The 55,774-nt window shown below is 60.1% G+C and carries 56 protein-coding genes and 1 pseudogene (1 of these 57 cut by a window edge); 18 read left to right on the top strand and 39 right to left on the bottom strand.

Annotation, left to right across the window (positions count from 1 at the left end; genetic code table 11):
* Nucleotides 1–959: the 3' portion of a CobW family GTP-binding protein gene (locus HPQ62_RS05415; protein ID WP_174801512.1), read on the top strand. 121 nt of this gene lie to the left of the window's left edge; 959 of the gene's 1,080 nt are visible here — the last part of the coding sequence; the start codon falls outside the window, past its left edge; the stop codon is at nucleotides 957–959.
* Nucleotides 959–1,945, top strand: coding sequence for a WD40 repeat domain-containing protein (locus HPQ62_RS05410; RefSeq protein WP_174801511.1), 987 nt, complete (start codon nucleotides 959–961; stop codon nucleotides 1,943–1,945). The genes HPQ62_RS05415 and HPQ62_RS05410 overlap by 1 nt, the downstream gene beginning before the upstream one ends.
* On the opposite strand, the gene HPQ62_RS05405 is transcribed toward HPQ62_RS05410, so the two are convergent.
* From HPQ62_RS05405 to HPQ62_RS05365, 9 genes are all read right to left on the bottom strand, one after another.
* Nucleotides 1,929–3,485: an EAL domain-containing protein gene (locus HPQ62_RS05405; protein WP_174801510.1), complete on the bottom strand. Its 1,557-nt coding sequence runs from the start codon at nucleotides 3,483–3,485 to the stop codon at nucleotides 1,929–1,931. The two genes, HPQ62_RS05410 and HPQ62_RS05405, sit on opposite strands and share 17 nt — an antisense overlap.
* A gap of 196 nt (nucleotides 3,486–3,681) precedes the next feature.
* A complete protein-coding gene (locus tag HPQ62_RS05400) occupies nucleotides 3,682–4,086 on the bottom strand; it encodes a F0F1 ATP synthase subunit epsilon (RefSeq protein ID WP_174801509.1) in 405 nt (134 codons plus the stop codon).
* Nucleotides 4,087–4,158: 72 nt separating this feature from the next.
* Nucleotides 4,159–5,595 (bottom strand): F0F1 ATP synthase subunit beta, encoded by a 1,437-nt coding sequence (gene atpD / locus HPQ62_RS05395; protein WP_174801508.1) that lies wholly within the window; start codon nucleotides 5,593–5,595, stop codon nucleotides 4,159–4,161.
* Nucleotides 5,596–5,617: 22 nt separating this feature from the next.
* Nucleotides 5,618–6,496: a F0F1 ATP synthase subunit gamma gene (locus HPQ62_RS05390; protein ID WP_174801507.1), complete on the bottom strand. Its 879-nt coding sequence runs from the start codon at nucleotides 6,494–6,496 to the stop codon at nucleotides 5,618–5,620.
* A 23-nt stretch (nucleotides 6,497–6,519) separates the two neighbouring features.
* The gene (gene atpA, locus HPQ62_RS05385; RefSeq protein ID WP_174801506.1) at nucleotides 6,520–8,055 is read right to left on the bottom strand and encodes a F0F1 ATP synthase subunit alpha; all 1,536 of its coding nucleotides are present in this window, start codon (nucleotides 8,053–8,055) and stop codon (nucleotides 6,520–6,522) included.
* A complete protein-coding gene (locus HPQ62_RS05380; RefSeq protein WP_174801505.1) occupies nucleotides 8,055–8,621 on the bottom strand; it encodes a F0F1 ATP synthase subunit delta in 567 nt (188 codons plus the stop codon). Before HPQ62_RS05380 ends, atpA begins: the two co-directional genes overlap by 1 nt.
* A 354-nt stretch (nucleotides 8,622–8,975) precedes the next feature.
* Nucleotides 8,976–9,362 (bottom strand): hypothetical protein, encoded by a 387-nt coding sequence (locus HPQ62_RS05375; protein WP_174801504.1) that lies wholly within the window; start codon nucleotides 9,360–9,362, stop codon nucleotides 8,976–8,978.
* 52 nt (nucleotides 9,363–9,414) lie between these two features.
* Nucleotides 9,415–11,631: a primosomal protein N' gene (locus tag HPQ62_RS05370; RefSeq protein ID WP_174801503.1), complete on the bottom strand. Its 2,217-nt coding sequence runs from the start codon at nucleotides 11,629–11,631 to the stop codon at nucleotides 9,415–9,417.
* 50 nt (nucleotides 11,632–11,681) lie between these two features.
* Nucleotides 11,682–12,629, bottom strand: a complete 948-nt coding sequence (locus HPQ62_RS05365; protein ID WP_174801502.1) for a GNAT family N-acetyltransferase — start codon at nucleotides 12,627–12,629, stop codon at nucleotides 11,682–11,684.
* A 192-nt stretch (nucleotides 12,630–12,821) separates the two neighbouring features.
* Here HPQ62_RS05365 and HPQ62_RS05360 point away from each other — a divergent pair, with 192 nt between their 5' ends.
* Nucleotides 12,822–13,757 carry a tyrosine recombinase XerC gene (locus HPQ62_RS05360; RefSeq protein WP_174801501.1) on the top strand — a complete coding sequence of 312 codons (936 nt, stop codon included), beginning with the start codon at nucleotides 12,822–12,824 and terminating at the stop codon, nucleotides 13,755–13,757.
* Nucleotides 13,758–13,858: 101 nt separating this feature from the next.
* Here the strand turns inward: HPQ62_RS05360 and HPQ62_RS05355 are convergent, their stop codons facing one another.
* The 13 genes from HPQ62_RS05355 to HPQ62_RS05295 all read right to left on the bottom strand — a co-directional run bounded on the left by HPQ62_RS05355 (nucleotide 13,859) and on the right by HPQ62_RS05295 (nucleotide 28,586).
* The gene (locus HPQ62_RS05355; RefSeq protein ID WP_174801500.1) at nucleotides 13,859–14,119 is read right to left on the bottom strand and encodes a hypothetical protein; all 261 of its coding nucleotides are present in this window, start codon (nucleotides 14,117–14,119) and stop codon (nucleotides 13,859–13,861) included.
* A 154-nt stretch (nucleotides 14,120–14,273) separates the two neighbouring features.
* On the bottom strand, nucleotides 14,274–15,182 hold the full coding sequence (locus HPQ62_RS05350; protein ID WP_174801499.1) for a DMT family transporter: 909 nt from the start codon (nucleotides 15,180–15,182) through the stop codon (nucleotides 14,274–14,276).
* Between the two features lie 368 nt (nucleotides 15,183–15,550).
* On the bottom strand, nucleotides 15,551–16,090 hold the full coding sequence (locus tag HPQ62_RS05345) for a cytochrome b (RefSeq protein WP_174801929.1): 540 nt from the start codon (nucleotides 16,088–16,090) through the stop codon (nucleotides 15,551–15,553).
* An 84-nt stretch (nucleotides 16,091–16,174) separates the two neighbouring features.
* Nucleotides 16,175–17,581: a dihydrolipoyl dehydrogenase gene (gene lpdA, locus HPQ62_RS05340; protein WP_174801498.1), complete on the bottom strand. Its 1,407-nt coding sequence runs from the start codon at nucleotides 17,579–17,581 to the stop codon at nucleotides 16,175–16,177.
* A 98-nt stretch (nucleotides 17,582–17,679) separates the two neighbouring features.
* Nucleotides 17,680–18,318 carry a LysE family transporter gene (locus HPQ62_RS05335; RefSeq protein ID WP_174801497.1) on the bottom strand — a complete coding sequence of 213 codons (639 nt, stop codon included), beginning with the start codon at nucleotides 18,316–18,318 and terminating at the stop codon, nucleotides 17,680–17,682.
* 17 nt (nucleotides 18,319–18,335) lie between these two features.
* On the bottom strand, nucleotides 18,336–18,950 hold the full coding sequence (locus tag HPQ62_RS05330) for a LysE family translocator (RefSeq protein WP_174801496.1): 615 nt from the start codon (nucleotides 18,948–18,950) through the stop codon (nucleotides 18,336–18,338).
* A 24-nt stretch (nucleotides 18,951–18,974) separates the two neighbouring features.
* On the bottom strand, nucleotides 18,975–20,216 hold the full coding sequence (gene odhB / locus HPQ62_RS05325; protein WP_174801495.1) for a 2-oxoglutarate dehydrogenase complex dihydrolipoyllysine-residue succinyltransferase: 1,242 nt from the start codon (nucleotides 20,214–20,216) through the stop codon (nucleotides 18,975–18,977).
* Between the two features lie 92 nt (nucleotides 20,217–20,308).
* Nucleotides 20,309–23,293, bottom strand: coding sequence for a 2-oxoglutarate dehydrogenase E1 component (locus HPQ62_RS05320; protein WP_174801494.1), 2,985 nt, complete (start codon nucleotides 23,291–23,293; stop codon nucleotides 20,309–20,311).
* 157 nt (nucleotides 23,294–23,450) lie between these two features.
* Nucleotides 23,451–24,356, bottom strand: coding sequence for a succinate--CoA ligase subunit alpha (gene sucD / locus HPQ62_RS05315; protein WP_174801493.1), 906 nt, complete (start codon nucleotides 24,354–24,356; stop codon nucleotides 23,451–23,453).
* Nucleotides 24,357–24,362: 6 nt separating this feature from the next.
* Complete coding sequence (gene sucC, locus HPQ62_RS05310; protein WP_174801492.1) at nucleotides 24,363–25,559, bottom strand: ADP-forming succinate--CoA ligase subunit beta; 1,197 nt, start codon at nucleotides 25,557–25,559, stop codon at nucleotides 24,363–24,365.
* A 41-nt stretch (nucleotides 25,560–25,600) separates the two neighbouring features.
* Nucleotides 25,601–26,563: a malate dehydrogenase gene (gene mdh, locus HPQ62_RS05305; protein ID WP_174801491.1), complete on the bottom strand. Its 963-nt coding sequence runs from the start codon at nucleotides 26,561–26,563 to the stop codon at nucleotides 25,601–25,603.
* Between the two features lie 182 nt (nucleotides 26,564–26,745).
* The gene (gene zapE, locus HPQ62_RS05300; protein WP_174801490.1) at nucleotides 26,746–27,891 is read right to left on the bottom strand and encodes a cell division protein ZapE; all 1,146 of its coding nucleotides are present in this window, start codon (nucleotides 27,889–27,891) and stop codon (nucleotides 26,746–26,748) included.
* Between the two features lie 95 nt (nucleotides 27,892–27,986).
* The gene (locus HPQ62_RS05295) at nucleotides 27,987–28,586 is read right to left on the bottom strand and encodes a protease inhibitor Inh/omp19 family protein (RefSeq protein WP_174801489.1); all 600 of its coding nucleotides are present in this window, start codon (nucleotides 28,584–28,586) and stop codon (nucleotides 27,987–27,989) included.
* 270 nt (nucleotides 28,587–28,856) lie between these two features.
* On the opposite strand from HPQ62_RS05295, the gene HPQ62_RS05290 reads away from it, so the two are divergent.
* Nucleotides 28,857–29,162, top strand: a complete 306-nt coding sequence (locus tag HPQ62_RS05290; protein ID WP_174801488.1) for a hypothetical protein — start codon at nucleotides 28,857–28,859, stop codon at nucleotides 29,160–29,162.
* A 60-nt stretch (nucleotides 29,163–29,222) separates the two neighbouring features.
* Here HPQ62_RS05290 and HPQ62_RS05285 read toward each other — a convergent pair whose 3' ends face one another.
* The 7 genes from HPQ62_RS05285 to HPQ62_RS21025 all read right to left on the bottom strand — a co-directional run bounded on the left by HPQ62_RS05285 (nucleotide 29,223) and on the right by HPQ62_RS21025 (nucleotide 34,871).
* Nucleotides 29,223–30,002, bottom strand: a complete 780-nt coding sequence (locus HPQ62_RS05285; RefSeq protein WP_174801487.1) for a succinate dehydrogenase iron-sulfur subunit — start codon at nucleotides 30,000–30,002, stop codon at nucleotides 29,223–29,225.
* A 16-nt stretch (nucleotides 30,003–30,018) separates the two neighbouring features.
* The gene (gene sdhA / locus HPQ62_RS05280; protein ID WP_174801486.1) at nucleotides 30,019–31,860 is read right to left on the bottom strand and encodes a succinate dehydrogenase flavoprotein subunit; all 1,842 of its coding nucleotides are present in this window, start codon (nucleotides 31,858–31,860) and stop codon (nucleotides 30,019–30,021) included.
* Nucleotides 31,861–31,867: 7 nt separating this feature from the next.
* Nucleotides 31,868–32,248 carry a succinate dehydrogenase, hydrophobic membrane anchor protein gene (sdhD, locus tag HPQ62_RS05275; protein WP_174801485.1) on the bottom strand — a complete coding sequence of 127 codons (381 nt, stop codon included), beginning with the start codon at nucleotides 32,246–32,248 and terminating at the stop codon, nucleotides 31,868–31,870.
* Nucleotides 32,249–32,258: 10 nt separating this feature from the next.
* A complete protein-coding gene (gene sdhC / locus HPQ62_RS05270; protein WP_174801484.1) occupies nucleotides 32,259–32,651 on the bottom strand; it encodes a succinate dehydrogenase, cytochrome b556 subunit in 393 nt (130 codons plus the stop codon).
* 284 nt (nucleotides 32,652–32,935) lie between these two features.
* A complete protein-coding gene (locus HPQ62_RS05265) occupies nucleotides 32,936–33,580 on the bottom strand; it encodes a class I SAM-dependent methyltransferase (protein WP_174801483.1) in 645 nt (214 codons plus the stop codon).
* A gap of 125 nt (nucleotides 33,581–33,705) precedes the next feature.
* Nucleotides 33,706–34,311: a 3-isopropylmalate dehydratase small subunit gene (leuD, locus tag HPQ62_RS05260; RefSeq protein WP_174801482.1), complete on the bottom strand. Its 606-nt coding sequence runs from the start codon at nucleotides 34,309–34,311 to the stop codon at nucleotides 33,706–33,708.
* 158 nt (nucleotides 34,312–34,469) lie between these two features.
* Complete coding sequence (locus tag HPQ62_RS21025) at nucleotides 34,470–34,871, bottom strand: hypothetical protein (RefSeq protein WP_244629574.1); 402 nt, start codon at nucleotides 34,869–34,871, stop codon at nucleotides 34,470–34,472.
* Between HPQ62_RS21025 and HPQ62_RS05250 the strand changes: the two genes are divergently transcribed.
* The gene (locus HPQ62_RS05250; RefSeq protein ID WP_174801481.1) at nucleotides 34,864–35,763 is read left to right on the top strand and encodes an HpcH/HpaI aldolase/citrate lyase family protein; all 900 of its coding nucleotides are present in this window, start codon (nucleotides 34,864–34,866) and stop codon (nucleotides 35,761–35,763) included. The two genes, HPQ62_RS21025 and HPQ62_RS05250, sit on opposite strands and share 8 nt — an antisense overlap.
* Nucleotides 35,760–35,966, top strand: a complete 207-nt coding sequence (locus HPQ62_RS05245) for a DUF1737 domain-containing protein (protein WP_174801480.1) — start codon at nucleotides 35,760–35,762, stop codon at nucleotides 35,964–35,966. Before HPQ62_RS05250 ends, HPQ62_RS05245 begins: the two co-directional genes overlap by 4 nt.
* A gap of 6 nt (nucleotides 35,967–35,972) precedes the next feature.
* Here the strand turns inward: HPQ62_RS05245 and HPQ62_RS05240 are convergent, their stop codons facing one another.
* The 6 genes from HPQ62_RS05240 to HPQ62_RS05215 all read right to left on the bottom strand — a co-directional run bounded on the left by HPQ62_RS05240 (nucleotide 35,973) and on the right by HPQ62_RS05215 (nucleotide 43,239).
* Entirely contained in the window at nucleotides 35,973–36,992 is a 1,020-nt protein-coding gene (locus HPQ62_RS05240) for a hypothetical protein (RefSeq protein WP_174801479.1), read from the bottom strand.
* Between the two features lie 126 nt (nucleotides 36,993–37,118).
* Nucleotides 37,119–37,514 (bottom strand): VOC family protein, encoded by a 396-nt coding sequence (locus HPQ62_RS05235; RefSeq protein ID WP_174801478.1) that lies wholly within the window; start codon nucleotides 37,512–37,514, stop codon nucleotides 37,119–37,121.
* A complete protein-coding gene (locus HPQ62_RS05230; RefSeq protein ID WP_174801477.1) occupies nucleotides 37,511–38,518 on the bottom strand; it encodes a class I SAM-dependent methyltransferase in 1,008 nt (335 codons plus the stop codon). Before HPQ62_RS05230 ends, HPQ62_RS05235 begins: the two co-directional genes overlap by 4 nt.
* Nucleotides 38,519–38,595: 77 nt before the next feature.
* Nucleotides 38,596–40,734, bottom strand: coding sequence for a polyribonucleotide nucleotidyltransferase (gene pnp, locus HPQ62_RS05225; protein ID WP_174801476.1), 2,139 nt, complete (start codon nucleotides 40,732–40,734; stop codon nucleotides 38,596–38,598).
* A 280-nt stretch (nucleotides 40,735–41,014) separates the two neighbouring features.
* Entirely contained in the window at nucleotides 41,015–41,284 is a 270-nt protein-coding gene (rpsO, locus tag HPQ62_RS05220; RefSeq protein WP_174801475.1) for a 30S ribosomal protein S15, read from the bottom strand.
* Nucleotides 41,285–41,457: 173 nt separating this feature from the next.
* Complete coding sequence (locus HPQ62_RS05215; protein WP_174801474.1) at nucleotides 41,458–43,239, bottom strand: SLC13 family permease; 1,782 nt, start codon at nucleotides 43,237–43,239, stop codon at nucleotides 41,458–41,460.
* Between the two features lie 498 nt (nucleotides 43,240–43,737).
* Here HPQ62_RS05215 and HPQ62_RS05210 point away from each other — a divergent pair, with 498 nt between their 5' ends.
* The 12 genes from HPQ62_RS05210 (at nucleotide 43,738) to HPQ62_RS05155 (ending at nucleotide 52,134) form a co-directional block, all read left to right on the top strand.
* Nucleotides 43,738–44,907 carry a tyrosine-type recombinase/integrase gene (locus HPQ62_RS05210; protein WP_174801473.1) on the top strand — a complete coding sequence of 390 codons (1,170 nt, stop codon included), beginning with the start codon at nucleotides 43,738–43,740 and terminating at the stop codon, nucleotides 44,905–44,907.
* Nucleotides 44,897–45,154 (top strand): helix-turn-helix domain-containing protein, encoded by a 258-nt coding sequence (locus HPQ62_RS05205; RefSeq protein ID WP_174801472.1) that lies wholly within the window; start codon nucleotides 44,897–44,899, stop codon nucleotides 45,152–45,154. Before HPQ62_RS05210 ends, HPQ62_RS05205 begins: the two co-directional genes overlap by 11 nt.
* A gap of 163 nt (nucleotides 45,155–45,317) precedes the next feature.
* Nucleotides 45,318–45,560 (top strand): helix-turn-helix domain-containing protein, encoded by a 243-nt coding sequence (locus tag HPQ62_RS05200; RefSeq protein ID WP_174801471.1) that lies wholly within the window; start codon nucleotides 45,318–45,320, stop codon nucleotides 45,558–45,560.
* Nucleotides 45,557–47,335, top strand: coding sequence for a DUF5906 domain-containing protein (locus tag HPQ62_RS05195; protein ID WP_174801470.1), 1,779 nt, complete (start codon nucleotides 45,557–45,559; stop codon nucleotides 47,333–47,335). The genes HPQ62_RS05200 and HPQ62_RS05195 overlap by 4 nt, the downstream gene beginning before the upstream one ends.
* Nucleotides 47,307–47,861: a hypothetical protein gene (locus HPQ62_RS05190; RefSeq protein ID WP_174801469.1), complete on the top strand. Its 555-nt coding sequence runs from the start codon at nucleotides 47,307–47,309 to the stop codon at nucleotides 47,859–47,861. Before HPQ62_RS05195 ends, HPQ62_RS05190 begins: the two co-directional genes overlap by 29 nt.
* A 1,137-nt stretch (nucleotides 47,862–48,998) precedes the next feature.
* On the top strand, nucleotides 48,999–49,505 hold the full coding sequence (locus tag HPQ62_RS05185) for a hypothetical protein (RefSeq protein WP_174801468.1): 507 nt from the start codon (nucleotides 48,999–49,001) through the stop codon (nucleotides 49,503–49,505).
* Between the two features lie 13 nt (nucleotides 49,506–49,518).
* The gene (locus HPQ62_RS05180; protein ID WP_174801467.1) at nucleotides 49,519–49,737 is read left to right on the top strand and encodes a hypothetical protein; all 219 of its coding nucleotides are present in this window, start codon (nucleotides 49,519–49,521) and stop codon (nucleotides 49,735–49,737) included.
* An 87-nt stretch (nucleotides 49,738–49,824) separates the two neighbouring features.
* A complete protein-coding gene (locus HPQ62_RS05175; protein WP_174801466.1) occupies nucleotides 49,825–50,193 on the top strand; it encodes a hypothetical protein in 369 nt (122 codons plus the stop codon).
* Nucleotides 50,194–50,326: 133 nt separating this feature from the next.
* Nucleotides 50,327–51,079, top strand: a complete 753-nt coding sequence (locus HPQ62_RS05170) for a hypothetical protein (RefSeq protein WP_174801465.1) — start codon at nucleotides 50,327–50,329, stop codon at nucleotides 51,077–51,079.
* Nucleotides 51,080–51,081: 2 nt separating this feature from the next.
* Nucleotides 51,082–51,348 (top strand): hypothetical protein, encoded by a 267-nt coding sequence (locus HPQ62_RS05165; protein ID WP_174801464.1) that lies wholly within the window; start codon nucleotides 51,082–51,084, stop codon nucleotides 51,346–51,348.
* Nucleotides 51,349–51,350: 2 nt separating this feature from the next.
* The gene (locus tag HPQ62_RS05160) at nucleotides 51,351–51,707 is read left to right on the top strand and encodes a hypothetical protein (RefSeq protein WP_174801463.1); all 357 of its coding nucleotides are present in this window, start codon (nucleotides 51,351–51,353) and stop codon (nucleotides 51,705–51,707) included.
* Nucleotides 51,694–52,134: an HK97 gp10 family phage protein gene (locus HPQ62_RS05155; RefSeq protein WP_174801462.1), complete on the top strand. Its 441-nt coding sequence runs from the start codon at nucleotides 51,694–51,696 to the stop codon at nucleotides 52,132–52,134. Before HPQ62_RS05160 ends, HPQ62_RS05155 begins: the two co-directional genes overlap by 14 nt.
* A 6-nt stretch (nucleotides 52,135–52,140) precedes the next feature.
* On the opposite strand, the gene HPQ62_RS05150 is transcribed toward HPQ62_RS05155, so the two are convergent.
* From HPQ62_RS05150 to HPQ62_RS05130, 4 genes and pseudogenes are all read right to left on the bottom strand, one after another.
* The gene (locus tag HPQ62_RS05150; RefSeq protein WP_174801461.1) at nucleotides 52,141–52,359 is read right to left on the bottom strand and encodes a helix-turn-helix domain-containing protein; all 219 of its coding nucleotides are present in this window, start codon (nucleotides 52,357–52,359) and stop codon (nucleotides 52,141–52,143) included.
* Nucleotides 52,360–52,789: 430 nt separating this feature from the next.
* Nucleotides 52,790–53,755 (bottom strand): hypothetical protein, encoded by a 966-nt coding sequence (locus HPQ62_RS05140; protein WP_174801459.1) that lies wholly within the window; start codon nucleotides 53,753–53,755, stop codon nucleotides 52,790–52,792.
* A complete protein-coding gene (locus HPQ62_RS05135) occupies nucleotides 53,745–55,568 on the bottom strand; it encodes an ORC-CDC6 family AAA ATPase (RefSeq protein ID WP_174801458.1) in 1,824 nt (607 codons plus the stop codon). Before HPQ62_RS05135 ends, HPQ62_RS05140 begins: the two co-directional genes overlap by 11 nt.
* A 79-nt stretch (nucleotides 55,569–55,647) precedes the next feature.
* Nucleotides 55,648–55,774, bottom strand: a pseudogene (locus HPQ62_RS05130) (IS5/IS1182 family transposase); the annotation flags it as partial.

Genomic DNA, 55,774 nt, shown 5'->3' with positions numbered 1-55,774 from the left:
TCGTCAATGAATTCGGCGAGATCGGCATCGACAACGACCTGATCGTGGAATCCGACGAGGAAATCTACGAGATGAACAATGGCTGCGTCTGTTGCACTGTGCGCGGCGACCTGATCCGCGTGGTCGAAGGCCTGATGCGCCGCCCGCGTTTCGACGGCATCATCGTGGAAACCACCGGCCTTGCAGACCCGGTGCCCGTGGCACAGACCTTCTTCATGGATGACGATGTGCGCGCCAAGACCGCACTCGATGCCGTGATCACGCTGGTGGACGCCAAGCACCTGCCGCTGCGCCTGAAGGACAGCCGCGAGGCCGAAGACCAAATCGCCTTCGCCGATATCGTGCTTCTGAACAAGACTGACCTCGTCAGTGCGGAAGAGCTTGCCAATGTCGAGGGCCTTGTGCGCGCCATCAACCCGGCCGCCAAGATCTATCGCACCGAACGCTCAAGCATCGATCTTTCGCGCATCCTCGGCCAGAATGCCTTCGATCTGCAGCACGTTCTCGCCGACGATCCCCACTTCCTGGATCATCATGAAGAGCATGATCATGAATGCGGGCCGGACTGCGACCATGACCATCATCATCATCACGATGGGCATGAGCATCACGGCCATGAGCATCACCATCATCATGGCGGCCTTTCCGACCATCACGACGTGACGGTGCAGTCGGTATCGCTGCGTGGCGGCGAGCTTGATCCCAACAGGTTCTTTCCGTGGATCCAGTCGGTGACGCAGAACCAGGGCCCGAACATTCTCCGTCTCAAGGGCATTCTCGCCTTCAAGGGTGATGCCGAGCGCTATGTCGTCCAAGGCGTCCACATGATCATCGAAGGCGATCATCAGCGCGCCTGGAAGGATGGCGAGGCGCGCGACAGCCGGCTCGTGTTCATCGGCCGCGATCTCGACCGCGAGAAGCTGGAAAAGAGCTTCCGCGCCTGCGAGGTCCAGTCGTAATGCCGAGTGTCGCCCCCTTCGACATCTCCGATCATGTCATTGCCGCAGCCTTTCTGGGCGGCGTGCCGCATTTTGCCACCGCCTCCGGCGTGATCCACCGTCTCGATGGTGGAGAACAGGCGATCGAGGCGCATGACGGGCTTTTGACCTGCGTGCGCGACCCTTTCAGCCAATCGCTGATCACCGGCGGTGAGGATGGCAGGGTGCTTCGCATCGGCGCCGATGGCAGCGTGAGCGAACTTGCCAGCGAACCGCGCAAGTGGATATCCGTCGTTGCCGGCGGCCCGCAGGGCGCCGTCGCCTATGCCGTGGGCCGTGAAACGCGTGTGATCGCGGGCGGCAAGAGCCATGTTCTGCCGGAGGACCGCAGTGTCGAAGGCCTCGCCTTTGCGCCAAAGGGCCTGCGCGTGGCGGCAGCGCGCTATGACGGCGTTCACCTTCACTGGGTCGCCGGTGCTGCCCCCGCCATCTGGCTGCCCTGGAAGGGCGCCCACCTGAGCGCCACGTTTTCACCCGATGGCCGGTTCCTGGTCACCACCATGCAGGAAAACGCGCTGCATGGCTGGAAGCTCGACGGCAAGCCCAAGGACGGTTTCCGCGACATGCGGATGAGCGGCTACCCGACAAAGGTCAAATCCTGGTCGTGGAGCCCGCGCGGCAAATGGCTCGCGACGTCCGGTGCACCGGCAGCCATCGTGTGGCCGTTCTCCGGCAAGGATGGCCCCATGGGCAAGGGTCCGCTGGAGCTTGGCACTCGCTCGGATATCATGGTCACGCAGGTCGCGTTCCACCCGCATGAGGAAATGCTGGCAATCGGCTTCATGGACGGCATGGTGCTCGCCGTGCGCATTTCCGATGGCAAGGAGGCATTGCTGCGCCGTCCCGGCAAGGGCGCCATCGCGTCACTGGGCTGGGACGAGGAAGGGCGCCGGCTCGCCTTTGCGTCCGCTGCAGGCGACTGCGGCATCATCACCATATCCGGGTGACTTCAGGCCGCAGGCGCTCGACAACGCCGTCTGCTGGAACAGGCCGGGCGTAGAAATAGCCTTGTGCGGCATCGGCGCCATGGGCCCGGATCCACTCCGCCTGCCCCTGTTCCTCGATGCCCTCGGCCACCGTTTTCAGACCCAGAGCACGGCAGAGATTGATCGTCGACACCACGATCTCCTCGCTCTGGCGATCGCTGCCGACCCCGACGATGAAACTGCGATCGATCTTGACCCGGTCGAAGGGCAGTTCGCGGAGCTGCCTCAGGCTTGAATAGCCTGTCCCGAAATCATCCAGCGCCAGACGCACGCCCCTCGCCTTCAGTTTGTGGATGCAGCTGCGCGTCGCCTCGAGATCAACGATCAGAGCAGCCTCCGTCATCTCGACTTCAAGCCGATGTGGCGGAAAATGGTTGCGGGCGAGGATTTCGAACACCTTCTCGGCAAAGCCGGCGTCGCTCAACTGCAGAGGCGTAACATTCACCGAGATGCTGGCCCCGCCGGGCCAGTTGATGGCATCACGGCAGGCCTGATCGAGAACGGCATCGAAAAGCTCGGGAATGAGGCCCGAAGCCTCGGCCAGAGGAATGAAATCGCCTGCGCTCAGCACGCCAAGTTCCGGATGCTTCCAGCGCGCGAGAACCTCGACCGTCGCCACCTCACCCTTCTCGCAGCCGCGGATGATCTGGTAATAGGGCACAATCTGGCCGTGCGCGATGGCGTCCTTCAGTTCGAGTTCGAGCATCCGATGCTCTCCAGAGGCCTCGTCGCTGACCGGATCGTAGATCACGAAGCGCCGCCTGCCATCCTCCTTGGCCTGGTACATCGCCGCATCGGCCTTCTTGAGCAGCATTTCGCGATTGCGTCCGTCGCGCGGATAAACCGCAACTCCGATGCTGACCGAGGAACGGATTTCACGTCCGAGCAATGTCACCGGTTCGCCGACAACAGAAAGCAGCCGGTTGGCGACCTGCGTCACGATGGCCTCAGACGTATCCCCCGCCACAAGCACAGCAAACTCGTCGCCCCCGAGACGCGCCAGAAAATCGTCTGGTCTCAGATGCCGCTTCAGCCGCTCCGTGGCAATCTGCAGAAGCCGGTCCCCGGACTCGTGCCCAAGCTTGTCATTGACCTGCTTGAAGCGGTCGAAATCGATGAAAAACAGGGAAAAGCTGTCGGAATGCCGCCGTGCCTTCGCGAGCCGGCGGTCGCATTCCTCCTCGAAGGAACGACGGTTGGCGACACCTGTAAGGGTATCCTGCCGGGCCAAAGCATTGGCAAGGCGTTCCGCCTCACGTCGCCGGTTGACCTCCAGCCGCAGCGTCCGCGTCCGGCGCCAGAGAAGAATGGCGAGCCCGACACTCGCCACCATGAAGCCCGTAAACCATTCATCGATCTCGAGATCTTCATGGCTGCGCGAGAACTGATGGAGCCGTTCAAACGAATCGACGGAAACGAGAACGAACATCACCACGACCCCGATGACGCACAGTATCACGACATCGTTCACGCTCTTCTTTGCGAATTTCGGCAGACGCACGTCCCCACCCTATCCATCTCAAATCCAGGCGCTAACCCAACCGCGCGAAGCCGGTGAGATGCACCCGCCTCAAGAGTATACGATCTCCTAAAAACGATCAAAGCCGCAGAAATATCCGCGGCTTTTAAAGTTCTTATCAAATAGTAGCGTTTGTATGGAGCGATACAACCGCGCCAGAAGAGCAGCCGGCCTGGGATCAGGCCGGAAGAACGTTCTGGTTGAGATGCGTAAGCTCCCCAAGCATCTGCTCGATTCTGTTTTTGTGCTCGTGGTGGCTGGCTTCATCGAGTTCGCGGCGCAGCGTCGCAATCCGATCCTCGATGGCTTCAGACGCCTCACCCACCGGAACCGCCGTTTCGGCGAGCAGCGTGCAGGACTTGCCCTGGATATCGGCGAAGCCGTGAAACACCAGGAACTGGTATTCCTTGCCCTCGACGCTCTTGAAGCGGACCATGCCGGGACGGATCGTGGTCATGGTCGGCGCATGGTTCGGCATTACCGTCATTTCGCCTTCCGAACCCGGGATGACGATCGCATCCGTCTCCACCGAAGCGAGCAGCTTCTCGGGGGTCACCAGTTCGAAAACCATCGTGTCAGCCATGGGGTTTAACTTTCCCGTCTTCAGAATTTACCGGTGGGAAACTGGGCGGCGCAAGGCCGCCCGGCTTCGGGATCAGGCAGCGTCAGCCAGCTTCTTGGCCTTCTCGACGGCGTCGTCGATGGTGCCGACCATGTAGAAGGCAGCTTCCGGCAGGTGGTCATACTCGCCTTCGACCAGACCCTTGAACGAACGGATCGTGTCTTCGAGCGAGACCAGGATGCCCGGCGAACCGGTGAACACTTCGGCCACGTGGAACGGCTGCGACAGGAAGCGCTCGATCTTGCGGGCGCGGGCAACCGTGAGCTTGTCCTCTTCGGAAAGCTCGTCCATGCCGAGAATGGCGATGATGTCCTGGAGCGACTTGTAGCGCTGCAGGGTCGACTGAACCGAACGGGCAACCTGATAGTGCTCTTCGCCGACGATCATCGGGTCAAGCATGCGCGAGGTCGAATCGAGCGGGTCAACAGCCGGGTAGATACCCTTTTCAGCGATCGAACGCGACAGCGTGGTCGTTGCATCAAGGTGCGCAAACGACGTCGCAGGCGCCGGGTCGGTCAGGTCGTCGGCGGGAACGTAAATCGCCTGAACCGAGGTGATCGAGCCCTTGGTCGTGGTGGTGATGCGTTCCTGCAGCGCGCCCATATCGGTCGACAGTGTCGGCTGATAGCCAACGGCCGAAGGAATACGGCCGAGCAGAGCGGAAATTTCAGAACCGGCCTGCGTGAAGCGGAAGATGTTGTCCACGAAGAACAGAACGTCCTGGCCTTCGTCACGGAAGTTTTCCGCAATCGTCAGACCGGAAAGGGCAACGCGGGCACGCGCGCCCGGAGGCTCGTTCATCTGGCCGTAAACCAGCGCGCACTTCGAACCTTCGGCAGAACCGTTGTTCTCGGCCGGGTCGACGTTCACGTTGGATTCGATCATTTCGTGGTAAAGGTCGTTGCCTTCACGCGTGCGCTCGCCAACGCCTGCAAACACGGAATAGCCACCGTGTGCCTTGGCGATGTTGTTGATCAGTTCCTGAATGAGAACGGTCTTGCCAACGCCGGCGCCGCCGAACAGGCCGATCTTGCCGCCCTTGGCGTAAGGCGCCAGCAGGTCGACAACCTTGATGCCGGTGACCAGGATTTCCGCTTCGGTCGACTGATCGACATAGGGCGGGGCTTCCTGGTGGATGGCGCGCTTTTCCTTGGTCACGATCGGACCGACTTCGTCCACCGGCTCGCCGATGACGTTCATGATGCGGCCGAGCGTTTCGATACCGACCGGAACCTCGATCGGAGAGCCCGTATTCCTGACTTCCTGACCGCGAACGAGACCTTCGGTCGCGTCCATGGCGATGGTGCGGACTTCGTTTTCGCCGAGGTGCTGTGCGACCTCGAGAACGAGCCGGTTGCCGTGGTTGTCGGTTTCAAGCGCATTCATGATGGGAGGCAGTTCGCCATCAAAAGCGACGTCGACGACGGCGCCGATGATCTGCGTTACCCGACCGATAGAGGCCTCAGCCATGTTAAAACCCTCTTCTCAAGCTTTAGAGCGCTTCGGCGCCCGCGATAATTTCAATGAGTTCCGTGGTGATCTTTTCCTGGCGCTGACGGTTGTAGGAGAGCGTCAGCTTGCCGATCATCTCACCGGCATTGCGCGTGGCATTGTCCATCGCGGACATTTTCGCGCCCATCTCGCCAGCAACATTTTCGAGCAGAGCCCGGAAGATCTGGACCCGGATATTGAGCGGCACGATATCGTCGAGGATCGCCTCGGCGTTCGGCTCGTATTCGTAGAGCGCCGAACCTTCACGCACCTCTGCATCCGCCGGCGGAGCCGCCGGGATCAGCTGAAGCGCGGTCGGGATCTGCGCGATCACCGACTTGAACTCCGAATAGATCAGCGTGCAGACATCAAATTCACCGGCCTCGAACATCTCGATGACGCGGTTGCCGATGTCTTCAGCATTCTCGAAGCCGACGGTGCGCACGTCCCGCAGATCCTTGCGCTCGACGATCAGGTCGGCGAATTCACGGCGCAGCGCATCGTAGCCCTTGCGGCCAACGCAGAAAATCTTGACCGTCTTGCCCTCGGCGATCAGCTTGCGGGCGAGAAGCCGCGCATGCCGGGCGATCTGGGCATTGAAGCCGCCGCAAAGGCCGCGTTCGGCCGTGCAGACCACCAGCAGATGAACGTCATCCTTGCCGGTGCCCTTCATGAGCGCAGGCACTTCCTGGCCTTCGCCGACGGCAGCCGTAAGGTCGGCCATAACCGTCGCCATGCGCTCGGAGTAAGGCCGCGCGTTCTCGGCGGCCTCCTGCGCGCGACGCAGCTTCGCCGCAGCGACCATCTGCATCGCCTTGGTGATCTTCTGCGTCGCCTTCACCGAGGCAATGCGAAGCTTCAGATCCTTCAATGAAGCCATGGGTGTTCAGTCCCCGTCTGGTGTTACTTGGCCGAAAAGTTCTTCAGGAACGATTCGATCGCGGACTTCAGCTTCTGCTTCAGTTCGTCGCTCAGAGCCTTCTCGGTGCGGATGCCTTCGAGAACGTCCTTGGCTTCGCCGCGCATGTGCGACAGAAGGCCCTTTTCGAAAGCGCGAACCTGGTTGACAGGCAGCTTGTCGAGATAGCCGTTCACACCGGCAAAGATCACGGCAACCTGCTCTTCCGTCTTCAGCGGCGAGAACTGCGGCTGCTTCAGAAGCTCGGTCAGGCGTGCACCGCGGTTCAGCAGGCGCTGGGTCGCAGCATCAAGGTCCGAACCGAACTGGGCGAAGGCAGCCATTTCGCGATACTGGGCGAGCTCGCCCTTGATCGAACCGGCAACCTGCTTCATCGCCTTGATCTGAGCGGCAGAACCAACGCGCGAAACCGACAGACCAACGTTCACGGCCGGGCGGACGCCCTGGTAGAACAGGTCGGTTTCAAGGAAGATCTGGCCGTCGGTGATCGAGATCACGTTGGTCGGGATGAACGCCGAAACGTCGTTGCCCTGGGTTTCGATGACCGGCAGAGCCGTCAGCGAACCGGCGCCGCGCTCGTCGGAGAGCTTGGCAGCGCGCTCGAGGAGACGCGAGTGAAGGTAGAAAACGTCGCCCGGATAGGCTTCGCGGCCCGGCGGGCGGCGCAGCAGCAGCGACATCTGGCGATAGGCAACGGCCTGCTTGGACAGGTCGTCGTAGGCGATCAGGGCATGCATGCCGTTATCGCGGAAATATTCGCCCATGGCGCAGCCGGCGAACGGCGCGATATACTGCATCGGAGCCGGATCGGACGCGGTTGCGGCGATGACGATCGAATACTGCATCGCGCCGCGCTCTTCGAGCGTCTTCACGAACTGGGCAACGGTCGAACGCTTCTGACCGACAGCGACGTAGACGCAGTAAAGCTTGTCGGCGTCGGGGCCGTTGTCGTGGATCGGCTTCTGGTTCAGGAAGGTATCGAGAATGATCGCGGTCTTGCCGGTCTGGCGGTCGCCGATGACGAGCTCGCGCTGGCCACGACCAACTGGGATCAGGGCATCGATGGCCTTCAGGCCAGTCGACATCGGCTCATGAACCGACTTGCGCGGGATGATGCCCGGCGCCTTGACGTCGACAACCGAGCGGGTGTCGGAGTTGATCGGACCCTTACCGTCGATCGGGTTGCCGAGCGCGTCAACAACGCGGCCGAGCAGGCCCGGACCAACCGGAACATCCACGATGGCGCCGGTCCGCTTTACGACGTCGCCTTCCTTGATCTCGCGGTCGGAGCCGAAGATAACGACGCCGACATTGTCGCTTTCAAGGTTCAGCGCCATGCCGCGCACGCCGGCGGAGAACTCCACCATTTCGCCGGCCTGGACATTGTCGAGGCCGTAGACGCGGGCAATGCCGTCACCAACAGAAAGCACCTGGCCGACTTCCGAGACTTCCGCCTCATCGCCGAAATTTTTGATCTGCTCTTTCAGAATTGCGGAAATTTCCGCGGCCCGGATATCCATCAGCCAACCTCTTTCAGTGAAAGCTTAAGTTTGGAGAGTTTCGTGCGCAGGGACGTGTCGATCTGACGCGACCCCACCTTGACGATCATGCCGCCAAGAAGGGAAGCGTCTTCCGTGATGTCGAGGGACACATTCTTGCCCGTCACATCCTTCAGCGCAGTCTTCAGTTCCTGTTGTTGCTCATCCGACAGGGCATGCGCCACCGTCACTTCGGCCGTCATTTCGCCCCGATGGACAGCAACCGCGCCACGATAGGCGGTGATCATGCCCGGGAGGACGAACAGACGGCGGTTCTTTGCGACCAGCTTGACGAAATTCGCGGCGTAGCCGCCGACACCCGCCTTTGCCAGAACGGCGCTCACGGCCCTCAGCTGCTCATCGGCGCTGAAAGCGGGGCTCATCACAAGGCGCCGAAAGTCGTCGCTCTCCTTGAGCATGCCGTCGATCCGGTCGAGATCGGCGCCGACGGCGTCAATCTTGTCTTCTTCCTTGGCCAGTTCGAACAGCGAAGCGGCATAGCGCTCGGCAACGCTCGAAACAGATTGGGATAGGTCCGCCACAGGCACAGATTCCCTTTTTCAAAACCGGCCGGAGCGGAGACTTTCATCACCGCGACCAACCCTTAAAACTTCACAATATCCCCAGGAGAACGGCAGTGATCAAATCCGCCCTTCCCAATTAGTCGGGGTCCGTCTAGCACAGGTAATAGCGGACCGCAACACGCTCAAAGCCGCTTTGAAGCTTTGCCGCGTGTTTCTTGTTGCATTGTCTGGAACGCCCTGAAAATCCGAGATTTTACTGTCGGCATCAGCCGGCGCATCGTTGTCGAAATCATCTGAATTCATCCTCCCCGCAAAACAAGACTTTCGAGGCTCTGAGAACCGGACAGACCGGCATTCGGTGCCCCACCCAAGCCGACACTAGGCCCAGCCAAGCCCGTAAAGAAGCATGAACACGCCGGCGACGGCCTGGCAGGCGAGGAAGATTCCGCCCTTGATCGAGCGGCTCTTCAACGTCGCCATCCACAAAAGCCGCGTCAGGAAGCCGAAGATCAGCGCCAGCCCGAAGGTGCGATAGATCATCGGCTGATCGAACAAGAGCGCCATCAGCGACATTGCCGCGTATGTGCCGCCGATGAGCGAGCGGATATGCACGGTCTCGCCGTTCTCGACCTTCAGCCCTGAAAATCCGGTCAGCCCCAGCAGCTTCAGCGGTGCGAGCGCAACGACCAGGCCCCAGATCAGAATCACGATCGCCATGAACAGGGCAATCTGCCCCACGAAGCTTGCCGGCCAATAAAAACTCATGATGCACCCCTCCATATCATGCCGGGGCGCACAGCCCCTCGGGGCCCATTATCTAGAGAAAGCTCTGCGGGTCAATGTCGAGCTGGACGCGAACGGACCCGCGCGGCTTCGGCCCCTTCTCCAGCATCGCGACAAGAAAGGCCTGGATGTCATCCGACCGGCTGCCATGGACCAGAAGGCGGAACCGGTAGCGACCCCGGATCAGCGCCAGTGCAGCCTCTGCGGGACCAAGCACGCTGATCGACCGGCTGACGGGTGCGGCGGCACGGAGGCCCCGGGCGTGCACCTCGGCTTCGCTGCGGGTCTCGGCGGACACGATCACGGAGGCAAGCCTGCCGAAGGGCGGCAGGCCGCTCTTTTCACGCTCGCCTATCTCGCGCTGGTAGAAGCCTTCCGCCTCGCCGGAAATGATCGCCCGCATCACCGGATGGGTGGGCTGGTAGGTCTGGATCAGCCCCTGGCTCTTGAGGCCGGTGCGCCCTGCCCGGCCCGTCACCTGGGCGAGCAGCTGGAAGGTGCGCTCGGCCGCACGCGGATCGCCATTGGCAAGCCCGATATCGGCATCGACCACCCCCACCAGTGTCATCAGCGGAAAATTATGTCCCTTGGCAACCAGTTGGGTGCCGATGATGATATCGGCCTCGCCGTTTGCCACCGCCTCAAGCTCCAGCCTGAGCCGCTTCACCCCGCCCGAGAGATCGGAGGACAGCACGATCGTGCGTTTTTCCGGAAAATGATGTTCGACCTCCTCCGCGATCCGTTCCACCCCTGGCCCGCAGGCCACCAGATGGTCAAGCGTGCCGCATTCGGGGCAGGCCTCCGGCACATGCTCGGCATGTCCGCAGTGATGGCACATCAGTTGCCCCCGGAAGCGGTGCTCCACCAGCCAGCTCGAACAGTTCGGGCACTGGAAGCGATGACCACAGACGCGGCAAAGCGTCAGCGGCGCATAGCCGCGCCGGTTGAGGAACAGAAGCGCCTGCTCGCCCCGGCCAACGGTCTTTTCTACCGCCTTCAGCAGCACCGGCGACAGGAAACCGCCGCGCGCGGGAGGATCACGCCGCATGTCGATGGTCTTCAAATCCGGCAGCGCCGCCTCCGCAAACCGTCCCGGCAGATGAAGCCGCTCATAGCGCCCGGCAAGTGCATTCACCTGGCTTTCGACCGACGGCGTCGCCGAAGCGAGAACCACGGGAATATCGCCGATTCGCGCCCGCACAACGGCCATGTCGCGAGCATTGTAGAAGACGCGATCCTCCTGCTTGTAGGCGGTGTCGTGCTCCTCATCGACCACGATGAGACCGAGATCCTCGAAGGGCAGGAACAGCGAAGAGCGTGCGCCGGCGACAACACGGATCCGGCCTTCAGCCGTCTGGCGCCAGACCTTTTCACGCATGCGCGGCGCGAGCTCGGAATGCCACTCGCCGGGCTTTGAACCGAACCGGGCTTCGAATCGCTCGAGAAAGGCGGACGTCAGAGCGATTTCCGGCAGCAGGATCAGCACCTGCCGACCCTGCCGCAGCGTTTCGGCAATCGCCTCGAAATAGACCTCGGTCTTGCCGGACCCGGTCACGCCATCGATCAGCGTGACGCTGAAGCCCTTGCCGGCTACCTCGATCAGCCGCTGGGCGGCGACCGCCTGATCCGGTGACAACTCCGGCTGCTGATAGCCGGGCTCCGGTGCGCCGACCGCAGCCGGCGGCGGCAGGAAGACGGTATCGAAGACGCCCTGCTTCATCATGGTTTCCACCACGCTGGCACTCACGCCCGCAGCGCGGGCGAGACCAAGCCGAGTCCAGCCGAAACCGTCGGATGCCAGCTCCATCACCCGCGCGCGCGCGGGCGTCATCCGCTCTGGCGTGGTGCCCGTCAGCCGCAGGCCCTCGACCATCGGCTCAGGCTCAAGCGCCGTCGGGGCACGCACCGCCATGCGCGCCACCAGGCCCGGCGGCGTCAGCGTATAGGCGGCGACCCAGTTGATGAACTTCCGCATCTGCGCGCTGATCGGCGGGCAATCGAACAGATGCTCGATCGCCCTGAGCTTTTTCGGGTCGACCGACCCTGTCTCGTTGCCCTCGTCCCAGACGATGCCGATCACATTGCGCGGACCGACAGGCACCTGCACCACGGATCCGGGCACCACTGCCATGCCATCCGGCACGGCATAGGAATAGGGTCCTGCCACCGGCAGCGGCACCATCACCGGCACGCTGCGGCGCAGGCTTTGCTGTAGGGGTTTTCCGAAGAGATCAAGCGAATCTGAGGTCATGACTGGCAAGCTTGCCTGCCGTCGCGCTCAAAGTGAAGCGGCGATGCGGCTCAGGCAGCACCCTTTTCCGCGCTGTCCTCGTCCCTTGCCGGAACGCTCGGCAGAACGAAATCCGCGTCGGGATCCCTGGCGAGCGCGTGAACGGTATGGTTTTCCAGCGCCTGGGTCACATCGGCCGGATCGCCCTGAAGCTCTTCAGGCATGATCATCTTGCCGATGGTGAAATCGAACCGGTCGCCCTTCTTGTTCAGAAACTCGTGGAAAACGGTCATGTCGCGCAGTTCCGTCGACCATTTCGCGAACCAATAGAACAGGCCGGAGTTTCGTGCCTTCAGATGCACCGGCAGGATCGGCAGATTGTACTTGCGGGCAAAACCGATCGCCGAGGTCTTCCACGGGCGCTCGTTGAGCTTGCCATCCGCCCAATAGGCGATCCGGCCGGAAGGAAACAGCACCATTGCCTTCTCCTCCTTGATCGCATGATTGGTGATCTGCAGGGTCTCGCGCGCCTTGTCCTTGCTCTTGAATTCCTCGCGCCACTCCACCGGGATCATCATCTCGACAAGGCGCGGATTGACGCGCACTGCATCGCGGTTGGCGAAGAACATCATGTCCGGGCGGCGATCCTTCAGAAGGTCGAAAACCGCCACGCCATCGGCAATCCCGGTCGGATGGTTCGAGACCATGATGAAACCGCCCGTCTCCGGAATGCGCTCGCGACGCTGGCAGTTTATGTCGAGCGTCAACATGTCCGAAAGATACTGAAAGACGCCGAAGCCATCCGACGACTGCGTGTCCGTCACGAACTGCATCGCCTTGCTGTAGCCAAGCAGGGAATAGAGGAAAGGACGCATCACCGGCCAGAACGGACTGTGGACGATCTTCTGTCCGCGCTCGGCAATCAGAGTGTCGACGATATGGCCCGGACGTCCCCGCGAGACGAGCTCGATCGTCTCGGCAAAATGCGTCAATGCAGAAGTTGAATCACGGCGCGCCATATAAAGTCCCGTCAATGGTGGAAGGTCTATATCCCAAGTCGAGATGATAAGACAATGACGCCCCCCGCAGCATTATCGTTTTTCTAACGCTATTTAGTGCAGGATCGACGCCCGACAAGAATTCGTCAAGCGCCGCTGCCGGCTGCGAGCCCTGCATGCGCTTCGACCACCGAGGATGACGGCGAGCGCGCGATGGATAATATTCTGGTCCCGGCCGATGACGCGCTGATGGCGCTGAGAAAAGACTGGCTCGACACGATCGCCACCGAACGGCGGCTTGCCGCCCACACCGTCAATGCCTATGAGCGCGACACGCGGCAGTTCCTGACATTTCTCTGCGGCCATATCGCAGGCCCCGTCCGCCTCGCGGATATCAGCGTGCTCAGGCCGGCCGATATCCGCGCCTACCTGGCATTCCGCCGCCGGAACGGCGCTCAGGCGCGCACCCTTGGCCGAGATCTTGCCGGCATCCGGTCATTCCTGCGCTGGCTGGAAAAGCGGGGCCTCGCCAATGCCGCAGGCGTGCGCGCCATGCGCGCCCCGAAGCAGCCGAAATCCCTGCCGAAACCACTCAACGCAGACGATGCCATCGCGCTTTCGCGCGCCGACAGCCAGCTTGCGGAGGAGCCGTGGATCGCCGCCCGCAACGCCGCCGTGTTCTGCCTGCTCTATGGCTGCGGCCTGCGGATTTCCGAAGCGCTCGGCCTTTCGCCCGGCGATTTTGACGGCGCACCCGACGCGCTCCGCATCACCGGCAAGGGCAACAAGACCCGCATCGTGCCGCTTCTTCCCGCCGCCCTTGCCGCCGTGCAGGAATATATCCGGCTCTGTCCCCACCATCTGGCGCCCGAGGGCGCGCTGTTTATCGGGGTGCGCGGCAAGAAACTGCAGGCCGCAATCATCCAGCGCGAAATGCAGGCGATGCGCGGCGCGCTTGGGCTTTCCGACAAGGCGACCCCGCATGCGCTGCGTCACTCCTTCGCGACCCACCTGCTGGCCGCAGGCGGCGACCTGCGCACCATCCAGGAACTTCTCGGCCATGCAAGCCTCTCGACCACGCAGGTCTATACCGGTGTCGACACCGGCAGGCTCCTCGAGATCTACGACCGGGCACATCCCAGAAAATAAAAGGACACTTCCGTCGCAAGGCCCGCGGCGGAAGTGTCCTCAACCGGTTCGAGGTCGCGCTCCGCCCTTCACGGGCTTCGGGCGAACCGAACGCGCTTTGGTCAGCCTGCGTTGTGGTAGCCGATCATGAGCGGCTTCAGCGAGCCGTCGGGACGAACCTGATATGTGGTGTTGGCGTGCCAGCCCGGGCCATCACTGGTGGTCGTGGTGAACAGGTCTCCCGGAGCTGAAATCCGGGCGATTTCCCGATCGGCCGCGGTCACCTTCGGGCCGTACATCGACGGATTGAGCGGCTGGCCGGCAAGAGCGGCGCTCGAACCGATCATGAGCGTTGCAAGCGAAACAGCGATGATCTTCTTCATGGTGATACTCCCTTCACATCACTCGCGGAGCGGCAAACGCCTCTTCGCGGCAGAATCCTTACCGAAGACGACCGCGTACCGGAAGTGAAACTTTTGTTATTTTAGAAGTATTTTCAGTATGTTAATGATTTGTAATTTCAGAGAATGCGCATAATTACCGGGCTGGCGGCGCCAGAGCTGCGAGAGCCGCACCACTCAGGATCAGCATCATGCCGGCAAGTTCCACCGGGCCGGGAAACTGATCGAAGAACACGACGCCCCAGATTGCCGCAAACACCAGATAGGCATTGTCGAAAAGCCCAATCACCGGAGCGGGCGCCAAGCGGTACGCGCCGGCGACGGATGTCGCGATGATAACCATGAAGACAGCAAGCATGCCGAGCACCGCCCAGTCGCGCGCAGCCAGGACCGGCCACAGACTGAAAACGAATGAGCCGGGCGCATCAACGCCGACCATGGCGAGCCCGGCGATCAGCGCCGCTGCGGCAATGGTGAGCAAAACATTGAGATTGAACGCCATGGCGAAGGCCCCTTCATCCCGACATTTCTGCCAGGTGATAACGGCGGCAAGGGCGTAGCAGAACGCTGCGGCGAGCGGCAGCAGCACCCAGAATGTCGGCGCCTGCACGAATGGATTGACCGCGAGAAAAACGCCCGCCACGCCCAGGAAGACGGCGACCGTCCGCGTTCGCCCCAGAGGCTGCTTCAGGATCAACCGCGACAGCAGCGCCATCCACAACGGAGACGTGTAGAAACAGGCCGCCGCCAGCGCGAAGGAGAGCATGGGCAGCGCGGCGTAATAGAAGAGCCACATCGCAACGAGCGAGAGGCTTCTCAGCGTCACCCAAAGCGGCGCGCGAGTGATAATCTCGTGCCGCCAGAGCCTGGCAACGACAAAAAGCAGCAGGCAAGCGCCGAGCGATCGCAGCAGGATCAGTTGCGCCAGCCCATAACGCGCGCCCGAAAGCTTCACCACCGCATCGGAAAGTGACAGCAACAGCACGGCCGCAGTGATCAGAAAAATGCCGCTGAGCTGGCCGGTGGCGATTCGATGTTTCTCCATGCCGACAGCCAAGCAGATTTTCAGGCCTGCAGCGCGTGAATTTTTCTGAATTTATAAATGAACAGGGAAACAACCGCCGAAATCAATAATAAATGGAAATTACGTGGAAAAGAACTTGATAATTTAAAAACAGTATAAAATAATATTTTTTCAGGGAGATTATATCATGTATAGATTTACATTGACGGCGATTATGCTGCTGATCTCCACATCATTTGTCTCTGCCCATGGCGGCGGATGTCGCAAAAGCTCGCCGCCGGGCCAGTGCTGTCATATGGAAAAGGCCGTCGGCAAGGTGCATTGCCATTAGAGCGCCGTGCGTCGGAATTGACGCACCAGGACGCTCTAAACTTATTGAAAACTGCGCCTCAGCCGGTCGTCATACGCTTGATGATGTTGGTCTTCCAGTAGAGCTGATGAACGGCGACCGCGCCGATATGACCGACGATAAGAATCCACATCAACACCTTGAGCACGCCGCCATGGATTTCGGCCGCAAGGCCACTCCCGAGATAGTATCCGGCCATACCGGCCAACGGCATGCCGATGAACAGAAGATAGAACGTCCAGTGCGAGACCTTCGCAACCATGCGGAAGAAGGGCGGCTCGGCTTCGGGTTCCGGCGGCACGCCCTGTATCAACCGCAGCGCCAGCCGCAGTAGCGCCAGCACCAGTACGGTGATGCCGACATAGGCGTGAATATTGGCTGAGGCCACAACGTCAGCCGGCACTGGCTCGCCACGGAAGAACAGACCCGCCCAATGCTCCATGCCGTCGGCAAAGAGCAGATTGAACAGGATCAGAAGCGCCATCACCCAATGGAGGATGCGCTGCGGAAGAGAGAAGGAAACTGGAGTTCGGCGCACAGGATTTATCCTTGTTATCAATAACTTATTCGGACAATCCATGAAACGAAAATGCGGCCTGCAAAGCAAGCCGCACTTTCCGAAGTGACAAAGATTTCATGAATGGCGGCTCAAACCGCCCTCACCCTACATATGGATCGGCTTGAAGAAGGCGCCGAGAGCTGCTTCCTTCACCGCTTCCGACATGGTGGGGTGCGCATGGCAGGTGCGGCCGAGGTCTTCAGAAGAACCGCCGAACTCCATCAGCACCGCCGCCTCGTGGATCATCTCGCCGGCGCCGAAGCCGACGATATGGACGCCGAGAACACGGTCGGTTTCCTTGTCGGCGAGCACCTTGACGAAGCCGTCGGTCGCTTCCATCGCACGCGCGCGGCCATTGGCCATGAACGGGAATTTCCCGACATTATAGGCGACGCCGTCCTTCTTCAGCTCTTCTTCGGTCCTGCCGACGGAGGCGACTTCCGGCTGAGTGTAGACCACACTCGGGATCACCTCGTAATTCACGTGACCGGCCTGACCGGCGAGGATTTCGGCAAGCGCAACGCCCTCATCCTCGGCCTTGTGGGCGAGCATCGGGCCCTTGACCACATCGCCGATCGCATAGATGCCGTCGACATTGGTCTTGAAGTGGCCGTCGATCTCGACCCGGCCGCGATCGTCGAGCTTGACGCCGGCCTCTTCGAGACCGAGACCCTCGGTATAGGGCTTGCGACCCGTCGAAATCAGCACGATGTCGGCATCGAGCGTTTCTGCATCGCCACCCTTGACCGGTTCGAACGTCACCTTCGCGCCGCTATCGCCCTTCTCCACCGCCGTCACCTTGGCGGAGAGCTTGAACTCGATCCCCTGCTTGGCAAGGATCTTCTGGAACTGCTTGGAGGCTTCGCCATCCATCGGCCCGAGGATCTTGTCCAGGAACTCGACAACGGTAACCTTGGCGCCGAGGCGCGACCAGACCGATCCGAGCTCGAGACCGATGACGCCACCGCCGACGACGATCATCTTTTCCGGCACCTTCGTCAGCGCGATGCCGCCGGTCGATGACACGATGGTCTGCTCGTCGATCTCGACATCAACGCCGGGAATGCCGGCGACATCCGAGCCGGTGGCGATCACGATGTTCTTGGCTTCAAGCTCTTCGGTCGAACCGTCTTCCTTCGTGACCTGAACCTTGCCGGCGGATACGATCTTGCCGGTGCCCTGAATGCCGTCGATCTTGTTCTTCTTGAACAGGAAGGCGACGCCTTCGACATTCGACTTCACCACCGCGTCCTTGTGGCCCATCAGCTTTTCGTGGTCGAGTTCGACGCCGGAAAGCTTGATGCCGAGGCTTTCCATGCCATGGGCGGCGTGGGCATAGGTTTCCGATGCGTGCAGCAGCGCCTTGGAGGGAATGCAGCCGATGTTGAGGCAGGTGCCGCCATAGGTGGCGCGCTTTTCAACGACGGCGACCTTCATGCCGAGCTGCGAAGCCTTGACCGCGCAGACATAGCCGCCGGGGCCGGAGCCGATTACGATGAGATCATAGGACATAAGATTTCCTTCTCTTTATTGAGGTCATCGCCGATGCGAAGGATAGGCGCTTCATGACCATGTTTGGTGCGGCCGGAGGCCAGATATATCAAGGTCGATTAGCCCGCCTTCTCCGTCGCCAGCTTCAGGCCGAAGGCAATGAAGACGGCGCCGCTGGCGCGGTTGATCCAAACACTCGCCCTTTCGAAAGCAGCACGCATGCGCGGCGTCGTCAGGAAGAACGATACGCCGACGAACCAGGCGATCAGGCAGGATGCCATGACGACGCCATAACCGAACTTCACCAGCACAGGCGTTTCGTGGCTGACCACGGTGGAGAAGATCGACAGGAAGAACAGCACCGGTTTCGGGTTCAGCGCATTGGCAAGGAAGCCGAGTGAAAACGCCTTGGCCGCGCCCTGTCGGGCACGCGGTGCGGCATCGGCTATGGCGGGAACTTCGGTCTTGCCGGCGCGAAGCGACTGGATGCCGAGGTAGATCAGATAGGCCGCACCCGCCCATTTGATCATGTTGAACACCATGATCGACTGCGAGATGATCAGGCCCAGCCCCATGATCGTATAGCTGACATGAAACATCAGCGAGGAGCCGACGCCGAAGCTGCTCAGCACAGCCGAGCGCCTGCCATGCACCAGCGCCTGCCGGATGATCATCGCGGTATCCGCGCCGGGAGCGACGATGGCAAAGGAGAAGATCGCCATCAATGACGCGAGCTCGATCAGATATTGATGATCCATGACGGGCTTCCCGGTTTCTATTGCCTGCTGAGCGCGAGTTTAACGCCGAAACCGGCAAAGGCCAGCGCAACGCTGCGCCGCATCCAGGCCATCGCCCGCGCGCTGGAAAGCACGCGGTCGCGCATCAGCCCGGAAAACTGTCCGTACACGACGAACACCACAAAGGTCATCGCCATGAACACGGCCGAAAGCAACAGCATCTGAAGGATCGGCGACGCGGCTTCAGGAGAGACGAACTGCGGGAGAAAGGCGAGGAAAAACACGGAGAGCTTGGGGTTCAGGATATTGATCAGGAAGCCGTTGCGGGCAACCGCAAACAGACTGCGGGCCGGCATGCCCTCACCCGAGACCCTGAGCGTGCCGCGATCCTTCAGCGTCTGCCAGGCGAGATAGAGGAGATACGCAACACCCGCAAATTTCACAGTCTGGAACAGAAGCGCACTGCTGTGGAACAGGGCTGCAAGGCCGAAGACAGAGGCAAGGATTGCAGGAATGATGCCAAGCGTGCAACCGAAGGCAGCCGCTATGCTGGCAAGCCGGCCCTGCGACAGGCCGGTGGCCAGCGTGTAGACCACGCCCGTGCCGGGAGCCAGAACAACAATCAGCGCCGTAATCAGAAATTCGATGCTCATGGTCCGGCTCCCCGGTTTGCTGGATCAGAGATCGAGAACGAGACGTTCCGGATCTTCGAGGGTTTCCTTGACGCGCACCAGGAAGGTTACGGCTTCCTGACCGTCGACCATGCGGTGGTCGTAGGAGAGCGCCAGATACATCATCGGGCGGATGACGACCTGACCGCCAATTGCCATCGGACGCTCCTGGATCTTGTGCATGCCGAGAATGCCGGACTGCGGTGCGTTCAGGATCGGCGAGGACATCAGCGAACCGTAGACGCCGCCATTGGTGATGGTGAAGGTGCCGCCCTGCATGTCCGCCATCGAAAGCTGGCCGCTGCGGGCAGCCTTCGCAAGCCGTGCGATTTCGGCTTCGATCTCGGCGATCGACATCTCATCGGCGTTTCGCACCACCGGAACCACCAGGCCCTTGTCGGTGCCGACAGCCATGCCGATGTGGCAGAACTTCTTGTAGATGATGTCGGTTCCGTCGATCTCGGCATTGACCGCCGGGATTTCCTTCAGCGCATGGCAGACGGCCTTGGTGAAGAAGCCCATGAAGCCGAGCTTGACATCATGCTTCTTCAGGAAAAGGTCCTTGTACTTGTTGCGCATCGCCATCACGGCCGTCATGTCCACCTCGTTATAGGTGGTCAGCATCGCGGCCGTGTTCTGGGCATCCTTGAGGCGCTTGGCAATGGTCTGACGAAGGCGGGTCATCTTGACGCGCTCTTCGCGGTCGGCATCCTCGACGGGGGCAGGCGCGCGCGGAGCAGACTTTGCTTCCGATGCGGCCGGCGCAGACGTGCCCTTGGCGGCAGCCGCGATCACGTCGCCCTTCAGGACCTGGCCACGCTTGCCGGAACCTTCGACCTGATCTTCAGAAATGTTCTTTTCGGCCATCATCTTGGCAGCGGCGGGAGCGGCCGGCATGTCGCCCGACTTGGCCTCGGACTTTTCTTCAGCCTTTGCTTCCGCCTTGGGTGCTTCTTCCTTGGAAGCCTCCTGCTTCGGCTCTTCCTTCTTCTCGGCTGGCGCAGCGCCGCTGCCTTCGCCGATCTGGCCCAGAAGGGCGTTCAGCTCAACCGTTTCGCCTTCAGCGGCGACGATCTCGGAAAGAACGCCGGAGGCAGGTGCCGGAACCTCGATCGTCACCTTGTCGGTTTCCAGTTCGAGGATCGGCTCGTCGGCATTGATGGCGTCGCCAACCTTCTTGTACCAGGTGCCGACAGTGGCTTCGGTAACGGATTCGCCCAGAGTGGGAACGCGGATTTCAGTGGCCATTTTGGATGTCCCGATCTTGATAATGTCTGTTTGACGTCGCGCATCTGGCGACTTGCGCATGCCGGGCTCCTCAACCCGGCATGCTGGTTCAATCACTCGCCGAGCGCGTCTTCCAGGAAAGCCTCAAGCTGCGCCAGGTGGCGCGACATCAGACCCGTTGCGGTGGAAGCCGCAGCAGCACGTCCTGCATAGCGCGCCCTGGTATGCTTGGCGTCGATATGCGTCAGCACCCATTCCAGATAGGGCTCGATGAACGACCAGGCGCCCATGTTCTTCGGCTCTTCCTGGCACCATACGATCTCGGCGTTCTTGAACCGCGACAGCATGTTGATGAGCGCCTTGGCGGGGAACGGATAGAGCTGTTCCACGCGCAGCAGGTAGATATCGTTGATGCCGCGCTTCTCGCGCTCTTCGAACAGGTCGTAATAGACCTTGCCGGTGCAGAGCACGACGCGACGGATCTTCGCGTCCTTGACCAGCTTGATCGGCGTGTCGTGTTCGACGGCATCATCCCACAACAGGCGGTGGAAGGCGGTCTCGCCGGCCATCTCCGACAGCGTCGACGTTGCCCGCTTGTGGCGCAGCAGCGACTTCGGCGTCATCAGGATCAGCGGCTTGCGGAAGTCGCGCTTCAGCTGGCGGCGCAGGATGTGAAAGTAGTTCGCCGGCGTGGTGCAGTTGGCAACCTGCATGTTGTCCTCGGCGCACATCTGCAGCCAGCGTTCCAGGCGTGCGGAGGAGTGTTCCGGACCCTGGCCCTCATAGCCATGCGGCAGAAGGCAGACGAGGCCGGACATGCGCAGCCACTTGCGTTCGCCCGACGAGATGAACTGGTCGAAGATCACCTGGGCGCCGTTGGCGAAGTCGCCGAACTGGGCTTCCCAGAGCGTCAGCGCATTCGGCCGGGCCAGCGAATAGCCGTATTCGAAGCCGAGCACGGCCTCTTCCGACAGCATCGAGTTGATGACCTCGTAGCGGCCCTGCGCCTGATGGATGTGCTGGAGCGGAATGTAGCGCTCCTCGGTTTCCTGATCGTAGAGCACCGAATGACGCTGCGAGAACGTGCCGCGCTCGACATCCTGACCGGAGAGGCGCACCTTGAAGCCCTCATGGCAGAGCGAACCGAAGGCAAGCGCCTCGGCCATCGCCCAGTCGATCCCCTCGCCCGTCTCGATCATCTTCGAGCGGTTGTCGAGGAAACGCTGCACGGTCTTGTGCACGTTGAAGCCTTCGGGAACCTCGGTCAGCTTCTTGCCGATTTCCTTCAGCGTCTTCATCGGCATCGAGGTCTTGCCGCGGCGCAGTTCATCCGCATTGTCGGCAGCGCGCAGACCGGACCACTCGCCGTCCAGCCAGTCGGCCTTGTTCGGCTTGTAGGAAGAGCCCGCCTCGAATTCCTGCTCCAGGAAATCCTTCCAGTCCGAAAGCATGCCTTCGAACTCTTCCTTGGAGATCAGGCCTTCCTTGATCAGACGTTCGGCATAAAGCTGGGTCACGGTCTGGTGGCCGCGGATCGCCTTGTACATCTTCGGCTGCGTGAATGAAGGCTCGTCGCCCTCATTGTGGCCGAAGCGACGATAGCAGAACATGTCGATGACGACCGGCTTGTGGAACTTCATCCGGAACTCGGTCGCAACCTTTGCGGCATAGACCACCGCTTCCGGATCGTCGCCATTGACGTGGAAGATCGGCGCCTCGATCATCTTCGCCACATCCGACGGATAGGGCGAGGAACGCGAGAAGGCCGGATTGGTGGTAAATCCGATCTGGTTGTTGACGATGAAGTGCACCGTGCCGGCAACGCGGTGGCCGCGCAGGCCGGAAAGGCCGAGCACTTCGGCAACCACGCCCTGGCCTGCGAAAGCCGCATCGCCGTGCAGCAGCAGCGGCATGACCTTGGCGCGCTCGGACTGCGGCACGATCTCGCCTTCGCGCTGGGTGGCAATGATATCCTGCTTGGCGCGGGCCTTGCCCATGACCACCGGGTCGACGATTTCCAGATGCGACGGGTTTGCCGTCAGCGACAGGTGGACATTGTTGCCGTCGAATTCGCGGTCGGAGGAGGCACCTAGATGGTACTTCACGTCGCCCGAACCCTCGACATCATCGGGCTTGAACGAACCGCCCTTGAACTCGTGGAAGATCGCGCGGTGGGTCTTGCCCATCACCTGGGAAAGCACGTTGAGGCGGCCGCGGTGGGGCATGCCGAGCACGACTTCCTTCAGCCCCAGCGAACCGCCGCGCTTGATGATCTGCTCCATCGCCGGGATCAGCGATTCGCCGCCATCGAGACCGAAGCGCTTGGTGCCCTTGTACTTGGTGTCGAGGAACTTCTCGAAGCCTTCCGCTTCGATCAGCTTCTGAAGGATCGCCTTCTTGCCGTTTTCGGTGAAGGAAATGCTCTTTTCAGGGCCTTCGATCCGTTCCTGGATCCAGGACTTCTCTTCCGGGTTGGAGATATGCATGAATTCGACGCCGAGCGTCGAGCAATAGGTCCGCGTCAGGATATCGATCATCTGCGGGATCGTGGCGTATTCCAGACCCAGCACGTTGTCGATGAAGATCTCGCGGCTGTTGTCTTCGTCGGTAAAGCCGTAAGCCTTGGGAGAAAGCTCGTTGTAATCGTCATCCGCCATGCCGGCGAGGCCGAGCGGGTCGAGCTTGGCATGGAGGTGGCCGCGCATGCGGAAGGCGCGGATCATCATTAGCGCGCGCACGGAATCGCGGGTGGCGCGCAGGACTTCCTCGCCCGAAAGCGCCTTGCCTTCGGAGGCTGCCTTGGCGGTGAGCTTCTTTTCCACCACGCGCTCGACATCGCCCCAATTGCCGTCAAGGGCGGCGGTCAACTCGTCGGCAGGCTTGACCGGCCAGTTGTCCCTCTTCCAGGAGGCGCCTTCGGCAGCGCGCTTGACCGCATCCGGATCATCGCCGAGCGCCTTGAAGAAATCGCGCCACTCTTCCGAAACGGAATTCGGATCATCCTCATAGGCCGCGTAGAGATGCTCGATATAGGTCGCATTGGCCCCATCGAGAAACGAGGTCAGGAGAAATTGTTCGTTGGCTTCTTGCCTGGACATGTGCTTGCGCGGACGAACTCGCCCGCCTCCCGCTTGAAACGGCGAAACCGGCCCAAGAGCCGGATCACCCGATGAAAAAACCGTCGCCGTGAGATCACGACAAAGACGGTATTTTCGTGACGACCCGGGGGCCGTCACGCAGTCGTTCTAAACTGGATCAGCCCTTCAGGACTTCAACCAGCGTCTTGCCGAGACGGGCCGGAGACGGCGACACCGTGATGCCGGCCGATTCCATCGCCTCGATCTTGTCTTCCGCGCCGCCCTTGCCGCCCGAAATCACGGCGCCGGCATGGCCCATGGTGCGGCCGGGAGGGGCCGTGCGGCCCGCGATGAAGCCGACCATCGGCTTCTTGCGGCCCTTCTTGGCCTCGTCCTTCAGGAACTGGGCGGCTTCTTCCTCTGCCGAGCCGCCGATCTCACCGATCATGATGATCGACTTGGTGGCGTCGTCGGCGAGGAACATTTCCAGCATGTCGATGAACTCGGTGCCCTTGACCGGATCGCCGCCAATGCCGACAGCCGTTGTCTGGCCGAGGCCTTCATTGGTGGTCTGGAACACGGCTTCATAGGTGAGCGTGCCGGAGCGCGACAGGACGCCGACCGAACCCGGCTTGAAGATCGAGCCCGGCATGATGCCGATCTTGCATTCTTCAGGGGTCAGGACGCCCGGGCAGTTCGGTCCGATCAGACGCGACTTCGACTTGTCGAGCTTCGCCTTGACCTTGACCATGTCGGCGACCGGAATGCCTTCCGTGATGCAGATGATCAACGGAATTTCGGCTTCGATCGCCTCGATGATCGCAGCGCCCGCACCTGCCGGCGGAACATAGATCACGGACGCATCGGCGCCGGTGCGCTCCTTGCCTTCGGCAACCGAGGCAAAGATCGGCAGATGGGTGCCGTCAACGCCGGACGACCACTCGGTGCCACCCTTCTTCGGGTGGATACCGCCGACCATCTTGGTGCCGTAATAGGCCAGCGCCTGCTCGGTGTGAAACGTACCGGTCTTGCCGGTGAGGCCCTGAACCAGAACCTTGGTGTCTTTGTTGACCAGAATGGACATGGGTACTCAGGCCTCCTTAACGGCCGAAACGATTTTCTGGGCCGCGTCGTCGAGATCATCGGCGGAGATGACGTTCAGGCCGCTCTCGTTGATGATCTTCTTGCCGAGTTCGACATTGGTGCCTTCGAGACGGACAACCAGCGGAACCTTGAGGCCGACTTCCTTGACGGCCGCGATCACGCCTTCGGCGATCACATCGCAGCGCATGATGCCGCCGAAGATGTTGACCAGAATGCCCTTAACGGCCGGATCGGCGGTGATGATCTTGAAGGCCGCCGTGACCTTTTCCTTGGAAGCGCCGCCACCGACATCGAGGAAGTTCGCGGGCTCCGCGCCGTAGAGCTTGATGATGTCCATGGTCGCCATGGCAAGGCCTGCACCGTTGACCATGCAGCCGATATTGCCTTCGAGCGCGACATAGGCGAGGTCATATTTCGATGCCTCGATTTCCTTCTCGTCCTCTTCGGTCGTGTCGCGCAGCGCCTTGACATCGTCGTGGCGGAACAGCGCGTTGCCGTCGAAGGAGACCTTGGCGTCGAGAACGCGCAGATGGCCGTTTTCCATGACGATCAGCGGGTTGATCTCGAGCAGGCTCATGTCCTTTTCGACAAAGGCCCGGTAGAGGATCGGGAACAGGCGCTCGGCATCGTTGGCCGCATCGCCCTCAAGTTTCAGCGCTTCGCAAAGCGCCTTGACGTTGGACGCGGTAACGCCGGTTTCCGGATCGATCGGAACGGTCACGATCTTGTCGGGCGTTTCCTCGGCAACGGCCTCGATGTCCATGCCGCCTTCGGTCGAAACCACGAAGGCCACCTGGCCGACGGCGCGGTCGACGAGCAGCGAGCAGTAAAGCTCGCGGTCGATATCGGCGCCATCTTCGAGGTAGAGACGGTTGACCTGCTTGCCGGCCGGGCCGGTCTGCTTCGTCACCAGCGTGTTGCCGAGCATTTCGTCAACGAACGCCTTCACTTCGTCGGCAGACTTGGCAAGGCGAACGCCGCCTTTGGAATCGGGGCCGAGTTCCTTGAACTTGCCCTTGCCGCGGCCACCGGCGTGGATCTGGCTCTTGACCACATAGAGCGGGCCGGGAAGCTTGGCGACGGCAGCGTCGACTTCATCCTTGGTCAGGATGGCGACGCCATCGGCCACCGGCGCGCCGTAGCTCTTCAGAAGAGCCTTGGCCTGATATTCATGAATATTCATTCGATATCCGTCCTTTTAGAGAAAGGGATTTCGGCGCGCGCTTACTTCAGCGCGGGCGCGATTTCCTTGCAGGCGTCGCAGAGGCCCTTCACGGCATCGACGGACTTGTCGAAACCGACCTTGTCTTCGCCTTCCAGCGGAATTTCAACGATGCGCTCGACACCGCCTTCGCCGATGACGATCGGAACGCCGACATACATGCCGTCAACGCCGTATTCACCGGTGAGGTGCGCAGCCGCCGGCAGAACGCGCTTCTTGTCCTTGAGGTAGCTTTCAGCCATGGCGATCGCCGAGGCAGCCGGCGCGTAATAGGCCGAGCCGTTCTTCAGCAGGGCAACGATCTCGCCGCCGCCGCCGCGAGTACGGGTGATGATCGCGTCGAGCTTTTCCTGGGTGGTCCAGCCCATCTTGACCAGATCGGGAAGCGGAATGCCTGCAACCGTCGAGTACTGAGCGACCGGAACCATGGTGTCGCCATGGCCGCCGAGAACGAAGGCGGTGACGTCTTCAACGGAGACGTTGAATTCTTCGGCAAGGAAGTAGCGGAAGCGGGCGCTGTCGAGAACGCCGGCCATGCCGACAACCTTGTTGGCCGGAAGGCCGGAGAACTTCTGAAGCGCCCAGACCATCGCATCGAGCGGGTTGGTGATGCAGATCACGAAGGCGTTCGGGGCGTGCTGGGCAATGCCCGCGCCAACCGATTCCATGACCTTCAGATTGATGCCGAGCAGATCGTCGCGGCTCATGCCGGGCTTGCGCGGCACGCCTGCGGTGACGATGCAGACATCGGCGCCGGCAATGGCGGAATAGTCGGATGCGCCGGTCATCTTTGCGTCGAAGCCGTCGACGGGCGAGGACTCGGCGATGTCGAGCGCCTTGCCCTGCGGCAGACCATCGGCGATGTCGAACAGAACGACGTCGCCCAGTTCCTTGAGGCCGGCCAGATGCGCCAGCGTGCCCCCGATCATGCCAGAACCGATCAATGCGATTTTATTGCGCGCCATGAAAGTATCCTCTGAAATCCATTGCTGAGCGTGCTCAAGGGCAAGCCCATTGTCGCAAGTTGGGATATCGCCAAACCGCCATTTTTTCAACCGGTTTTTCGGACGCTAATATTTTCAATCGGTTATATGTAAATTATTTGACGTATAGGTAAATATTAGCAGAAATCCTGCCTCTTTTCCGCCTACTTGTCGGCCCACCGCGCCTTGTGCGCTGCAAGATAATCGCTGCTGCGCATCTCGAACAGCCGCGAGGCGGTGCGCTCGAATTCGAACCCTTCGCGCCCCTTGCGCTCCGGCAGCAACGCCTCCGGCATGGCCTCAGCGGAGATCACGGTGCGAATGGTCTGGTCGTAGAGCGTATCGATCAGCATGATGAAGCGCTTAATTTCATTGCGGCTATCGCTGCTCATCACCGGCACGCCATCAATGAAGACCGTGCGGTAGCGCTTGGCGATTGCCAGATAGTCCGTTCCGCCGAGCGGCTTCCTGCACAGATCGTCGAAGCTGAACCGGGCAATCTGCCCGCAAGCCCTTGGCACCTGCAGCACACGGCCGCGCATTTCGATCTCTTCGGCCGCGCCCTCCCTGCCGCCCGTGAGCATGGTCCAGTTCTCATCCATCCGGGACGCCGTCGCCGCATCGAGAGGCGTCAGGTAGACCGGGCGGCCTTCGAATTTTTCCATCCGGTAGTCGGTAGCAGAATCGAGTGTCGTTACCGTGACATTCTTCTTCAACACATCCACGAAGGGCAGGAAAAGCGCGCGATTGAGCCCATCCTTGTAGAGGTCGTCGGGGGCGACATTGGAAGTTGCGACGAGCACGCAGCCGCGCTGGAAAAGCGCGGAAAACAGCCGGGACAGGATCATCGCGTCGGCGATATCGGTCACCGTGAATTCGTCGAAGCAGAGAAGCCGGCTCTCGGCGATGATCTCGTCGGCCACCGGGCCGATCGGATCGGCCTCCTTCACCTCTCCCGCCGAGAGCTTGCGACGATAGACGTTCAGCCGGTCCTGCACATCGGCCATGAAGCCGAGAAAGTGCGAGCGGCGCTTGTCGGCGACCGGCGCCAGATCGAAAAACATGTCCATCAGCATGGTCTTGCCGCGCCCGACGCTGCCGAAGATGTAAAGCCCGGGGGTTACCGGGCCATCCGCCTTGCCGCCGCCGAAGAGACGCGAAAGCAGACCGCCCTTGCGCGGTTCAGGCGCCGCCCTCAGCCCCTCCAGCACCGCATCGAGCTCAGCGGCAACGGCGCTTTGCGCGCTGTCTTCCGCAAGCTTGTTGTCATCAATGAGCGCTTTCAGGCGCTCGGTCACAGTCGCCGCCATGGATAGTTCCGATTTTGAAGGGGAGCGTGCAAGGCAGCGCCTTGAGCGCGCTATGCTGGAGGATCAGAAAAAAGGGCCCTTGCGGGCCCTTCTCGTCAGCGGCTCAGCACCACCTGCTGGCCGGAGCCGCTGGTGCCTTCGATACGGGTATCGCCTGTCTTGTAAAGACGCGCGATCGCATAGCCATTGGCATCGCTCAGGACAACCTGATCGCCGTTGATGCCCCAGGACTTCATGGCGGAAAGCCCGCCGGTGCAGCCGCGCGTACCGCCGCGCAGGCCTTCGCCGAGATTGGTCAGCGTCAGGAACATGTCGCAGTTCACGCCGCCTTCGCTGACCTTCCAGCTGCCGACAAGCGCCGAATTCGTAATCGCCATCGCGCCTGCAGGAGCCGCAACGCTGCCCATGCCGCCCGGGGTTTCGGCAACACCCGGCGCAGGCGGGTAGGCGCTTGCCGACACCGCGCCATCCGTGGTGGCGCCAGGCATGGCGGTTCCGGTCGTGGTGCCGGGATAGGCAGATGCGCCGCCGGGCGGAGGAAGCGATCCGCTCTGAACCTGACCTGTCGGGGCCGGCGCAAGCGGCTGCGGCGGCGGAGGCACCGGCTGGGAATAATCATAGGTCGTGCGCTGACATGCGCTGAGCGCGATAACGCTGCCAAGCGCCAGAACCAACCATGTTTTTTGAACCACCATATTTCCCTCCTGCTGCCGCTGGCAGATGTGGTTGATGTCGCAGGATGACGATGGGCCGCCACCGCAAGGCTTTCGAAAGCTACCCATTAGATAGCGACAAACGCGCAGAACGAAAAGGCGCTGTTTCCGCTAAATGGGGCGAAACTCTATCAATTCAAGCGTTACCATGAACCGGATCAATTGCAAATCTCGGCCCTTCCTTCAAAGGTTGTATTGCAAGATCGCGCGGTTAAGGTGGATCGAGGCAAACCAAGACAAATTGGAAATGATATGCAGAGAACCCTTATCCTGAGCCTGTTGATCCTGCCGCTCGCGACCGCATCCTGCACCACGCGTGGCGCGGACTATGAGGACCTGGTTGCCCAGAACTACAAGACCAGCAAGCTCATGAAGAACAAGGCGGGCCTGCCGGGATGGGAGGTCACCAACGGCGAGAACACGTATTTCTGCAGAATGGCTGCCACGATAGCGGTCGGCGACAATGATACCTACAACCCGTTCGACAACCCCAAGCTCAGCGATCTCGAAGCAGGCCGGCCGCGTCCCAAGGACGCCAAAAGATGCCTGCAAATGTGATGGCGGAAGATAAACAGGCGTCCGCCGCCGGCTCTCACCAGCGGCGGACGAAAACAGAGATCAGACCGAGCGCTCGACCATCATCTTCTTGATGCCGGCGATCGCCTTGGCCGGGTTCAGGCCCTTCGGACAGGCTTGGGTGCAGTTCATGATGGTGTGGCAGCGATAGAGCCGGAAGGGATCTTCCAGATTGTCGAGCCGCTCGCCGGTGGCCTCGTCTCTGCTATCGATCAGCCAGCGATAGGCCTGCAGCAGCACGGCCGGACCGAGATAGCGGTCGCCGTTCCACCAGTAGGACGGGCACGAGGTCGAGCAGCAGGCGCAGAGGATGCACTCGTAAAGACCGTCGAGCTTCACCCGATCCTCATGGCTCTGCTTCCATTCCTTCGCAGGCGTGGGCGAGACGGTCTGAAGCCAGGGTTCGATCGAGCGGTGCTGGGCGTAGAAGTTGTTGAGGTCCGGCACCAGATCCTTGACCACCGGCATGTGCGGCAGCGGGTAGATCTTCACCTCGCCCTTGATGTCGTCCATGCCCTTGGTGCAGGCAAGCGTGTTGGTGCCGTCGATGTTCATCGCGCACGAACCGCAGATGCCCTCGCGACAGGACCGGCGCAGCGTCAGCGTCGGGTCGATGTTGTTCTTGATGTACAAAAGCGCATCGAGAACCATCGGGCCGCAATCATCGAGATCGATGAAATAGGTGTCGATCGACGGGTTCTCGCCCGAATCCGGGTTCCAGCGATAGATCTTGAACTCGCGAAGATTGGTGGCGCCCTCCGGCTTCGGCCAGGTCTTGCCGGTCTTGATCTTCGAGTTCTTGGGAAGCGTGAATTCAACCATTTCCTGTTCCTCTCGATCAGTAGACGCGCGCCTTGGGCGCGATCTTCTTGAGGTCGATGCCATCAGCGATGAGGTCGGTGTGGACCGGGCGGTAGTCGAGCTTGACGTCGCCTTCCTCGCTCACCCATGCCAGCGTGTGCTTGCGCCAGTTCTCGTCGTCACGGCCGGAGAACGGGCCACCCGTATAGTCCTCGCGGGCATGCGCGCCGCGGCTTTCCTTGCGGGCTTCGGCGCCGTAGACGGTGGTGATCGCGCAGGCCATCAGGTTCTGCAGCTCCAGCGTCTCGACGAGGTCGGAGTTCCAGATCATCGAGCGGTCGGTGACCTTGACGTCCGGCAGCTCCTTCCAGATTTCCGAAATCCGGCGGCAGCCTTCCTCCAGCGTTTCCTGGGTACGGAACACGGCGGCCTCTTCCTGCATGGCGCGCTGCATCTTGTCGCGCAGCACCGCCGTCGGCTGCGAACCCGAGGCGTGGCGGGTCTTGTCGAACCGCGCCATGATCCTGTCGCAGGCAGCAACGTTCAGCGCCGGGATCGGCGCCTCGCGGTCGATCACCTGGCCGGCACGGATCGCGGCGGCGCGGCCGAAGACCACTAGGTCGATCAGCGAGTTGGAGCCGAGACGGTTGGCGCCGTGCACAGAGGCACATCCCGCCTCGCCAACGGCCATCAGACCGGGCGAAAGCCGTTCCGGGTTGTCGCTGTCGGCGTTCAGCACTTCGCCGAAGTAATTCGTCGGAATGCCGCCCATATTGTAGTGGACGGTCGGCAGGACCGGGATCGGCTCGCGGGTTACATCGACGCCGGCGAAGATCTTGGCGCTCTCGGAGATGCCCGGAAGACGCTCATGCAGCACGGCCGGATCGAGATGGTCGAGATGCAGGAAGATGTGATCCTTGTTCTTGCCCACGCCGCGGCCTTCGCGGATTTCCATGGTCATGCAGCGCGAAACCACGTCGCGCGAGGCAAGATCCTTGGCGGACGGCGCATAGCGCTCCATGAAGCGCTCGCCCTCGGAGTTGACCAGATAGCCGCCCTCGCCGCGGGCGCCCTCGGTGATCAGGCAGCCTGCGCCGTAAATGCCGGTCGGGTGGAACTGCACGAATTCCATGTCCTGCAGCGGCAGGCCGGCGCGCGCGATCATGCCGGCGCCGTCGCCCGTGCAGGTATGCGCGGAGGTGGCGGAGAAATAGGCGCGACCGTAACCGCCGGTTGCCAGCACCACCATCTTGGCGGAGAAGCGGTGGATCGTGCCGTCATCGAGGTTCCAGGCAACGACGCCGGTGCAGACGCCGTCATCGCTCATGATCAGGTCGATCGCGAAATACTCGATGAAGAATTCGGCATTGTTCTTCAGCGACTGGCCGTAAAGCGTGTGCAGGATGGCGTGACCGGTACGGTCGGCAGCAGCACAGGTGCGCTGCACCGGCGGGCCTTCGCCGTAATTCTGCATATGGCCGCCGAACGGGCGCTGGTAGATCTTGCCTTCCTCGTTACGGGAGAACGGCACACCGTAATGCTCGAGCTCATAGACGGCCTGCGGGGCCTCCATGGCGAGATACTGCATGGCGTCGACATCGCCGAGCCAGTCGGAGCCCTTGACGGTATCGTAGAGATGCCACTGCCACGAGTCCGGCGTCATGTTCTGCAGCGAGGCGGCGATGCCGCCCTGGGCTGCAACGGTGTGCGAGCGGGTCGGGAACACCTTGGTGATGCAAGCGGTCTTGAAGCCCTGCTCGGCCATGCCGAGCGTGGCGCGCAGGCCCGAGCCGCCGGCGCCGACGACGATCACGTCATAGGCGTGGTCGACATATTCATAGGCCTTGCCATTGGCGGCGGGAGAAGAAGGATTAGCCATCAGAATGTCACCCTACAAACGCGATTTTCAGGATGGCGAACAGACAGAGTCCGCCGATCAGAACGGTAAAGAACGTATTGGCCATCAGGGCGCAGAGCTTCAGCACTTCGCCGTGGATGTAATCCTCGATGATTTCCTGCATGCCGATGCGCATGTGGACAAGGCCCGCAATCACCATCAGCCCCAGCAGAACGGCGATGAAGGGGTTGGCGAGGCTTGCCAGCATCTCTTCATGCGAGGCGCCGACATGGGAAATGACGAAGATGATGAACAGGATGAAGAGCGGCACGAGGGCGACCGCTGTCATGCGCTGCATCCAGAAATGATGGGTGCCCTCCTTGGAGGAACCGAGGCCGCGAACCTTTTTCAGCGGTGTGCGCATATCCATGGTGCTCTCCTTACCAGACCAGAAGACCGATGATCCAGAGAAGGACCGTGATGGCGACCGAAACGAAAGGCAGTGCGATTGCCATTTTCGTGGTGAAATGCTTGTCGAGCCCGTGACCGAGATCCCATGCGAAATGACGCAGACCGCCGAGCATGTGATGGACCAGCGCCCAGGTGTAGCCGAACAGGATCAGCAAACCGAGCCAGGAACCGAGGAACCAGCTGACGCAATCAAAGGCATCCTTGCCCATGGCGGCAGAGACCAGCCAGGCGGCAAGCAGGATGGTGCCGAAATACATCGCAGCGCCGGTGATGCGATGAATGATCGACATCGCCATGGTCGGGATGAACCGGTAAACTTGAAGATGCGGCGACAGGGGCCGGTTACTGGTCGGATTGGCCATCAAAACCTCACGGGGCGTTCATATGACGCGGCATGTGTGCGTTCGGCAGCGCGCGACCCATGGTCGAATTTTGCCGATGTTCCCCGGTGGTTTAGCCACCACGCACGACCGCGACAAGTCCATTCGCTCCCTCCGCTCCGATTTAATCGGTTTGACGGCGGCTGGATTGAAGAAGACCGATTGTCGGGCGCCGAAAATCGCATGCTTTTGTCAACAAGTCCATCCGGCGCGTGCAATTTCAATCAGTTAACTTGATCATTCAACTCATGTTTAGTGAGTCGCGCTCAACCGGAAAACTGCCAGACCACGGTGTGCTTGACCTCGCTGTCCTCCAGCACGCGGGTGACCGGAACCTGATATTCGGCAAGCTTCTGCAGCCGGTCGCGCGGGCAATAGGCGCGCCCCGGATCGCCCACCACGATGCGGATGCCTCCAGCTGCAAGAAAAGAGAACCAGGGCAGCAGAAGCCCGGCCCACTCGGCATCGTAGAATACATCGCCCGCCAGAAGCACGTCGCAATCCGGGACAGTATTCATCAGGTTGTCGCGGGTGATGGCGAGCGGAACGCCGTTCAGCTCCGCATTGATGGCGGCAGCGATAACAGCGAAGGGGTCGATATCGGCGGCAAGCACGGAAGCCGCGCCAGCCTTGGCCGCGGCAATTCCGACAAGCCCCGAACCGGTGGCGAAATCCACCACATGTTTGCCGGCGACCGTTTCCGGATGATCGAGCACGAACCGGGCAAGCCCCTGACCGCCCGCCCATGCAAAGGCCCAGAACGGCGGCGGAACGCCAATTTCCTCAAGCTCGCTTTCGGTCTTCACCCACAGGTCGTGCACCTCGCTTGCAAGCCTCAGCCGGATCTCCGGCACATGCGGCGGGCTGAGGATTTCGGTATTGTCGAGAATGAAGCGACGCGGATCCTTCATTGCCTACCCCGCAAGAGAAAGGCGCCCCACTCCAGCCTCTCAACGGACCGGCGTGAAGCGCCATCAAATCATTCATCGCATCACGGTCCGCACAGCGCAAAGGCCACTGCGGGGACGGAGCCTTCTCAGGCCCAGGGACGCTCGGCGGCAAGCTTCGTTTCATAGCTTGCGATATTGCCGCTCTTCTCAAGCGTGAGCGAGATATCGTCGAGACCGTTCAGCAGGCAGTGACGCTTGAAGTCATCGAGTTCGAAGGCGATCTTGCCGCCATCGGGGCCGGTGATTTCCCGCGTTTCCAGATCGACGGTCAGTACGGCGTTCGAACCGCGCTCAGCATCGTCCATCAGCTTTTCCAGCTCTTCCGGCGACACGACGATCGGCAGGATGCCGTTCTTGAAGCAGTTGTTGTAGAAGATGTCGGCGAAGCTGGTGGAGATCACGCAGCGGATGCCGAAATCGGCAAGTGCCCACGGCGCATGCTCGCGCGACGAGCCGCAGCCGAAATTGTCGCCTGCGACGAGGATCTTGGCGTCGCGGTAGGCGGGCTTGTTCAGAACGAAATCGGGGTTTTCCGTACCGTCCTCATTGTAGCGCGCCTCGGCGAACAGGCCGGAACCGAGACCGGTGCGCTTGATCGTCTTCAGGTAATCCTTGGGAATGATCATGTCGGTGTCGACATTGACCACCGGAAGCGGTGCGGCAACACCCGTCAGCTTGACAAATTTTTCCATAGGAAGTTCCTCGACGTGAATTTTGAGCTCGCCAACGCTCTATAGCGGATTGATGCAGCTTTCAACGGAAAACTGTACCTTTTGGTACGGACAAGGACAAAACAAAAGGCAGCCGAAAGGGCTGCCTGAAGAGCGATCTTGATGAAAGACGCACCGGCTTAAAGATCGATGATCTTTCCGCGGCCATCATCCCAAACGCGCATCCCATCATTGCGGCGCGCCTCACGGGTGCGAACCGGAACCGGTGCATGATTGAGCTTGAACGCCACCATGCGCGCGCAGGTAACAACGGCAAGCACGCCAATCAGCGCAAGTCCAATGGAGGCTGCAAAGACGGTCACGAAGGCCAATGCGGCCAGGCCGACAATTGCCATCAAAACGGAGCGGATGTTTTCCATCGTCAATTTCCTTTCACAGCTGATAACTTGGCGCGTCGTGGGCGGTTTCGCAAGAGGGACCGAACAATTTGTCTCATTGAATGCGGACGAAAACTCTGGAACACCTTGTTTCAAGCCAGTATTGAAATTAGTGAATCCCGAAATTGTCAGGAATATGTCCATGCCGGCCAACAGATTTTGGCGTTCACTGCTGAGTGTCCCCGCGATCAACCGAAGGGCGCTGGAAAAGGCGAAATCGCTTGCCGCAGACGCCATCATCTATGATCTCGAAGACGCCGTCGCCCCCGACCGGAAGGCAGAAGCACGCGAGAACCTGATACGCCTTTACGCCGATGATCGGCCGGCGGGCATCACCGCCATCAGAATCAATCCGCTCGACACCGCAGACGGGCGCGCAGACATGGAAGCGGCGATTGCCTGCCGGCCGGATGCCGTGGTGCTGCCCAAGGTCGGCACGATCGGCCACGTTTCGACTGCAGTGTCGCGTCTGGAGCAAGACGCTGCAGCCGGCGATATGAAGCTCTGGGCGATGATCGAAACCGCGGAAGGCGTTGTGAACGCCGCAGCCATTGCCGGCGCATTTTCGTCCGCCAGGGCCGGTGGAAGGCTGGAAGCCCTGATCGTCGGCGTCAACGACCTGCGCTCGGAAACCGGCGTCGCGCCCGCGGCGGGCCGCATCTACCTGGTCCCGTGGCTGATGCAAACGGTGCTTGCCGCCCGTGCCGGCGGCATTCAGGTCATCGACGGCGTCTACAATGATTTCGCCGACAGCGAGGGCTATGCTGCAGAATGCGCCGAGGGTGCCGCCATGGGCTTTGACGGCAAGATGCTGATCCACCCGAACCAGATCGCGCCCGCCAATCATCACTTCGGCCCCTCCGATGCAGCGCTTGCCGAGGCCCGCGCCATTGTCGCCGCCTTCTCAGCCCCCGGCGCTGAGAGGCTCAACGTCGTCAATCTCAACGGCCGCATGGTCGAACGCCTGCACCTGGAACAGGCCGAAGCCCTGCTCTTGAAATTCGCCACGCTTCAAACCAAGGAAAAAGACACATGAAACTCTACCGCTTTCTCACCGGTCCGGATGATTCATCCTTCTGCCATCGCGTCACCGATGCCCTGAACAAGGGCTGGGCCCTGCACGGCTCGCCCTCGCTGGTGTTCGACCCCAATCTCGGCAAGACCTATTGCGGGCAGGCCGTGACCAAGGAGGTCGAGGGCAAGGACTATGATCCGTCGATCAAGCTCGGCGAGCAGTAGGCCGCTTTACGGCACTGTCGCGACAAGCCGCTCGACGGTCTCTCGGACAAGTCCTGCATCGCACGGATCGATGCCGGTCTGATCTTCATTTTCAACGGCTGCAAACAGATACGCGCCGTCGAAATGGCAATCGAAGAGGGCTTCGTTGATCGCACCAAATCGTGCTGCAATGTCGCCTGCTGACGGAGAGCGCAGGACGCCCTTGCGGAGAGCCTCGAGGCAGAGAAGTTGACGTTTGAGCCTAAGATTGCGCGCGTCGACTTCGAGCGTTCCCGGCATGAAGTAGGGAATGGCCCGGTTGACGGCGAGCATGGCTTCAGCCTGAAGGCGTTTGAGCGCCGGATTGCACGGCACCTCGCTGTAGTCGAGCGCCTCGGGATCAACGCCGGCCCCGAGCGCCGCAAGAAAGTCCGTGCGGATATCCCGCCCGATGAAGCGCTCCCGGTCATAGATCCTGAAATGACAGGACGCAGCGCCGAAGACTGCGCTCCAGTTGTCGGCAATGGCTTTGAAATCATAATAATAGTTGGCGGGCCTGGCGTCTTCGCGCAGGAAATCGTCGAGCTCCAGCATGCAGTCGCGCAGAAGCTCTGTGGTGTAGCGGGACGTCGCCATGCTGCTCTGCTCGCGGAAATAGCAGATCACATCGATCTCCGTGCAGAAACCGGACAGGAAATCCGCCAACCGCGCAATATCCCCGCGCCGCGAGAGACGGCTGTGCAGAAATTCGGACGTGATCAGCAGGACGTCATAACTGGCGGCGGCGCGGCGGAACTCTTGCGAGATCGCTTCCTCGAAATTCCTGAAGAAATGCGCCTTGTCGGCAAGCGTGAAAAGCCCGGCTCCGCGCGCCCAATCATCGATCTCGCTCTGAAAGAATTCGCTGATGTAGAAATTGTTCTTGTTGCCGAGCCGTGTGCTGAGATGAACGCCCTGCCGGTGCAAAGCTTCGCGGTTGCGATAAAGCCACTCCTGCAGAAGCGTCGTGCCCGTCTTCTCCGTACCGATGTGCAGAACGCATCGCACCGGCACTGCCCTCCTGCGCGGCTTGCCGAACCTCATAAGAAGGCTCGATATCACAACCCAGGATCGTCTGGAATATTACCCGTCAGGCTTTTACCGCCAAGCGGCCACCGCATGCGTGCCGAAGGCTCAGATGGCCTGAAACGGGCGCAGCAGATAGCCGTCCGGATCACGCACCCAGATCTGGCGCTGGCATCTGTCGCCCTCGGGCGTCCGGTAGCACCGGGTCTCGGGGCCGAGCGCGATCGGCCACCCGGCGTCTTCAAGCCGGCGCATGATCGCATCGAGGTCATCGACCTCGAGCTGAAAGTTGATCCCGCCGCCGAGCCTGCCGGACGCATCGTCACCGCTGCGCCCCAGTCCGATCGTATCGAGCATCAGTTGCGCCTGTCCGCATTCGAGAAAGGCGAAGCCCTCTTCCGGCCGGTCGTAGGCGACCCTAAAGCCGATCAGGCCGACATAGAATTCGAGGCTTGCCCCGAGGTCCCTCACCCCGAGTTCGGGAATGAGGGCGTTGAACCTCACTTGCGACCCCAGAGGATCTTGAACCGGGCATTGCGGTATTCCTCGCCGCTTGCCTTGCAGTTTTCGGAAAGCACCGGCTCATAGGTCAGCCCGCGATTGGCAACCAGCAGCACGCGCCCGCCTGGCTTCAGCGCGTCGCAGGCCGCCTTCACCAGCGCCTTGCCGAGCGACGCCTCGGTCGCCTTGCCGATGTGGAAGGGCGGGTTCATGATGATGAGGTCGTAGCGGTTCTTGACCTTCTCGCCGGCGAGATCGTGCCAGAAATAGCGATAGAGCCCGTCTTCGCCGCCGAGATTGACCTTGGCGCGTGCGAGCGCCCGGTAATCCGCCTCATAGAGATCGATGCCCTCGGCGCGCGGCGCGCGTTCAGCAAGCATTGCAGAGAGATAGCCCCAGCCCGCGCCGAAATCCGCCGCAAGGCCCGAGAAATCCTCCGGCAGACGTTCGCCCAGAATGCGCGATCCCTCGTCGATCCGGTCATGCGAGAACAGCCCCGGCACGGTGGTGAACCGGCCGTCGATCTCCACGGTGGGATGCGACAGCTTCGCAGCCGCCTCCGCAATATCGTCGGGTCGGGTGAACCACACGGCAACGCCATGATATTTCGGCATGGATTGAAGATCGGAGAAGATATGTCCAAGCCGCTTCCTCAGCGACTGGATCCCCTCCTCCTTGGTGCCGGCGATCACGATGTACCCGCCGGGCACGGTCTTTTCCAGCGCCTCGACGATGCGGTTTTCATTCTCGCCGCGATGCTTGGTGGTGAGCATCAGTGTCAGGTCGTAAGGCCCCTCGCCCGCCTCCGGGGTCACCGACTGACGCGCGCGCTCGAGGCCGACAAAATCCGGGCGGAAAGGCTGCACCGCCTCGATCGCCGCGCGGAAACCTTCCGGCACGCGGTAGCCGGGCTCAGCGCCCAGGAACAGGCAGCGCCCGCCTTCGGGCATAGCGATGGTACCGCTTTCGAAGGGATGGAAGATTGTTTTCAGCGTTTCGCGGGCCATGATCTCACCTGTCGGAAAAAAGGCGTGAGCAAAGCCTGCTCACGCCCTGGATATTACGTCTTGGAACTGACGCCGCCTTATTCGGCAGCGTCGTTCTTGGAGCCGCGCTCGATTTCCTTGCCGGTCTCCTGGTCGACGACCTTCATCGACAGCTTGACCTTGCCGCGCTCATCGAAGCCGATGAGCTTGACCCAGACCTTGTCGCCTTCCTTGACCACGTCAGTGGTCTTGGCAACGCGTTCCGAAGCAAGCTGCGAGATGTGGACCAGACCGTCACGCGGGCCGAAGAAGTTGACGAAGGCGCCGAAGTCGGCGGTCTTGACGACCGTGCCTTCGTAGATCGCGTTCAGTTCCGGCTCGTCGACGATCGAGTGGATCCACTTCTTGGCGGCTTCGATTTCCTTGCCGGAAGACGAAGCGATCTTGATCGTGCCATCGTCCTCGATGTTGATCTTGGCGCCGGTCTTTTCGACGATCTCGCGGATGACCTTGCCGCCCGAACCGATAACGTCGCGGATCTTGTCGACGGCAATCGTCATCATCTCGATGCGCGGTGCGTATTCGCCGAGCTGCTCGCGGCCTTCGGTGATGGCCTTGGACATTTCGCCGAGGATGTGCTTGCGGCCGCCCTGGGCCTGGCCGAGCGCAACCTTCATGATCTCTTCGGTGATACCGGCGATCTTGATGTCCATCTGCAGCGAGGTGATGCCTTCGGCGGTACCGGCAACCTTGAAGTCCATGTCGCCGAGGTGGTCCTCGTCACCGAGAATGTCGGAGAGAACCGCGAAACGGTCGCCTTCGAGGATCAGGCCCATGGCGATACCGGCAACCGGCTTAGCGAGCGGAACGCCCGCATCCATCAGCGCCAGCGAGGTACCGCAAACGGTGGCCATCGAGGACGAACCGTTGGATTCGGTGATCTCGGAGACGATGCGCAGCGTGTAGGGGAACTGCTCGACGGAGGGCAGCATCGGACGGATCGCGCGCCATGCGAGCTTGCCGTGGCCGATTTCGCGACGGCCCGGGGAACCCATGCGACCGGTTTCACCGACCGAATAGGGCGGGAAGTTATAATGCAGCAGGAAGCGTTCCTTGTACATGCCGGTCAGCGCATCGACATACTGCTCGTCTTCGCCGGTGCCGAGCGTGGCAACGACCAGCGCCTGGGTTTCGCCGCGGGTAAACAGCGCCGAACCATGGGTACGCGGCAAGATGCCGACTTCCGAGACGATCGGGCGGACGGTCTCGAGATCGCGGCCGTCGATGCGGCTCTTGGTGTCGAGAATGTTCCAGCGCACGATCTTGGCCTGGAGATGCTTGAATACGGCGCCGATTTCTTCGGCGGTGTACTTGGCTTCCTCGCCTTCAGCCGGCGTGTAGCGCTCCTTCACCTTCGCCTTGGCGGCGTCGACGGCGGCGTAGCGGGCAGCCTTCTCGGTGATCTTGTAGGCATCGCGCAGCTCGCCTTCGATGAAGGACAGCATGTCGGATTCAAGCGCGGAATGATCTTCCGGTTCGAATTCGCGCGGCTCCTTGGCGGCAACTTCGGCAAGCTTGATGATCGCGTCGATTACCGGCTGGAAGCCCTTGTGACCGAACATGACGGCGCCGAGCATGACCTCTTCGTCGAGTTCCTTGGCTTCCGATTCGACCATCAGAACAGCATCGCCCGTGCCGGCGACAACGAGGTCGAGCGCGGTTTCAGGCATTTCGTCGATATGCGGGTTCAGCACATATTCGCCGTTGATGTATCCGACGCGCGCGCCGGCGATCGGGCCCATGAAGGGAACGCCGGAAAGCGTCAGCGCGGCCGAGGTCGCGACCATCGCCAGAACGTCCGGGTTGTTCTCGAGGTCGTGCTGGAGAACGGTGACGACCACCTGGGTGTCGTTCTTGTAGCCTTCCGGGAACAGCGGGCGGATCGGACGGTCGATCAGACGGGAAACGAGAGTCTCGTTTTCGCTCGGACGGCCTTCGCGCTTGAAATAGCCGCCGGGGATCTTGCCGGCAGCAAAGGTCTTTTCCTGGTAGTTGACGGTAAGCGGGAAGAAATCCTGTCCCGGCTTCGGCGTCTTGGCGGAGACGACGGTGGCGAGAACCGTGGTTTCGCCGTAGGAGGCCAGAACCGCGCCATCAGCCTGACGGGCAACCTTGCCGGTCTCGAGCTTGAGTGTGCGGCCGGCCCACTCGATTTCCACTTTGTGGGTGTTGAACATGTCTTGTCCTCTAACAAATGCTGCAGCCCCGCCCTTCCCTTTGAAAGGGAAGTCGAAGCCACGGCGTCACGTTTCATCTGACGCGTCACGGGCAAGACAGCGCGCTGCTTCCGGAATGCGAAGCAACCTGCAATCCTGCCCCATGACAGGTCCGTTTCAGCATGCAGCGCCGGACGTTCCGGGGCTGCCTTTTCGGGTTATCCGCCTGCCACGGCGGAAAACCGGCGCTTTGCAGCGCAAATGGAAACGGCGGACGTGTAAGACGCCCGCCGGATAAAGCTTAGCGGCGAATGCCCAGACGACCGATGAGGGTCGTGTAACGGCTTTCGTCAACGCGCTTCAGATAGTCAAGCAGCGAACGGCGGGTCGAAACCAGCGTCAGCAGACCACGGCGGGAGTGGTTGTCCTTCTTGTGGCCCTTGAAGTGCTCGGTCAGGTTGGTGATCCGCTCGGTGAGAATGGCAACCTGAACTTCCGGCGAACCGGTGTCGCCTTCCTTCGTTGCGTATTCCTTGATCAGCTCTGCCTTGCGTTCAGCAGTAATCGACATCGGTCATCCTTTCTTGAGAAATGAGGGTGTTTAAGTCGCCCGGGCCGGGATGTCGTCCAGCAAGGGCCATCTAAGCGCATCTGTTTCAATGCTGGCGCCCGTATAAGGCAAATGGCGGTAAATGTCGAGCGTTGTTCGATACCCCCCGGTTCAGCCTCTTTTGCCCATGCCCGTCACATCGGAAAGAAGAAGGCGATCGCGAGAACGGACGTGATGCCGACGATGATGTTCATCGGAATTCCCATCTTCAGGAAGTCGGAGAACTGGTAATTGCCTGCGCCGTAGACCAGCGTGTTGGTCTGGTAGCCGATCGGCGTGGCAAAGCTGGCGCTGGCGGCAAACATCACGGCCACTACAAACGGCCTCGGATCAAGCCCGAGCTGGTTGGCTAGGGTGATCACGATCGGCGTATAGATCACGGCAACCGCATTGTTGGTCACGGTCTCGGTCAGGATCGAACCGACGAAATAAACCGCCAGCAGCATCATGAAGGGCGAAAGGCTTCCAAGCCAGGGCTTCAGCGCATTGACGACCAGTTCGACCGCACCGCTGTTTTCCAGCCCCGCCCCGACGATCAGCATCGAGAAGATCAGGATCAGGATCGACCCGTCGATGGTCTGCCAGGCCTCATCGCCATCGATGCAGCGCAGCGCAAGAATGACCGCAACGCCGAGCAGGGCGAGAATGCCGATCGGCATGACATTGAAGGCTGCAAGCGCCACGATGCCGACAAGCGCCAGAATGGCGATCGGCGCCTGCCTGCGCCGGAAAGCCCGCCCGGCAGGCTCGGTGACCGACACCACGTCGCCGACGCGCGACAGCTCGTCAAAGCCTTCGGACGTGCCTTCGAGCAGCAGCTTGTCGGCAGGGCGGAGCTTGACGTTTGCCAGATCGGGACCAGCGACATGACTGGCGCGGTTGGCGCCCAGGACGCGCATGCCCGCGCGCCTGCCAAGCGCCAGGTCGGCAATCCGCACGCCGACGCTTCTGCGCGATGGCGCCACGATCACTTCCGCAACCTTCGGCTCATCCCCTTCGGAAAGCTCCATCGAACGCCGGAGACCGACGCGAAGCCCTGCCTCTTCCTCGAAGGTCAGCAGTTCCGACGTAGCGGCAATCAGGATGACGACATCGCCTTGCGCCAGAACGCGTTCATCGAGCCCGCTTCTTTCAATCGTCTGCCCGCGCCTGATACCGGTCACGCGGATGCCGGAGCGCTGGAAGCCGCCAATCTCCGAAAGCGGTTTGCCGATGCCGGAATAGTCGGCAAGGATGGTCACCTCCGAAAGATAGGGCGTCTCCTCGTCGGCGACATTCTGGCCGGATTCGCGATGCGGTAGGAGGAATTTGCCCAGCACGAACACCGAAACCCCGCCGACGATGGCGGAGATGATGCCGACCGGCGCGATCTCGAAGATTGAGAAGGCCTCCAGCCCGCCCTGCTGCGCGACGCCGCTCACCAGAATGTTCGTCGATGTGCCGATGAGCGTGCAGGTGCCACCGAGGATCGCGGTATAGGACAGCGGAATGAGCAAACGCGTGGGCGCCATGTTGAGGCTTGCGGCAAGGCGGATGACAACCGGTATCAGCACCAGAACCACAGGCGTGCTGTTCATGAAGGCCGAGGCCGCCGCCGCAATCACGATGAAGATCGCGATCGCCAGAATGGGATGAGACTTCGCCCGACCGATGATGAAAGCCGCCAGCGCATCCAGCACGCCGGTGCGCAGGAGCGCGCCCGACACCACGAACATGGCGCCGATCGTGATCGGAGCGGAGTTGGAGAACACCGCCATCACCTCATCGGACGAGACGAGGCCGAGCACGATGAACAGGGCCGCACCGATGACGGCGGTGACATCCGGGGGATATTTTTCGATTGTAAAGGCAACAAAGAGCAGCGCCAGTAGCGCCAATGCGACCACCGCCGGGTCAAGTCCGATGAATTCAATCATCTTTTTCCATTCCGCTGGACAGGAAAGCGCCAGCCATCATTCTGCGTTTGCGTGCTCCGGCCATAAGGGGGAAGGCGACACGCCGCGACGCTCTGACGAACGCCACTATCGCCCATATCTAGCGGCGGGATTCCGATTTTCCATATTCGCCGAAACATGAAATGCACGGTGTTTCAAACATCGCGACGGATGAAGGTTCCCGGCTGAAAGGAAAGGCGTTTCCAGGTTTTCACATGGGCATAGAACCCTTTGGCAGGGGCGAAAAGCCCGCAGCCAACCGATCAAGCCAGACAGCCTCATGAAAACCGGTGGTGATCCCGACGCGATTCGAACGCGTGACCCTCAGATTAGGAATTCGGCACGAAGTCGTTGATCCATAACGAGTTATTGCGGATTAATGGTTCGCGGACAGCCACTTGCGCGACATCATCGTCGATGTACGCTGATCCATAAAGGTCTCCGTACGGTGCTCCACACAGTGCTCAGGAGAAGACGAAAATGGCTGTCATCAATCTCACTGAGGCCCGGATCAGGGACCTCGAACTCGGCTCTGGCATCTGGCGCGACGAACAGATCAAGGGCCTGATGGTCGTCTGCCACGCCACCACCAAGACCTACGCCGTCCAGGGCGATGTTCGCAGGAATGGTCGGCATGTTCGAACCGTGCGGGTCAAGATCGATCGCGTGGACCGGATCGGCCTGCGCGAGGCCCGAAACCGGGCCAAGGCGATCATGTCTCAAATCCAGTCCGGCGTTGATCCTACGGCGGGTCCGGAAGAAAGCGGCGTCACGGTCGCCAAGGCCCTTGAAATCCATCTCGGCGAAAAGCCTTTCCGGGAAGCGACGGAGGGAAGCTATCGCTACCATGTCGATCACTATCTCGCCCGCTATCGCAACCGGGCCGTGGCCGATCTCGGCCGCTCCGAGGTGCGCGATATCTACGACCGGCTTCGTGAGAAGAGTGGGCAGACGACCGCGAGCGGCGTCATGCGTACATTGCGCGCCGTCATCAACACGGCGATGCGGATGGATGAGTCTATCACGTCCAATCCGGTTTCCGTCCTTCGCATTCCTATGCCGAAGCGGCGCGAGGTTGACAGTCTTGATCTTTCGGCGTGGTGGCGGGCGAGCGAGAGCCTGTCACCCATTCGGCGTGACCTGCACCGCGCCATGCTTCTGACCGGGGCCCGAAGGTCGTCAATCCTTCAGGTTCGCCGCGCCGACATCGACCTCGACAAGAATGTGCTGACCTTCGACCATATGAAGACCGGAGGCCGTATGCTTTTTCCGATGGGGACTTGGCTCGCCGGCATGATCCGGGATCGGCTTGCCGAGGACGAACCCTTAAATAACGCTTGGCTTTGGCCCTCGCCGTTGAGCAGTAGCGGCCATGTGACGGAACCGAAGGAGGAGAGCGCTGACCTGCCGAGCCCGCACGAATACCGCCACCATGCCCGCACGCTCTTCATTGCATCCGGCGTGCCTTATGCCGAAAGCGCCCTGCTTCTCGGCCAGCGGCTACCCGGCGCTTCTGGCGGGTACGTCCATGCCGAACATCTCGTCGAGCACCTGCGGCCACATGCGCAAGCTCTTGAGAACAAGGTTCTCGCCGGTTGCCGTCCGGCCTTGAAGGCAATTGAACAGACAGGGGGCCGTAATGCCGCGTGAAGCAGCAACCTTGGACCCCACAAGCCCGTGGCTGGATACGGCAGCGGCCGCCCGGTATCTCGGAAAGGCGCCGGGCACACTGAAAGGCTGGCGATCAAAAGGCGAAGGGCCGGTCTTTCATGTCGTGAGCCGACAGTTTATCCGCTACCACATCGATGATCTCGACGCCTTTGTACGGGGCGCAATGCAAAAAAACTTCCGGCGAAAAATCCGACTGTTGATAAATCAACGACTTAGGCACGACTAATAATGATCCTCATCGATCCTGATCGGTGATTATTAGACGACGCGCGCTTTTCGAGGAGCCGATAAGGCGAAGCGCGTGACCGGGGCGATCCCGGTCCTCCTCAGACAGAAAATCAATGTCTGAAACCAGTCGGCAAAGTGCCGGCTCAACGGAGGTCATTGCCATGTCGGCAACTCTCACCAAGAATGACATCGAGGACGCGATGCGCCGCGTTCTCGATACTCACTCCCGCAGTCCCTGGTACGATACCGAAGCGGCAGCGGTCTATCTCTCCTCGACACCCGGCACCTTGCGCTCCTGGCGCGGCAGCGGCGCCGGGCCGCGTTACCACGTCTTTCACGGCAAGACGGTTCGCTACAACGTCGCCGACCTCGACGCCTTCATTCGCGGGGAGGACGGTCGATGAGCACGCTCATGGAAAATGAAGAAGGGCGCGCCGAGGGGATCGGCGCGCCCGCAGGAGCGTTGGAGAAGACCGTCGCGTTCGAATTCGACAAGGATGAGGATACCGCTGCCAAGGCGTCGGACACGCCATCGAAGCACGATCCCGATTCGCTTGATGCTCACGCTTCTGCCGGTCACGACCTGATCCCGATCAACGGCAAAGCGCCTGCTGAGAAGGGTTGGCGTCGTGCCTCGCCTCTGTCTCTCGACAGGGCCAAGGCCAGGATGGCGCAGGGCGGCAATATCGGCGTTCACCTGCGCGGCACCGACCTCGTTGTCGATGTCGATCCTCGCAACTTTGCGGCGGGCGACGATCCGCTCGCTCGGCTGAAGGCGGATTTTGGTCTACCCGAGGCACCTTTCGTCAGGACCGGTGGCGGCGGATTGCATCTCTATCTGCGCAAGTCGGCCAATGCCGAGATCATCAATGGCCTGCCGAATTATGCGGGGATCGAGTTCAAGTCGTTCGGCCGTCAGCTCGTCGCGGCAGGCTCGATCCATCCCGACACCGGAAAGCCGTACGGCCTCGATGATGATCCGCTTGCTCTGTCGCTCTCGGAAGCGCCCGAGGCTCCTACGGCCTTCCTGGACGCGATTGCGAAGCGTTCCGTCGAGCTGTCGGCCGATACGCACGGCGAGATTACACCGGAGCAGTTGGAACGGCTTCTCTCCAGGCTGGACGCCACGGCCTATAACAGCCGTCACGACGATTGGCTTGCGATCATGATGGCGAGCCATCGCGGCACCGGCGGCGCCGGCATGGACGAGTTCGTCGCCTGGTCGATGTCGGACACGGCCTATGCCGGCGACGAGGCAGACATTCGAAGGCGGTGGGCATCGTTCAAGCCGAGGCCCGGCGGCGTCACTCTCGGCAGTTTGCTGAAGGCACTGTCAGACGCGGGGCACGGCGCCTTCATCGAGGAGGTTTTGCGGGCGCCTGCCGACGAGGACTTTCCCGACGACATCGGCGATGCACCTCGGGCTGAACCGAAGGAGCGGAAGCGGCGCACGCTTCGTATGACCGGCGTTTGGGACGAATGGGTCTGGGTCGTCGAGCCTTACCAGTTTGTCCGGCGCTCGGACACGCGCAAGTATCGCACCGAGCAGTGGAAGTCGGTTCATGCTAATCTCAAGCCCGATGGCGACGTGCTCAACGCGATCTGGAAGGGCAACTTGCCGATGCGCAAGTTCGAGACCTTGGTCTATCTGCCGGAGGCGGACGAATTTCCCGATGGCGAGAACGGTGGTCGCTACAACATCTGGCGGAAGTCTGGCGTCGAGCCAAAGGCGGGCGACGTGTCGGTCTTCCTCGATCATATGGCGCATCTCTTTCCCGATGAGGGAGACCGCAACCATGTGCTCGACTATTTGGCGCTGCTCGTCCAGCGGCCTGCCGAAAAGATCCATTTCGCGCTGCTGATCCGCGGCGTGCAGGGGACCGGCAAGAGCTGGATCGGCAATCTGATGGAGGCGATCGTCGGATCGCGCAACACCGTGCGGCCGTCGAACGACGAGGTCACGTCGCGCTGGACGGCATGGATGGAGGGCGCGCAGCTCACGGTCATCGAGGAATTGATGACGCTCGGGCGGCGGGAGGTTGCGAACCGGCTAAAGCCGGCAATCACCGACCCGACGCTTCGGATCGAGGAGAAGAACTGCTCCATCTATTCGATCCCGAACTGCTTGAACTTCCTCTGCTTCACCAACCATGACGACGCTGCCGATCGAGCACGGTGACCGGCGTTGGTTGGTGGTCTTCTCGCCTGCGGTCAAGCGGGACGAAGACTACTACCGGCGATTGTTCGGCTATCTCGCCGAGGGCGGCGCGGCGTTCGTCAAGCACTGGCTGCTTGAAAGGCGCGTGTCGCTCAATCCTCATGGCATTGCACCGGCGACGGTCGGCAAGGAGGCGATGCGGCGGCTCGGCATGGGAGACACCGAGTCCTACCTGCTCGACCTTTTCGAAGCCGGCGAACAGCCCTTCGATTTCGACCTGGTGCGCGTGGACGATCTGGTCGATGCGGTGCCTACGGCATTGCGCGGACGCTCGAACTTGCGCGCCCGCGTGTCGAAGGTCCTGAAGGGCGAACTCGGCGCTGTCGAGCACACCCGATACACCAAGGGGGACGGCAAGCGGCCGGCGTTTCATCTGTGGTCGGTGCGCAATCACGACCATTGGCGGGACGTCGGAGCGGCGGGACGGATCGATGCATATCTGGCGTTTCGCACGCTCGAAGGGCATGATCTTGCGCCTTTGCGGTAGACCGGCGGACAATCGGTGGACCGGCACGCTTGTCCACCGATTGTCGCAGCAAATTCAGCGCTTTGAGTATCTGGTAGACCGGTAGACGAGCAATTTATCGATTTCAGCAGAATGGACTACGGCGGCGAATGAAGGGGCGGAAGGGGATCGCCGCGGCGGCTCGGCACCGATCGTTTTAGAACTCGAACCGAGCGAAACCTTTGTCTACCGGTCTACCATCATGCTTGGCGCGTCCAACCGTAGATCGACCGGAAGGCTTCAATCTCTCCATTCTCGTCGGGATACAGGCATTCTCGTCTCTGCCGTGCGCCACGGCTTCGCCCCTCGGATGCCTCTGACGACCGACTTTCCGTTCTTGTCCAAGGCCTCAAAGGTCCCGGAATCGATATTGCGATACTGGCCAGTTTGGTCGAATGCCCATTCAAAGCTAACTGTGTCGCCTTGAAACGACCATTTCTTGGCTCCGCAAGCCAAAAAGGAATACTTTTCACCGGCGATAGTCAGTACATGCTGGTGCCACGCCTTCGTATTTCCGCCACGGCTTGGTGGTCGGCTTTTGTCTTTGAGATATGCGCCGTAATGTTCGACAGTTGCGTTTTCTATTCGCATGGTGCCCCCGATCTGGGATTAAACTATAGGAAACAGACGCCACCTTGCCTAGGCGAATTTCGCGCAGACCCCGTAGTCCTCGCGCGTGAGACCCAGGCAGTCAGCCGGGCGGAAGGCGGCGGCGCGAGGCACCAAGGCGTGGCCGTTGGTGGCTTCCACGACATCGGCGCGGGGGTCGGACAGGCTGGAAATCGTCAAAGCCGCCAGGGCCTGCCGAGAGGGCCACAACCTCAGACCCTTGAATTGATGATCGGGCGCTTCATGCCTGGAAGGTGAGTCGGAACAAGGGCATGGCTGATGACGCCCCCCAAAACACCGGACCAGGCACCGGCAACGCCCTCCGGGCACAAACAACCGACTTCCCGTGGAGATGGCGGCGGCGTCCTGGGATATCCATGTGCCTCGTGGGCGCCTTTCGTGGAAAGGAGACCAGGTGGTAGATTTCCCAAATTTATGCGAGGTCGTTTGCTGGCTCCCCGCAATCTCCGCACATCGCATTGTCGCGCAGATCACGCGAGGAGTTGCGCCATGTCGGACAGGTCTTTGGAAAAGCGGGAGGTGCGCCGCCCCGAGAAAGACCGGCGGTGGTCGCCGGCCATAGAGGCGAAGGTGCTGGACATTGTCGCAAGGACCGGCTCGCCCAAGATGGCGGCGGAACAGATCGGCATCTCGGTTGCCACTATCCACGACCATAGGCGACGCGATGCCGAGTTCGGTTCAAGGTATGGCGCCGCCATTGACACAGCTTTCCATCAGGTGCTGAGCAAGGCGTTCGAGCGCTCCATGGCGGATGTCGAGCCTTCGGATCGCCTGATCGAGGTGTTGCTCAAGTTCCGATGGCCCGAACGCCTCAACGGCTTTCTGGCCTTTACGGCGGAAGGCGGTTCGGCCGCTACGGCGCCAGCCGGACTTGATCCCCGTGTCATCGCCAGAATGGATCCGGCAGATCGTGCCGCGCTGATAGAATTGCTGGGGCGCTATCTCACGGCCGAGACGGAGGCGAAGGCCAATGGCGCACTCATCCCGATCAACTGAGAACATACAACGGATGTTACGCGACCTGATGGCCGCGGAAGCTTTGGCGACATCGCTTGCCTCCACAGCGCCGCTCGCCATCGCGGCGGCAGGCGGTGCGCATCAGCTTGTCGCCGGTCACGGCCAGCCGACCGGCGCTTGGTTCTGGTTGATCACGCCAATGTCGGACGCCTTGTGGGTGGCGATGGCCGAGGAAAACCAGACTAGGCACAGGGGGAATTTGGGCGAATAGCAAACGTTGGTGGTCTCAGCGGGGAATTTTTTCCAGTCTCAACGTCGAGGGGCAAATTGGGCCTCTGGCAAGAATGGAGCGGTGAGCATGGCAAACAGGACCAGCAAGGATAGCGCATGGCGGAACGGGTTCGAACGAACAGATTCTGGTAGCGATGAGTATTTCGAGATGAAGGTCGGCCAGTTTTTGCGGTCAAGGCCGAAGGACGAAAATTCAAGTCTCTTTACGAAGTCGACGATGCGCGAGGACAGGCAGAAGGCCAACTATGCGAACACGCTTCACGGAGAAATAAAAAAAGCTTTGAACAAATTCGACGATAGAGATGGAAATCGGGACGACGCCTACGAGATCCTGCTGTCACTCGTTAGCGAAAGAGCCTTCAAGAAATATGCTTTGAACCGTTTTCATCTGATCGATCCGCTAAATCCGCCGACTGTTGGCTCCGAGCAGAAGTAATCTGCTGCATCCTGATCGTGTCCGGGCGGCCGATGGGTCGTCCGTACCGCGATGGCGGTGACAACACGACGGCTGAGTCCGCGCCTGTCTGCTCCCCGGATCGTCGCGTGACGTGACGCGAAGGGAGATGAACATGGCGGTCAATAAAGTGGCCCTTGCGAACCGTTGGATGTCCGTGACGGATGTCATCGACCGATTGCGCCGGGCCCGAGAAAATCGTGAGCAACAATCAAAGCTGCTCGAAGGACTTGAAGGACGAGCGAAGCAGCGCCGCGATGAAGTGGAGCGCTCGCTCGCCGATCTTCCCCACAACCAGCGCAGTCAGGTTGTTGCCCGCGCAGTCAACGGCTTCCGCTCCGAACTCAAGCGCCAGTCGCTGGACAGCCGTGTGGCCTACCTTAAGACGGTTGGCGCCTTGCGCGAGGACGTGGACTCGGCCCGCGCCCATTACCGAAGCCCCGTACAGATGCTTGCCCGCGAAGGTCTCGGCTCGGAGCACCGCAGCCGCCTGCTTCACCAGATCGAGAAGTCCGGCCAAATCGAACTGGCATCGCTTGCGGCCGTGGCGGCATCGACGGGAGACAAGGAACTGGGGGCCGCACTTCTCACCCGCAATTCCAGCCTGCCGGTTAACGAACGAGCCTTCTCGTCACAGGAACTGGCGGATGCGCTCGTCGGTGACGAATGGCGCAAGGTCAACCAGGCGATTGCCGAGGTCGATCGGATTGCCGTCGAGGCGGTCCACGCTGACAGCTCTTTCGAGACCGGCAAGCCGAATACCACCCGCGCCGTGAACATCGCCCTCATGCGACGCGACGAGCAGGCGATAGGCGCCGACCTCACCGACCTCGAAGACGAAGACGTGGACGAAACACAAGAGGACTGATCATGGACACTTTCGCATTCTACCCCGCCCGTGAGGAGCAGCGCCGCGCTGACGGGCTCAATTTCGCCGTCGCGGTCGGCGCGTCTGCCTCCGCAGCTCGTGTCGTTGCCGAGACTTTGCTCGGAGAGCCGAACGCGCTCGTCGGCTGGTCGTCGATCGATCTCACCTCGGCGCCCGCCACCTTCGTCACCGGACTGCCGGTCGGGGCGCGGGCGCAGTCGACCTGGCCGAACCTTGACCGGGGCGGCTCGTTCATGCGCGGAACCTGACCATGGCTATTCCGCGCAAGGCCTATCGGGAAAAGCTCAGGTGGCTGCTGGCCGGAAGGCCGGTCATCCAGGTCCGGGACCTTTGGGTCGAAGCCGGTCTTGACCGAAACTGCTATGCCGGCACGCCGCTGGAAAGCTACCATCACGCACGGTTGATAGAGGCAGGCTATCGGCCTGTCTCGCTGCCGGTACTGTCGGGCACGCATCATACATTCGTGCTTGTTCGTAGCCCATGCACTTCGCACAGTTTCGCGAGCGCGATCGATCCGGGCTTTCTGCCTTATCTGGAAGACGGCGATCCGCTGATGGCGCTCCTTGTCTACCGGGCACAAAAGGAAAGTGGCCATGGTCGGACTTGACGACTTCGCCAACCGCATGAACCGCATTTCGATCGAGGTCGAACGCGGTGTCGATCGAGCTGTGAAGGACTGCGCAGTTGCCGTCACCAGCACCGTAATCAATGCCACGCCGGTCGATACCGGCAGGGCTCGTTCGAACTGGACAGCCGAGCTGGATCAGGCGTTTCAAAAGCTGTTTCCCGCTCATGTTCCAGGCGAGAAGGGCAGCACGGCATCGGCCAATGCCGGAATTGCCATCGAGAAGGCTGAAGCCGTGATCGAGCAATTCGACATCGGCAAAAACCGGTCGATTCACATCTCCAACAGCTTGCCCTATATCGGGGCGCTCAATGACGGTCATTCGAAGCAGGCGCCTGCAGATTTTGTGAAGCTGGCCATCATGGATGGTCTGGCTACAGTCCGAAACGCTAAAATCCTGAAGGACTGAAGGCAGTCACTTCTTTATCGGTGTCAGCAGTGCCGCAGGGGTAGTCTTCAGTCGTTCTGCCAGCCTAGCGATCAGCGTCAGCGACGGATTACGCTTGGCTCTCTCAATCCCTGAAATATAGGTTCGATCGATTTCCGTCTCCAGGGCAAGCGCCTCCTGTGAGAGGTCCAGTTCCTTTCGGGCCTGTTTCACATTTTCCGCCAAGATTCGCTTGTAATCATCCATACCACTATGCAAGGGGCATGTCGACTAATCGTCTACGGACTTATCGTCACATTTTTGGTTTGCAAATGAAGATGATGACGATAATCTACAAGAATGATGATTTTTCAGACGGTTCTAGAAAAACTTTATTGGGCATTTTCGGTCTGGTACATGGTCGCGATTGTTTGCGGACTGTCGATAGTGCTCATGGAACGCCGTGATCGGCACCGGGAGCCAACCGATGAAGAAGTCTTGCAGGCTGCACAATGGTATCGCGAGTGGTACGGGAACGAAGCTTCATCTGTTGTGGGTGACCACATGCTCGGTGCTAGTTTTGCGCCAGATGGGCGACACCGGCGTTTTCTTAAGCGAGTTTCAGCGGTATTAGTTTCTAGCGAGAAGTAATCTGGGCACTTTCTGTTTTGTTCGCATCTAAAATAGGTGTCTCTCATCAAATGCGGAACGAAATACAACGGTTATCCGAGACCGAATAATTCTCAAAATTATATATGGTAGCGGGAGCGTAGCAAAGTTGTATCTCGGGTCGTTCGCGCACAGCCAAAGCTGCCCCGATCGTAGAGATTTTTGAGTTCATTGGGGCTACTATTAAATTGAATTCACTGTAGCTTTCAGCATCCTGCAAAATCAAATCTCGCACATTGTATGCATCCGCAGGCGAAAACTCAAATTGATCTGCACGAGGGTAACTTCCGAGCAAACGCTCGAATTTTTGTCGGTTGATCTTATGATGGTCTTTGTTGAGGCCATCGGTTCCATACCCAAGCTGAAGGCTCGCCGGCTCATATACGTTTATAAGGCTACTGGCTCGATTGACCTCAAATCCAACGAGCACGAGGAGACGATTTCTGCGCGATGGTAGCAGCTTGCCGGGATAGCCCAATACCGACCGGACGTCCTTGATACCTCTGGAAAGCCACTTCTGCAGATCAGGAGTTCCTGGGTCATATTCTTTAGCAGGGCAATAAACATATTGTATGTCCTCGAAATCACCTGGAAATATGTGTTCTAATAGCGAGAAAAGGATGAGTAGAGTTTCGTGCGTCATGCATGATGTGTCTACACAAACACGGGATGCCGAATCAGGCTTAAAATCAAATATTTGCTTGCTAATTTGATCAGCTGTTCTGATAGCAATATCTTTTGTAATTTCTAAGATATTAGCTTTGCCAAAAAAATGATTTTCTATCCGTCGCGCATTTTCATTTCCGGCGCCGGAGACGTTTTTGTTTTTAAGTATTACTGTTCTGGAAACAGATTCAGCTTTAATGTGAGTGGGGATGCTTAGGCACCGTTCTTCATAACTTGCTGCGCATATGAAAAGGTCTATCTTTTCTGAAAAAAAATTCTGAATCTCGTCTAGCGGGGAACTGAGGCTTTTGAACGTCCTATTGTTCATCAAAAAGCCCTCCCTGAGCTGACTCAGACATCACCTCATCGAAACCCTTTATGTTGACCTCACTAACCAGTCGGTTTGGCTGGTATAATGCCCTTTTTATTTTGCCATTCGTGACAAACTTGTATCCGGCAAAGCTGGTCGGGTCCAATTTAAAGGAAGGTGCGAGCGCACGGGTCATAATATACAGTTCAGATCGTCCTGTGCCTTCTTTGTTGCCTATAGAGGATCTATGCAAATAACCCTGCTTCACTCCGAGCCGAAGGATGCGACTGACCTCTTCGTCGGGGCCATTGGAAAATGCAATGCTGAACACTCGCCTCTCTGAAGCGTCAGACATCAAAATGGTTCGAAACATTCCACCAAGAGCAAAGATCAGATTCTTTAATTTTTTGGGATCGTCCAAACGGTCATTTTCTATGCCGGCTTCAATTTCCTTTTTGTTGTATTCATCCTGCAGTTTCCTGATTCCATCAAATAAGAGCCAATCCGAATAATACTCGGCCACTTGATCCTGGATTGAGTGGGGTATGAATTCAATTCTTTGATTGTTGTTTTTGGCGATAGCCTCGGCGAACATTTGAGAAGAAAGTTCCAAGAGATGACGCACTACTCCCGACGATAGATGAACAAGCTGGTCAAATCCGGCGTAACTATACGTTGACCCACTTTTTCGGCCACCTTGCGAAAGGGAACGAATATAGTTTGGGCGCGCGTATCTGATTGCGTCATCATTGGGACGAAAGCCCTTTCCCTCCTTTTCCCACCTAGCAATCAGATCAGCAGCTATTGCCTTAATTCGCTCTTCTTGCTTCTCATTCTCAGGGAAAAACTGGTGCGGTGTTCCAGTTAAATTAAATTTATGCAGACGCCTCTGAATAATTTCAGTCGCGCGCTTTTTATAGTTGTCACTTCGCGTTGTATATTTATCAGATATATTAAATTCAGAATAATCATGAGGTGCATCTATTCGTTGCCCTCCAACTGCTTTGTAGGATTTATATTCACCTTCTTGGACGGAAATTTTAAAGCACAAATAACCTGTGGTGCGGCGAGCCACCCAGGAGTTTAGTATCATCGCCTGTTCTTCATTTAGGTTGTCAGCATCATCAATCAAAAGGAACAAGGGGCCCTTGGGCATAAAGGAGAGGTTAAGCAAGGCTCGTACGAGGGGGGAAAGAAAATCTGTGAAGCCAAACAGAGGTCCGTCGTATGGAACAACACCGGCGGCAAAGGTAATGCGCCTCGTGTAGCTATTTAGCTCGGAAAATATCTCGTCGAAAATTGCGATAATTCTATCAATTGTTTCCGCGATGGTCGGAGCAGGTTGGATAGCTGGTTCCAGTGTTCCAAACCCTGATCGGATCAGCAGTGATCTCAGCGTCTCGTCGCAGAATTTATTAAACTCCAAATCGGCCACTTTATCATTATTTGGAAGCGGCGCTCGAGCCTTAAGCGAGACAAATATTTTAGTCGCAATATGGAGAACAAGCGCATGTTCGTTTAGGACGATAGCGGCGTGTTTGGTTTCTTGGAGCCTGAATAATTCAGGTAAATTAAGGTCCGTCTCCTTAATTGGGATGTAAGCGGCATAAAAACCAAGATCTTTTAGTGGCAATTCGTGCCGCTGGCACTGGCAATCAGGTTCCAGAAACCGGAAGTACATGCTTTTTCCGGCTCCACGCGGACCCGAAATAAATGTATGTCCAGCTTTTTCAACCTGCAGATAGTCGCTGTCAGACTGGACGAACAAGTCAGACATGTCAGAAGTCGACAGGTTTTCAGGCGTCTGCACATCAAACGGGTTGTGAGTCATGCGGGTACCTGCGAAACTTCTGACGCTGCCTTGGCAAAAATTGCACCATTAAATTGCCTTCCGGAGCCGTCCCAAGATACTAGGCGGTAGACTCATAATGCTTAAGCCAGATGCGTGCTGAGAAGAGCTTTATGGCTGCAAGGTAGTTGTCAGCGCGCTTGTCGTAGCGCGTAGCGATGCCTCGCGCTTCTTTGAGGCGGTTGAAA

The sequence above is a fragment of the Martelella limonii genome (assembly GCF_013344475.1).
Lineage (GTDB): Bacteria > Pseudomonadota > Alphaproteobacteria > Rhizobiales > Rhizobiaceae > Martelella > Martelella limonii.
The sequence above is the reverse complement of the archived record's forward strand: the minus strand, read 5'-3'. Positions and strand labels throughout refer to the sequence as shown.

Bases quoted from the DNA above. Each gene is read 5' to 3' on its own strand.
- HPQ62_RS21025 (WP_244629574.1), bottom strand. From the start codon at position 34,871: ATGGACATATTCCTGACAATTTCGGGATTCACTAATTTCAATACTGGC.
- mdh (WP_174801491.1), bottom strand. From the start codon at position 26,563: ATGGCGCGCAATAAAATCGCATTGATCGGTTCTGGCATGATCGGGGGC.
- HPQ62_RS05400 (WP_174801509.1), bottom strand. From the start codon at position 4,086: ATGGCTGACACGATGGTTTTCGAACTGGTGACCCCCGAGAAGCTGCTC.
- HPQ62_RS05150 (WP_174801461.1), bottom strand. From the start codon at position 52,359: ATGGATGATTACAAGCGAATCTTGGCGGAAAATGTGAAACAGGCCCGA.
- HPQ62_RS05205 (WP_174801472.1), top strand. From the start codon at position 44,897: ATGCCGCGTGAAGCAGCAACCTTGGACCCCACAAGCCCGTGGCTGGAT.
- HPQ62_RS05320 (WP_174801494.1), bottom strand. From the start codon at position 23,293: ATGTCCAGGCAAGAAGCCAACGAACAATTTCTCCTGACCTCGTTTCTC.
- HPQ62_RS05140 (WP_174801459.1), bottom strand. From the start codon at position 53,755: ATGAACAATAGGACGTTCAAAAGCCTCAGTTCCCCGCTAGACGAGATT.
- HPQ62_RS05355 (WP_174801500.1), bottom strand. From the start codon at position 14,119: ATGAAGAAGATCATCGCTGTTTCGCTTGCAACGCTCATGATCGGTTCG.
- HPQ62_RS05410 (WP_174801511.1), top strand. From the start codon at position 959: ATGCCGAGTGTCGCCCCCTTCGACATCTCCGATCATGTCATTGCCGCA.
- sdhD (WP_174801485.1), bottom strand. From the start codon at position 32,248: ATGGATATGCGCACACCGCTGAAAAAGGTTCGCGGCCTCGGTTCCTCC.
- atpD (WP_174801508.1), bottom strand. From the start codon at position 5,595: ATGGCTGAGGCCTCTATCGGTCGGGTAACGCAGATCATCGGCGCCGTC.
- HPQ62_RS05345 (WP_174801929.1), bottom strand. From the start codon at position 16,090: ATGGATTGTCCGAATAAGTTATTGATAACAAGGATAAATCCTGTGCGC.
- HPQ62_RS05265 (WP_174801483.1), bottom strand. From the start codon at position 33,580: ATGAAGGATCCGCGTCGCTTCATTCTCGACAATACCGAAATCCTCAGC.
- HPQ62_RS05170 (WP_174801465.1), top strand. From the start codon at position 50,327: ATGGCGGTCAATAAAGTGGCCCTTGCGAACCGTTGGATGTCCGTGACG.
- sdhA (WP_174801486.1), bottom strand. From the start codon at position 31,860: ATGGCTAATCCTTCTTCTCCCGCCGCCAATGGCAAGGCCTATGAATAT.
- HPQ62_RS05330 (WP_174801496.1), bottom strand. From the start codon at position 18,950: ATGAGCATCGAATTTCTGATTACGGCGCTGATTGTTGTTCTGGCTCCC.
- atpA (WP_174801506.1), bottom strand. From the start codon at position 8,055: ATGGATATCCGGGCCGCGGAAATTTCCGCAATTCTGAAAGAGCAGATC.
- HPQ62_RS05365 (WP_174801502.1), bottom strand. From the start codon at position 12,629: ATGGCGCGCCGTGATTCAACTTCTGCATTGACGCATTTTGCCGAGACG.
- HPQ62_RS05210 (WP_174801473.1), top strand. From the start codon at position 43,738: ATGGCTGTCATCAATCTCACTGAGGCCCGGATCAGGGACCTCGAACTC.
- sucC (WP_174801492.1), bottom strand. From the start codon at position 25,559: ATGAATATTCATGAATATCAGGCCAAGGCTCTTCTGAAGAGCTACGGC.
- HPQ62_RS05175 (WP_174801466.1), top strand. From the start codon at position 49,825: ATGGCAAACAGGACCAGCAAGGATAGCGCATGGCGGAACGGGTTCGAA.
- HPQ62_RS05165 (WP_174801464.1), top strand. From the start codon at position 51,082: ATGGACACTTTCGCATTCTACCCCGCCCGTGAGGAGCAGCGCCGCGCT.
- odhB (WP_174801495.1), bottom strand. From the start codon at position 20,216: ATGGCCACTGAAATCCGCGTTCCCACTCTGGGCGAATCCGTTACCGAA.
- pnp (WP_174801476.1), bottom strand. From the start codon at position 40,734: ATGTTCAACACCCACAAAGTGGAAATCGAGTGGGCCGGCCGCACACTC.
- HPQ62_RS05360 (WP_174801501.1), top strand. From the start codon at position 12,822: ATGGATAATATTCTGGTCCCGGCCGATGACGCGCTGATGGCGCTGAGA.
- HPQ62_RS05195 (WP_174801470.1), top strand. From the start codon at position 45,557: ATGAGCACGCTCATGGAAAATGAAGAAGGGCGCGCCGAGGGGATCGGC.
- HPQ62_RS05160 (WP_174801463.1), top strand. From the start codon at position 51,351: ATGGCTATTCCGCGCAAGGCCTATCGGGAAAAGCTCAGGTGGCTGCTG.
- HPQ62_RS05200 (WP_174801471.1), top strand. From the start codon at position 45,318: ATGTCGGCAACTCTCACCAAGAATGACATCGAGGACGCGATGCGCCGC.
- HPQ62_RS05390 (WP_174801507.1), bottom strand. From the start codon at position 6,496: ATGGCTTCATTGAAGGATCTGAAGCTTCGCATTGCCTCGGTGAAGGCG.
- HPQ62_RS05135 (WP_174801458.1), bottom strand. From the start codon at position 55,568: ATGACTCACAACCCGTTTGATGTGCAGACGCCTGAAAACCTGTCGACT.
- zapE (WP_174801490.1), bottom strand. From the start codon at position 27,891: ATGGCGGCGACTGTGACCGAGCGCCTGAAAGCGCTCATTGATGACAAC.
- lpdA (WP_174801498.1), bottom strand. From the start codon at position 17,581: ATGTCCTATGATCTCATCGTAATCGGCTCCGGCCCCGGCGGCTATGTC.
- HPQ62_RS05215 (WP_174801474.1), bottom strand. From the start codon at position 43,239: ATGATTGAATTCATCGGACTTGACCCGGCGGTGGTCGCATTGGCGCTA.
- HPQ62_RS05295 (WP_174801489.1), bottom strand. From the start codon at position 28,586: ATGGTGGTTCAAAAAACATGGTTGGTTCTGGCGCTTGGCAGCGTTATC.
- HPQ62_RS05285 (WP_174801487.1), bottom strand. From the start codon at position 30,002: ATGGTTGAATTCACGCTTCCCAAGAACTCGAAGATCAAGACCGGCAAG.
- HPQ62_RS05370 (WP_174801503.1), bottom strand. From the start codon at position 11,631: ATGACCTCAGATTCGCTTGATCTCTTCGGAAAACCCCTACAGCAAAGC.
- rpsO (WP_174801475.1), bottom strand. From the start codon at position 41,284: ATGTCGATTACTGCTGAACGCAAGGCAGAGCTGATCAAGGAATACGCA.
- sucD (WP_174801493.1), bottom strand. From the start codon at position 24,356: ATGTCCATTCTGGTCAACAAAGACACCAAGGTTCTGGTTCAGGGCCTC.
- HPQ62_RS05350 (WP_174801499.1), bottom strand. From the start codon at position 15,182: ATGGAGAAACATCGAATCGCCACCGGCCAGCTCAGCGGCATTTTTCTG.
- sdhC (WP_174801484.1), bottom strand. From the start codon at position 32,651: ATGGCCAATCCGACCAGTAACCGGCCCCTGTCGCCGCATCTTCAAGTT.
- HPQ62_RS05245 (WP_174801480.1), top strand. From the start codon at position 35,760: ATGAAACTCTACCGCTTTCTCACCGGTCCGGATGATTCATCCTTCTGC.
- leuD (WP_174801482.1), bottom strand. From the start codon at position 34,311: ATGGAAAAATTTGTCAAGCTGACGGGTGTTGCCGCACCGCTTCCGGTG.
- HPQ62_RS05155 (WP_174801462.1), top strand. From the start codon at position 51,694: ATGGTCGGACTTGACGACTTCGCCAACCGCATGAACCGCATTTCGATC.
- HPQ62_RS05250 (WP_174801481.1), top strand. From the start codon at position 34,864: ATGTCCATGCCGGCCAACAGATTTTGGCGTTCACTGCTGAGTGTCCCC.
- HPQ62_RS05180 (WP_174801467.1), top strand. From the start codon at position 49,519: ATGTTACGCGACCTGATGGCCGCGGAAGCTTTGGCGACATCGCTTGCC.
- HPQ62_RS05375 (WP_174801504.1), bottom strand. From the start codon at position 9,362: ATGAGTTTTTATTGGCCGGCAAGCTTCGTGGGGCAGATTGCCCTGTTC.
- HPQ62_RS05190 (WP_174801469.1), top strand. From the start codon at position 47,307: ATGACGACGCTGCCGATCGAGCACGGTGACCGGCGTTGGTTGGTGGTC.
- HPQ62_RS05185 (WP_174801468.1), top strand. From the start codon at position 48,999: ATGTCGGACAGGTCTTTGGAAAAGCGGGAGGTGCGCCGCCCCGAGAAA.
- HPQ62_RS05290 (WP_174801488.1), top strand. From the start codon at position 28,857: ATGCAGAGAACCCTTATCCTGAGCCTGTTGATCCTGCCGCTCGCGACC.
- HPQ62_RS05230 (WP_174801477.1), bottom strand. From the start codon at position 38,518: ATGGCCCGCGAAACGCTGAAAACAATCTTCCATCCCTTCGAAAGCGGT.
- HPQ62_RS05335 (WP_174801497.1), bottom strand. From the start codon at position 18,318: ATGGATCATCAATATCTGATCGAGCTCGCGTCATTGATGGCGATCTTC.